This is a genomic window from Lactobacillus sp. HBUAS51381 (assembly GCF_012641095.1).
Lineage (GTDB): Bacteria > Bacillota > Bacilli > Lactobacillales > Lactobacillaceae > Levilactobacillus.
Genome location: NZ_JAAVSC010000015.1, coordinates 1 through 57,671, shown reverse-complemented (window position 1 = coordinate 57,671; position 57,671 = coordinate 1). Strand labels below are relative to the sequence as shown.

The following is a 57,671-nucleotide window of genomic DNA, read 5'->3' as shown; positions in this document are numbered from 1 at the left end:
CGCGATAATCATGTTGGCCGACTGAACCATCCCCAACTGACCGTTGATCTTGGTCAGTTGTTCGGTGGGCACCATGGTGGGGATGATTGACTGAATCGTGGGCATCTGGAAGGTTTGAGCGATCGAACGTACCAACAGGGAGATGAAGATCAACCAGAGGGGGAACGTGTCCTGTAGGGTACCCACGATTGACAGGACGATGGCCACGGCTGCCGCCACGACATCGGGAACAATGAGCAACAGCTTCTTGTTGAGCCGATCGACGAAGGGGCCAACGAAGGGACTTAGCAGCACCATCGGCAGCATGCCCAGTAAGGTTGCGAGACTAAGGATGGTCGCCGAGCCGGTTTGCTTAGTCAGGTACCAGATAATCGCGTACTGGACGACCATGCTGGTGATGCCCGACAGAAATTGGCTGGTTAAAAATAAGTAAATGTTCCGCCGCCAGTGCGGCAATTGGGTCGTTTCCACAACGACACCCCCTTAAAACAGAAGTCAGTGCAGTGACAAAGGGTGATATACCGCGGACAAAAGGACCCACACGTGAGATGTGAGGGCATAATCGTTAGCAGTATAATAATTGCACAGGGGTCTTAGATTAGCATATTATTTAAGTCATGGCAAGCGAAAGGGCTTACGTTTTTTATTGAATTGGCAACGCTTTCTACGGCAGTACAAGAAGATCGACCAAACGGCAACTCGCTACCGTTTGGTCGATCCTTTTCGGCTTCTATTTGAAAGTTTGTGAATACGATCCATTCCCGGTTGGCAAGACTTATCGCTATTATTACCTGCGACGGTCAAGGATTCCGGCGCTGTCACAGCTACCTGTATCTTTGGCTTTTTCCGATCCTGCCCACCGCGATCCAGACCAAATTTGGCGAACGGTAAGGCGGTCAGTAGGCACGATCAATTAGTGATTAACGGCCGGCTTACGCTGTAGATCCGACGGGATAAAACTGTCGGGTTCGTGATTTTCCATCAAGGCGGCGTAGTGGTCGACCTTGAAGTTGATGGTGGCGAGGTGTTGTTGGAGGTCCTGAATCTCTTGCAGGGTCCGTTCCTGTTGTTCCTTCATCATGTCGTAGCGTTCCGGCACGGTCTCGTCGCCGTCCTGCGCCAGCGTCAGGTAATGCTTGATGCGCGCGATCGACATGCCGGTCGCCCGTAAGCACACGATAATGTTTAGCCATTCCAGGTCGCTGTCTTCGAAGACCCGGTTGTTATTTTCATCGCGCTGGACAAAGGGCAACATACCGTGCTCGTGGTAGTAACGGATGCTATAGGTAGAAATCCCCATTTTCTCAGCGACTTCATGAATGGTGTATGACATTAAAAATTCCTCCTCGCGGAACTGACCTTCGACTAACTCGAAGCAATTGCTCATTATCATACGGGAAAGTGGCGGGAACCGCAAGCATTTAAGCTTTAGCATTTGTTGTGGGTCGCAATTAATCAAACGACAAGACGTCAGGTCACTGAATATCATACGAATTTAATGACGACAATTATATTAAATATTCGTATTTTTAGAAATAAATATAGACTTGGACGGCTTATTACCGTATGATTGAGATGAAATACGAATAAACTACATCTATGGGGAGGAAATGATTATGCACTGGATCGCCGATTTGTTAGCGGCCATCGGGGTAGTCTTAAACGGCATTCCACAGGGGATTATGGCGATGTCGCTCGGTTTTGCAATTTTTCCAACAATGTTTTCGTTTATTTTTGCGTCAGCGGTCAACGGGGCCTTTGGGGCCGTGGCACCGCTGTCGTTTCAGGCCGAATCGCTGGCCCTAACCGGTAAGTTAGGGCGCGACTTACGTGAACGGACGTCGATTATCCTAGGCGGTTCCATCGTGATGCTCCTGATTGGGGTCACGGGAACGCTGACGAAGATTGTCGACATTCTGGGAAATGGGATCATGGCGGGGATGATGGCCGGCGTGGGTATCATGCTGGCTAAGATTGCTCTTGGCATGGCCAAGAACGAACAGCTCACGGGATGGCTGTCAGTCGCCCTGGCCGCAGTCACTTACTTGGTGACAAAGGATCTGGTGTGGACCATCGTTGTTTCGGTGGTCGGGTCCAGTCTAGCCGCGGTTTTTGTCCAGCATTACCGTGCCGAATTGCCCGAACACGTGACGGCTCGGCGGTTTATCTTTACCAAACCGACCGTTAACGTCCGGGTCGTCCGGGGCGCGCTGAGTCTGGCCTGCTTGAACATTGGCGCCAACATCTCCTACGGGTTGATTACGGGTCAGATGACCGGGCAGAAACCCAATCCGGTTGATTTGAATTTACTGACGATCACCCAGTCGATTGCCGACATGGGAACCATCCTCCTGGGTGGGGCACCGGTCGAAGCCATCATTTCCGCGACGGCGAGTGCGCCGGAACCGGTCGTTGCGGGCGTCATGATGATGCTGATCATGGCGGCCATCTTGGCGATTGGCTGGCTGCCTAAGCTCGGCAAGTACGTGCCCAGCGCCTCAATTGCCGGCTTCCTGTTCATTTTAGGCGCGGTCGTGATCTTTCCGACCAACGCCGGGCTGGCCCTTCAAGGCCCCACGGCCACGATTGCGGCGATTACGTTGGTGATTACGGCGGTGGCCGATCCGTTTGCCGGACTGTTGGCGGGTGCCGTGCTTAAATTCTGTTTGCCACTCTTGGGACTGGGGGTCTAATCTATGGAAAAGTTTGAACTTAAAATCGGCCCGTTGACGCGGCACTTACCGATTCTACCAATCAATGACACGACCGCGATTGCCTCGTTTGTCTTGCTAGGCGATGCGGAACTGACGGATTACGCGGCGCAGGCATTGGCCAAACGAGTGCCGGCGACGTTTGATTACTTCGTGACGTTAGAGAGCAAGGGCATTCCCTTGGCCCAAGAACTCAGTCGGGTGACGAACCATCCACAATTCGTCGTGCTTCGTAAGAGCGTGAAGGACTACATGTTGGCGCCGTTAACGGTTCCCGTTACGGCCATTACCACTAGTGCACCGCAACAGCTGGTGCTCGACGGTGCTGATGCGGACCGCTTGGTTGCCAAACGCGTGGTCATCGTGGATGACGTCATCAGCAGTGGGGGATCGTTGACCGCGGCGAAGACGTTACTCGAAAAGGCCGGAGCCAAGGTGGTTGGCCAACTGGCGATCCTGGCGGAAGGCGAGGCCGCCAACCGAACCGATATTGAATACTTGGCGGAACTGCCGTTGTTTTCCCGGTAAACCAGTGTCTGCCCAAAATATGACCGACTTCCTAATCCGGAGGCGGTCTTTTTTGGGTTTGACCACTGATTGTGGTGGTAACCGGACACGTTGAGGCGGTGCGCCACGCTACTTTCAGAAATGAAAGCCACGACAGAGCAGGTCGCAGGCCCGGTGTGGCGGGGCGGACGTCTTAATTTTTCACAAGACCATTTACAGCTTCAATTAGTTTATTTTCTTAAATTAACATTCAAAAACCCAAGAAACTTAATTTTCATAAAATATTTTTAGCCGACTAATGTTGGGAAACTATCACGAGACTAATAACTATGAAAAACGATTTCTTAACGAGAAAACTATTTTGAAATCAGATAGTCCACACGGCACGTCCCCTTGAAATGTAATCGCTTCCTGATATACTTCAGGGTGATTAGTTTAATTTTTTAAATTTATGTTGAAGGAGATGCCTCATTATGGAAAATAGTCAGCCTAAACGCGCCATTCGACCAATTGGTCACATTGGCGTGGGCGAAAAGGTTGGATTCGGGCTTGGTGACTTCGCCTGTAATTTAATCTACGCCAGTCTATCCAGTTACCTGCTGTTCTTCTATACCAATGTCTTTGGTTTATCCGCTGCCGCCGCGTCATTACTGTTCTTGGTGGTTCGGTTTATCGATGCGTTCAGTGATCCCATCATTGGGTTCTTCGTGGATAAGTCGAATACCCGCTGGGGGAAGTACCGGCCATTCTTGCTGTACGGTGCGATTCCCTTTGCCATCTTAGCCGTTCTCTGTTTCACGGTGCCTAGTTTCGGTGGTGTCGGCAAATTAGCTTACGCCTACGTGACTTATATTCTGTTGTCCGTTTGCTACACGTTCGTCAATGTGCCTTATGGGAGCTTGACGTCCGCCATGACGAACGACCAACAGGAATCCGTTAGTTTGACGACGTACCGGACCTTCTTGGCCAACGTAGGTCAAGTTATCGTGGCCTTCTTCGTGCCATTCTTGGCCGATATTTTCACGAAGAGCATGGGCGCTGCCAAAGGTTGGCAGTTAACCATGGTCATCATGGGGGTCATGGGTGGCCTGTTACTCTGGGGTTGTTTCTTCTCCACGAACGAACGGGTGAAGGTGCCCGCTTCACATACCAAGATTAAAGTCAAAGATGTCTTCGAACAATTATTACATAATCGTCCCTTGGTCGTCTTATGTATCTTCTTCTTCGTTATTTACGGGGTTAAGTCCATCGTGAGTGCCACTGGGATTTACTACGTGACCTACTACGTTGGCCGGGCCGACTTGGTTAAGTGGTATTCCTTAGCCGGGACCTTACCAGCCTTGGCCTTTATTCCAGCCATTCCTTGGCTAGCCAATCACATGACCAAGTTCCAACTGATCATCGTGTCCGTGGCCGCCGATATCATCGGGATGGTGGGTCTGTTCTTTGCCCGTCCCGAATGGATTGTTTGGATCTTTATTTCCCGGGGAATTGCCTCTGTTGGTAACGGGATGATTTCTGCTTACATGTGGGCCCTGATTCCAGAAACGGTTGAATACGGGGAATACAAGACGAATAAACGAATGGGTGGTGTCATCTACGCCATCATTGGTTTCGTGTTCAAGTGTGGGAACGCCTTAGGTGGGATGATTCCTGGCTTGGTTCTGTCCGCAACGGGTTACGTGGCTACGGCCCAACACCAGACGGCCGGCGCCTTACACGGGATCGTTATCGCCACAACGATTGTCCCAATCATCATTTACTTCATCGCTATTTTCTCCATGAAGTTCTACAATTTGGATAAGGAAACGTACCGGAAGATTTCTGCCGAACTGAAGGAACGGAATGCCAAGGAATTAGCCGAAGAAGCTGCCGAAAACGAAAAATAGGAGTCGTTGTGCTATGAGAAATATTCAAAATCCAGTCCTGACCGGGTTCAATCCCGATCCCGTACTCTTTAGAGTCAAAGATAAATACTACATTGTGGTCTCGACCTTCGAATGGTTGCCTGGTATTCGGGTCTATTCGTCGACGAACTTGGTCAACTGGGCCTACGAGACGTCGGTACTCCAGCCGGATAATAACGTTAATCTTCAAGGAAATCCGACGGGCTGTTCCATCTGGGGACCGTTTGCCAGCTACCACAATGGGAAATATTACATTGTCTACACCAACGTCAACGCCACCAAGGTGCCCTACAAGGATGCCGACAACTATATTGTGACGGCGGACGACATTCATGGGCCGTGGAGCGAACCCGTGTACATCAACAGTTCGGGCTTTGATCCGTCGATCTTCTTTGACGACGATGGCCAGGCCTACTTCTTGAACGAGATCTGGGACTACCGCCTCTCCACGCATAACAAGTCGGCCGGGATTGTCGCTCAGAAGATTGACGCGGAGACACTGGAACTTCAGGGCAAGCCCAAGGTCATCTTCAAGGGAACGGCCGCTCGGAAGACCGAAGCGCCGCAGATTTATAAACACGATGGGTATTACTACCTCCTGTGTGCGGAAGGCGGCACGGAAGCCGGTCATCAGGAGACGGTGGCGCGGAGTCGCAACGTCTGGGGGCCTTACGAGGTCGATCCACAGAACCCAATGTTGACGTCCGCCAACGATCCGATTCTGCCGCTACAGTGTGCGGGGCATGCCAGCATCACGGAAACGCCGAACCACGAGTGGTACATGGCACACCTGTGTACCCGACCACTCAAGGGTGACGACCCGGTTCTCGGCCGGGAAACGGCCATTCAAAAGGTGGTTTGGACGGACGACGGCTGGTTGCGTTTGGCGAGTGGAGGCAATCACCCGAGCCTCGAGGCGCCGGCACCAGCGGGAGTCACGAGCACGCCTATTCAGAGTCATAGCTTTAGCGATGCCTTTACAGGCGATCGGCTGAATACCGAGTACTGGAATACCCTGCGGCAATTTCCGAATAAGACTTGGTTGACGCCCAGCAAGACGGGGTTGACCATTGCCGGGGGCCAATCGCCACAGTCGGCCTTTGATCAACATTTGATTGCGACCCGGCAGGTTGACTTTTACTGTCGCGCCGCGGTTCAGATGCAGTACACGCCGGAAAGCTATCTTCAGATGGCCGGGATGACGCTGTACCTTGACCTGGACAACTACGTCCTGTTGATGGTCACGGTGGATGAAAATGACAAGCCATGCGTGATTCTCCATCGCTCAATTGCCGGGGAGTTTGAGCAGATTGCGAAGATTCCGGTGAACGGCAAGGGAACCTACAACTTCAGCATTCAGATCAATGAATCGCAGGCCGAGTTTATCGTGAACGACGGTGATCAGCAGACCTCGCTGGGGGCGATGGATGTCAGCTTCCTGTCCGGCGGGTATACCGGGAACTTCATCGGGCTAGACGTGATCGATATGTACAAGCGAAACAGTACTCACGCGACCTTTACCGACTTCACCTATGATGTGACGCGGTAATTGGCGCGAAACAAGATGGTCTAATCTCAAGTTGGGGTTAGATCATTTTTTTGAGATATCGATTTGTTGTGAAAAGTAAACGAATAGCTTAGCACGACTGGTGGAGTGTGTTAAACTTTTGGTACACGCGTGAGTTTGTGAAATGAAAGAGGCAGGAGTGAACGTTGTGGCGGAATCAACGAGTCGGAGTAACTCACATGATTATAATTACCAGCGGATTGTGGCGTATATTTTCAACCACCGGGCGACATCGCGGTCGGCGATTGCCCGAGACCTGGGCCTAAACAAGGCAACCGTTTCGTTGTTGTGTAGTGAAATGCAGGATCAGGGTGTCGTGGCTGAGATTGGCTCTGGGTTGGCCTCGTCTAACGGGGGTCGCAAGCCGACGTTGATCGAGATTAACCGCCACTACGGATATACGTTGACGGTGGAACTGGATTCTCAGGTAATTCGGTGTCTGGCCTGTTATTTGGATGGGGAGACCGTGCAATTTCAGCAATGCCAGACGGCCGAGATCACGGATTTGGCTGAAACGCTGGACGAGCTGATTGGCCATTTTACCGCGATCACCGGGACTGCCAAGGGCCTGTTGGGAATCTGTTTCGCCATTCACGGGATTACCGACGGCCGGCGCGTTCAGGAGTCTTTTCTGGATCTGGGCGACCTGGATCTGAAGACGTATTTTGCCAAGTATCGGGTGCCGATTCTGCTGGAAAACGAGGCCAACCTCTCCGCCATCTATTCTCGCGATTTTGTGGAAGAATTGGGGTTAGAGAATACCGTCACGTTAAGTATTCACCAAGGGATTGCGGCCGGGTTTATTTTAGAAAATAAACTCTACCGGGGGTCCCAAGGACGAGTCGGCAATCTGGGCCACAACATTGTCATGCCGGCCTTTTCCATCAACAATCGTCGCAGTCAGGTTACGTATCAGGACGTTTATTCCGAGCACGCGGTGATTCACCAGATTAGTGATCTGTTGGGCAAGCACACGATGTCGTTAGATGAAATTTCTAAACTATATGCCGACCACAACGCCGAGGTCATTACAGTCCTGTCGCAGTTTGCCAACGGGATTGCCGGGATTCTTAACAATGTGGTGGGGATGCTCGATCCCGATGTCTTCTACTTGAATTCGCCGTTGCTACATCAAATTCCGAATACGATTCCGCAGGTCCGCAACTATTTCCAACGGCTGTCGGGCTACGATATTCCGGTTAAATTAATGCCCAACATCCAGTTGGCAACGCTGCTAGGCGGCGCGGCCCTGACCAGCCACACGGTTCTGGGGCTGACGGGGATGAAGCTACATTTCTGGGATTATACGAACAATTGACGGCGGTAAGGTGGATTTTCAAAACAAATACCGAAGCTAAAAGTTGAAGTACCAGCCTGAAAAAACGGCTGGTGCTTTTTTTATTTAAGGACATTTTTTGTATAGTGGACAATCTTTAAATCGATTAGCCGCAATATTACCCTAATCTTGTTTACTTTAAATTCAAAAACAGCTTGTTTAATTAACCTGGTTGAATTATATTTAAACTAGTTAATTAAAATGGTAATTGTTTCGGAAAGTAGGGGAAGTCTATGAGGTGTAAAGCGTTACTGCTGGGCTTAGTTAGTCTAGGGCTATGTTTAGCCGGTGGCCAGGTGTCGGCGCAAGCGGCGAGTCAGGCGGTGAAGCTCCCCACAAGCCTGAAGGGTGTTTGGTACGGTTACGCTGGAAAGATACGAGTCAAGGGGCAACGTTCGTATCAGATTGCGCGCATCACCTTTAAAGGTGACCGCATCACGATGACCGAGTATGTGACACCGAAGAAGTCGCTAAAGGCGTTGAAGTGGCAGGATAGTTATGTGATGGCGGTGCACTATGTCAAGAAGGCTAAGGGCGTCTATCAGGTTAAGGCGCGGGTTTTAAACGGTGGCACGCTCATGACGATTAGTCGGCGACCGGTCAAAGTGAAGGCGTTGGGGCAGAAACGATCCGCCTTAAAGATGACGGACAGTGGCAGCAGTACATATGCTTTTCGCCGGCCACTGCTTAGCCACGTTTGGAATGAGGGCTGGCTGTAACTGAAGATTTTGGGAGGACGATAGAGATGAACATGACGTATAAACACTTGATATTAGGGATTGCCAGTCTAGGCTTGGTCCTTGTCGGCGGGGCCACGACCTCCGCGCAGGCGGCCAGTAAGACGGCTAAGTTACCCAGTAGCCTGAAGGGCACTTGGTACGGTTATTTGGGAAAAGACGATGACCAAGGCAATTATTATATGATTGCTAAGTTTACGGTGGCCGATAAGAAAATCACGGCCCGCGATTACATCAGTGCCAAGAAGCAGTTGACCCCCAAGACGTGGTACGGGACCGTGGCGATTCCCACGACGTATACCAAGAAGGCCAAGGGGGTCTACCGGGCCCATTCCCGAATTTCAGTTGATCAGTCAACGTTGTGGACGCTGAGCCGTAAGACGGTCACGGTTAAGATGCTGCATCAGAAACGATCAGCACTGAAGATTCACATCGAAGGGGAGAACTATTACGCCTTCCGCCAGCCCCTCCGCAGCCACCCGTGGGATTATTAAATACGGCAAAATGGCACAAAACAGGCCCCAACCGCGCGCACTTCAAACGCTGGTTGGGGCCTGTTTCTTCTATATAATATGATTTATCTAAACTTCAGGGACTAGAATCGTTTGGTTATTTGGCAATGTAAGTGGTCTTAAAGTCGTAAGGCACGCCGGCACCGTTGTAAACGACGCTCTTAACGTTGCTCCGTAACAGTTGAGACTTGGCGGATTGATACAGTGGAATCGTCCCTTGGTCGTTGATTAAGACTTTTTCGGCCTTGACCAGCTTGGCCCAACGCTTGGTTGGTTCGTTCCCATCTTGGTTTTCGGCTTCATCGAGGAGCTTATCGAATTGCTTGCTCTTCCAGCCCGTCGTGTTGTAGCTAGAATCGGCTTCAAAGACGTCTAGGAAGTTGATTGGGTCAGCGAAGACGGATTGCCAACCGGATAGCGTCAACTCATAGTTTCCGTTGTTTTGTTGGGTGATCAACTGGACGTAAGGCACGGTCTTGATGGTGACCTTAACGTTAGGCAACTTCTCCAGAGAGCTTTGCAGGAATTCGGCCGTCTGCTTGTTGGTGTCGGTATCGGAGACGGACAAGGTGACGTTGAGTTGCTTGTCGCCGGTCTGTTTCAGGCCTTTGGCCAGCAGGCTCTTGGCTTGTTTGAGGTTGTAGGAAACACCGGACTTGACGTAGGCCTCTTGGTTGAAGGCTTCCCCGGTCTTGGGATTGTTGCCCATGCCGCCGGGCACAAACCCCTTGGAGGCCACGGACCCGTCTTGCAAAACGTCGTTGACCAGTTGATTGCGGTCGATCGCTAGGGAGAGGGCCTTGCGGACGTTGACGTTCTTGAAGGCACTCACCTTATTCTGGTTCAAATCGAGCCGTTGTGACCCGGTTGGCAGGCGTTTAACGAAGTCCTTACTGTTCTTATTATTCTTGATTTGTTGACCGCTGAGGAGTGTTTCGTCGGTCTTCTTGGCGTTGTACAGGTTGTAGCTGGTCGTCGTCGATTCGGTGACCTGTTCGTTAATCTTGGTCAGGTGAACGGCTTTCTTATCCCAGTAAGTCTTGTTCTTGGCCAACGTCCAGGATTTGCCAGTCCCGTTCCACTTGGTCAAACGGAACGGCCCGTTGTAGACGGTCGTGGCGGAACTGGTCCCGTACTTCTTGCCGTATTGGTCAACGGCCTTTTGGTTCAGCGGGTAGAAGAGCGGCCAGGCCAGCAACTTCTTGAAGTAGGAAACGGGTTTGGTCAGTTGCACGGTCAGCTTGTAGTTGCCATCGGCCTTAATCCCCAAGGCACTGAGCGGTTGCTTACCCTTGTTGACGGCCTCGGCGTTCTTGACCTGATAGAGGTAGAAGGCGTCTTGTGAAGCGGTCTTGGGGTTCAACGTGCGTTGCCAGGAGTAAACGAAATCCTTGGCCGTGACGGGCTGGCCGTTCGACCACTTGGCGTTCTTACGGAGGTTGAACGTGTAGGTCTTGCCGCCGTTGGTCACCTTGGTGCTGGTGGCCAGTGCGTTGGCCGGCGTCCCCTTACTGTTTAACCGGTACAGGCCTTCCTGCGTGTTCTGTAAGACGGTAAAGCTTAACGTGTCGGTGGCTTGTGCGAGGTCGGAAGAGGCCAGTTCGGAAGATTCGGTCCAGTTCAATTCCTGTTTGGCGGCGTACTTGCTGCTAGAATTACTGCTGCTGGCCTGACTCCCACACCCCGCTAACGTCAAGAGGCTGAGTGCTGCAACGGTCAAAATCGTTCCTTTTTTCTTCATCCCAAAACATCTCCTCAAATAAAAATCGTCCTTATGTTATTTCTACATAAGGACGATTTCACTCGCGGTACCACCTTGTTTTGTGTTGGACTCACGCCCAACACCTCCGTAACTTCTGTTGCCAAAAGTCGGAAGCGGTAACGGGCTTCAAATCGAATGGTCAGCTTCCACCAACCATTAGCAACCAGGCTCATCTTCATCGTTCCGTTGTAAGCCACCTTTTCAGCTACCGGTGGTCTCTAGACTTAGCGGGAATAACTACTCTTCCTGGCGATGCGTTCATGTGTTTTTAACTTGGTTCTCATACTAGTCGTCGGGGAGGGGGATGTCAAGGGAGAAATTCCGGGTGGTCACTTTGCCGGTAAACCGGTAATTCTGGCGATATATGGTAGAAAAGTGGGAATAACGGGCGTGAATATTAATTTATTTATAATCGGATTGCCATGATTTTTACTGTTCACGAGGGGCAACAAAAAAAACATCTCAATTCCACGTTTCGGGAATTGAGATGTCGTCATTGTGCACGCGGAGTTAATTTAAAACGGTTTAACTCGCCGCGTACGGTACCGGTTTACTATAATAATAACCCTGAGTCATTTTAACCTTGTATTCCTGAGCCAACGCAACATCACCCTTGTCTTCGATCCCTTCGAGGGTGAAGCCGAGTTGGTAAGTGTCAGCAATTTTACGCCAAAAGTTAAGGCTGTGCATCATTTCGGATTGACGATGTTGAAACCGGAAGTTTTGCATGGCAAACTTGATACTATCCATGAAGGGCAGAACATCTTGAACGGCTTGGGACCACGGATTGTCCGTGCCCACGTCGTCTAGACTGAGCTTGATGTCAAATGCCCGGTAGAGGGCCACGTAGCGGTGGAGTTCCTCTAGGGATGGGGCTTCGGTTAATTCGACGATCAGGTTCAGATTTTTCACGGCTTTTTTTAAATGAATGAGATGGCCAATTGTGCGGCGATCCGTGAATTGTTCACGATTTAAATTCAATGAAATTTCGGGATTATCTCGGTGATCCTTCAAAATGTTCGTGATCTCTTGATAGGATAATAATACCTGCTGGTCCATTGGCAGCGCAGTAAAATCAGTGGGTGTTACCCAGTAGTCATGGCAAGATGACCGTAATAACAGTTCGTAGCCAGCCAACTTTTGCGTTTCCGCATTGATTTGCGGTTGGACGAAGAATCGATACATTTTAAAAGAAAATCCCCTTTCCTTACTTGCGAGCGCGTTAAACAATACTGTTCATTATACCGCATCACTTAACTCATTTATAGTCATAATGATGTAGGACAGTGTCAATTTAACACTCCAAATTTTCGGTGTCGTCCGCTAACTGATTATGATAACGCTTTAATCGTCTAAATTCAACTCATATGCACGGCGGGCGTTGTCGCCAGGTTCCGCCACGTGGACGATGCCGCGGAATTGATAGCCGAGGCTGAGCGCGATGGCCTGCATGCGTTGATTCAGTCGATGCGTGTCAATTCGAAAGTTCCGGACACCGGCTTGGTAGGCGGTACTGATCAGGTTGGAGAAGAAGTAGTGACTGAGGTGTTGCCCAGCGAATTCCTTGCGCAGCGCAATGCGGTGAATAGTGGCATAGGGATCCTGATTGTTTTGCCAGCCGTCGCCCGTAATTTCATGATAGTTGGGGTCGTCACCCACAACTTGTGCCGCGGTGCCCGCCACTTGACCATCGACCATCAGTACCCAACTCTGCTGGGCCATAATGTCGCGACGAATCGCGGCTTCATCGGGATAGCCATCCTGCCACTGCGGACTGCCATCGGCCTTTAACAGGGCCTTGGCCTCCGCGATAATGGTCATGATTGCCGGAACATCGGTTTTAGTGGCGTGGCGCAAATAAACTAAACTCATAAATTGTCCTCCAATTAAGTCTAAATTTAAGTTCTAGAATACCACTTTAGTAGGCTGGATTGGAGATTCTTTTTAATACCGCCAAATCGGCAATTGCGGGCCCATTAAGTTAGACGAAAAACCAGCAACCACGGGACTTTACGTGAGTTTTTTGGTAAAGTTTGAACTAACGAATCAGCTCTCATCTTGGGCATTAGCGTCGCGCAAGAAACAAGCGTTAACGTCCAAGGTGATCAGGCTAAAAGGAGTGTACTGATATGGCAAAAATTACGGCGTACGGTGTCCGTGAACTGGAGGAACCGGTCTTCAACCAGCTAAACGCGGCGGGGTTTACGTTGAAATTTGTTCGCGAGTTATTGACGCATGAGAACGTGACGGCGGCTGCCGGAGCCGATGCCGTCCTGGTCCGCGGCAACTGCGTGGTTGACCGGCAGAATTTACAACAGTTTGCGGATTGGGGGATTAAGGCCGTCTTCACGCGATCAGTGGGAATCAATCACCTCGATCGGCAGGCCGCCGCCGACTTGGGGATTACGCTGGCTCACGTCCCCGGTTATTCACCATATGCTGTGGCCGAATTGGCCCTGACCCTGGGCATGACGCTCTTTCGGCACGTTAATCTGGCCAGCGATCAGACCCGGCAGGCTGATTTTACGATTGGCAACCAGCTCTTCAGTCGCGAGATCCATACGGCAACGGTAGGAATCGTGGGCGTTGGCCGCATTGGACTGGCGGAAGCCCAACTTTATCAGGGCTTAGGCGCGCACGTGCTGGGTTACGATCATCGGCCGTCTGCCAAGGCGCAGGCGCAAGTTGATTTGGTCGACCTCCCGGATTTATTGGCCCAGAGCGACATTGTCTCGCTGCACGTGCCGTACATTCCGGGTGAAAATGATGACCTAATCAACGCCGATTTCATTGCGCAAATGAAGGCCAACGCGGTCCTGATTAACACGGCTCGCGGGGAACTGGCCAACGTGGACGCTATTTTGGCAGCCTTGAACACCGGTCAACTCTGTGGCTACGGGACTGATGTGTTTCGCGGTGAAACGGCGATTCTGGGTCAAACGTTCGCACGTCCCGAGGAGATTCCCAATGCGGAAGTCCGCCAGCTGGTGGCGGCGTATCCGCGCGTCCTGATCACGCCGCACGTGGGTTCCTATACGGAATCGGCGCTGGCAGATATGATCCGAATCAGCTTCGAGAACTTTCAGGACTTTTTCGCTACCGGTCACACGGCCAATGAAATTCACGCTTAATGCTGGTTTGACGTGTTCTAAACCTTGAAATTAATAAAGAAAATTCGTGAACACGAACAGTACCTATCTGACAAGGCTTATCGTTTTTTATTGGTCATCAACGACCACCTGCGTCTGCCAGAGATTCCAGTGCTGTGGGGACCGCCTGCGGCCTGGGAAGCGGTCCTCCGGCTCGGTTTGAAGCCTGACAAAGCCCGTCAGTCTCCAAACACGTCCCGCGATGTAAGCTGCTACTCAGCTAACATCGCTGTCACGGCTACCTCTATCTCTGGCTGCCTCCGGTTACAGAAGTTGAAAACCACTAAATGTGCCATCACATCGCTGGGCTGGCAACGTTCGACCACAATAATTGCTCACATTTCATCTAGCCGTGAGTGAGTCAAATTTGGTCTCAGCCGTGGGAGTTTTCAAGTGGTTTTGCTTGGAAACTGGCGACTTTGAGACGCGATCTTTCGGCTCAAAGCGAGGAAAAAGACAGGGCTTGGGCTTTTTCCGGTCCTGCCCACAGCGTTCCAGACCAAATTTGGCGAACGGTAAGGCGGCCAGGACGCGTCTAACGTATGATAATTAGTTGCTAATCTTGTCACACCAGGGATTCTAGCTATATTTTGCTTTTCGACCTTCAAAATAAACCCAAAACCTACGGGCCATCCTGATTCAGTCAAGGATGGCCCGTAGGTTTTGGGTTCGCTTAATCTAAGTTCAATTCGAAGGCCAACCGCGATGTATCACGCGTTTGCTCATCGACATAGATGGTTCCGCGGTGCTTATAGCCAAAACTCCGGGCAATCGCCTGCATCTGCTGGTTCTTGACGTGGGTATCCATGCGGAAGTTCCGCACACCCTCGTGGTAGGCCTGGCTGATGAGGTTCGAGAAGAAGTAGTGACTCAGGTGTTGGCCCCCGAAGCCGGCGCCAATCGCGATCCGGTGAATGGTGGCATAAGGATCCTGATTGTTCTGCCACTGACCGTCTTCGATATGCAGATAGTTGGGATCATCGCCAATCACCATCGTGGCCGTTCCAGCAACCTGGCCATCCACCACCAGCAACCAGCACTGCTGGCCGTCGACGTCGCGTTTCAGGGCTGCGGCATCCGGATAGCCATCTTGCCATTGGGGACTTCCCGCGGCCTTTAACTGGGCCTTGGCGTGATTAATGATGGCCATAATGGTCGGTAAGTCCCGCAACGTGGCCCGTTTGATGAAAATTAAACTCATCGTGATGCCTCCTCAAAAGAGATTTCTAGAATCTAGAATACCACTTGTCCGGGCTGACTAGAAAGAATTCATAAAGCTGGAGTAGTTACTTTGAATAAAGTTCATCACGGATCCCCCAACGATACTGCCGGCAATGTACGTGAAGATGAGAAAGGCAATTGCCAAAGCGGCTTCGGCCAATAGGAGGGTATAGAATTTATCCAAACGGGGGTGGTCGACGTCATTGATAATGACGAAGATGTAGCCCAGATTCAAGATGACACTGGTCGGAATCATGAAGAGAATCATCAGGCTGTAGCTGGAGAAGTTGGCGCCGGTCGTGATGAGACTGAGAAGAAAGGTAATCAGGGTGAAGACTAAAACCAAGTTGGTGATGCCGGCAAACCGATTGGTGAATTCCCAGAAGTTCAGGGGCGCTTGGTCGTCGATTAAGCGGCGAAAACCATAGCTTAGGCTGACATAGATGGCGGCACCCAGGAGAATGAGGAAGAAGAGAATCAATCCCGCTTTGAAGAGGACACCGTTAATATTAATCATGTTGGCAACCGCCTGACTGACATCGCTGCTGTAGAGCGACATGAGCCGTTTGCCCAGGGAGACCAGCATTAAAACGGTTAAGAGGTCTTCCAATGCTAGTGCAGCCACCCCAAACGCATGATTGGCGTCGGGAATAACTTGGCTGGGATGCCGAATGGTGGCCAGCCACCAACTGAAGAAGTTTCCTGAGAAGCGTTTGACTTCAGCAAAAGAGTGGTCTGATGGCGCACCCTTCTCGTTAGCTTGGGACTGATCGGCTTGTTCCCGCGTCGGTTGTGGTTGTTCATCGGGGGTTGGCGCCTGCTCGAGAGCGTAGCCACATTTGGGGCAGAACTTCGCATCGTTTTTGATTGGCGTCCCGCAGTGGGGGCAGAATTTTGTTGTATTATCCATCAATAGTCTCCTTAATCGTCCGAATCTTCGTGGTAGTCATTAATTTTTTGACTGGCCGATATCTTGCTGATTTCGTAGCTTTGTGAGGCGTTGTCGTCGTTAGCTGGTTTCAAAGTGGCCGTGTACTGGTAGGTTTGGATATGATCGTAATCATCCAGCGTGAAGTCATATTTGACGGTGTAGGTCACCAGACTGGTGCCATTAGGGCCGGGCTTGACGCTCTTGATGTCCGTGCTCATTTCGATATAGTTCAGATCGTCATCCTTGTAGTAGCCCTCGGCTATCTGCTTTAACTGCGCGTATTCGGCGTTGTTACTCCCGTTGGCGAAGAAATCAGCCATCGCGTCACTGTCGTCATCGGTAGCATCATCGATATCCCCCTGATCGGAGAGGTTTTCAACCGCCGTGAACAGGTTGTCGAAGAAGTCATCGGCATCGCTTTCGTTGATCATATCGCTATAATTCAGATCAACGTCGGTTTGGTCATCGCTCTTTTGGATGTGAATGGCTGGCGTCGTGGCCTTACCAGCGCTGGACGAATACTGGGCGTAGGCCGACATGTCTGACGACCACGGTTCGTTGTTTAGGCTGTACATCCCGCTGTCGTCGGCATTCCCAATCTTCTTGCCGTTCAGGTAAATGGCGGAAGCGGGGACGGTGTTAAATGTGACGGAAACGGTGGTTAATTCCAAGTCATAGGTCTTGTTGCTCGTGATGTGGTAGTCGCCGCTGTTGGTCAGCTGATGACTACCAATCTTGCCACTGGATTGCAAATGGTATTCGCCAGGCACGAGGGCACCGAGTTTCTTCGTGTAATCGTCACTCGTGGCCGTCGCAATTTTCCGGTTGTCGAGTTTGACGACGTTACCCGTGTGGTTGGTCGTGATGGTGGGGTAGACAGGGCTCACGCTAATCTGATACTTGGGGAAGAACAGCAGGTGGTGCCCGGTCTGCTTGTAGGTGAAGTTGCCATCGTTACTGGAGCCGCTCGCCTGCAATTCGCTCTTGAGTGCCGCGAGCGCCTTGGCGTGTTCGCTGTAGTAACGGTTTACTGGGAGGAGTTTCGTTTTACTCAACTTCAAGTCGGAACTCCCACTGGTAAAGGTCGTCGTCAGCTGCTTACCGGACTTGATGCTGGCAATCTCGCGGTCTAACGTTGCCGTCCGGGAGTAGTGTTGATTGCCCCAAACGAAGAACAGGACGAGAAGCACGACAACGCCACCGATGCTCCACCACTGAATCTTTTTGGCCTTCGTCATCGGTTTTCGGGGTTGGCGCGTGGGCCGAGTCGGCGTGGCGGTTTGTCGCGTCGGTTGCTCCTGAGAGTTGGTCGTGTCGTGGCCGGCCGTCGTCGTTTCCGCCTGCAAGTTGTAGCCACAATTTTGACAGAAGATGTCGTCCGGTGAAATGGGATGCCCGCAGTTGGGGCAGAAGTGATTTTGACCGCCGCCGGGTTGGTTATCGGCCGGTGCGGTAAATGGTGTGAGATGCATGAATTTTACCTCCAAAGTTTAGGATTAATTAGCTGGGATGAGGGCTTCACCGTACAGGCAAAGCTGGCTAGGATTCGTGGGCTGGGGTTGAATGGTGATACGCGCTGCCCCGGCGTAATGCTTCGCCAGTAGTAGGGCGTAGAGATGCTGCATCAGATCCTCCCAAGCGGCCTTGGCCCCGGCTTGAGGCGCAACGGCACTTTCGGCGAAGATGAGGCCAGCGCTACGATAGCCTGCGGGCAAGTCGGTGGCTGCGGTAATGATGAAGTTCTTCGTCTGCGCGACCTCATCGGGTGTCAGTTCCAGGTCGAACAAGGGAAATGATTGATCGGCGGCATGCGGAATCAAGGCGTATTCATCCGCGCTGGAAAGGGTGGTGCCGCACTTCAGACAAAAGTTGGCGTCCGCGGCGTTTTGGTTGCCGCAATGAGAGCAGATGCGATAGTAAGTTTGTTTCATGGAATGGGTCGTCCTTTCGATTAATCGTCGGTTTCAAATTTATTGGTATCGGGGTTATATTCGCTCACGATGTCATGGACCTGGTCGTAACGGAAGGTGCCTTCGTGCTGACCGGAAGATTTATCGTACGCTTTAACCTCGAGCATGTCGTTTGCGGGAACCGTGACGGTGTAGGTGTTGTCATCCACGTCGAAATGGTAGGCGTCACTGGCCGCGTCGATGGCCTCTTGATCACTGTCCGACAAGTCGGTGGCCGCCTTTCCCGTTTGGTCCGCCGCATCGTTGGCGTTGGGCTGATCATCGCTCGTGGTAGCGGCATCGGCGGTCGTGGTGTCATGTCCCGTGTCCGTACCGGTGGCGAGAAGGCTGATTGGCCTGTGAACGTCATTATTTTTCATCAGGTTGACGTGGGCGGTGGCCTGCGAGCGACTCCCGGAGAGTTTGAAGGTGTAGTGACCAGGAAATAGCGGTCCGGCCGTGTACGTGAAATGGTTGTTTTTAGCCGTCACGAGTGGCGAACCGTTCGCCTCCAGGGTGGCATTGGCCACGTTGGTTGTCAGGACGGGATGCATGGTGCGCACGCGTAATTTATAAATGGGGAAAATCAACAGCGTGTGGCCAGCCGTTTCTAACTTAAAGGTCTGATCGCGAGTCTCGCCGTTATTCAGCAGTTCTTGCTGGAAGGTCTTGGTGTAACGCTTGTGTTGGCGCGCGTAGGTCAACAGTGGCTGGATGGTATCTGCCGTTATCTTTAGATTAGGATTATCGCTGACCATCACTTGGGCGAGATCGTTGCTCTGATTGGTCGCAATCATATCGGCCATATTGGCCACTTGTTGTTCCTTACCCGCTTGCTTGTTGTAAAAGGAATACCCCAACGCCGCGACGGCCACCACGGCCACGGTCAAGATGCTCCAGACCGTGCGATTTAGCCATTTCGTCTGTTTAGCGGGCTTAGCGGGTTGGCTCTTGCGATGTAATCGGTGGGGTTGGACGGCCTGCCGTAGGTCAAAGCCACAATTTTCACAAAAGGTACTCCCGGTCGCAACGGGATGGTGACAATTGGGACACGTCTTCATGACGTTCTCACTCCTCACTAGGCAGTCTGAATGCGCACGTTAAAAGACTTCAACCACGGGTCGCGTGGCCCGAATGAGCTGAAGTCGATCGAAACGTTTAGGGTGAATTATGTATATGCTAATGGTTACAACGCGTTTTTAGTTGTGCCCATACATACTGTCGTGATATTAATTTTTTGTTATGTTTTTATTATACGCCAATATTAAGTTCACTGAAATAAAATATAATGAATTAATTGACATGAATAACAGAAGGCTCATGAAATGAATAATGCCTTGTTATAGGATTAATCGATTGCTTGCTTGTGATTAATCGGATGTTGTCGTTACTCAAGCATCAGGGTGACATATGTAAAAACAGGCTCCCCAGAAGTGAATTTTGGGGGAGCCTGTTATGACAAAATGGTCATCAACCTTATTTTTTTAAATACTGCGCTAACCACTCGACGTAGTGGGTCTCCCGCTCAATGGCGTGGTCCAGAATCAAGTAGTGACCATAGGCCTGATCTATCGTGGCCCGATCGGCAAAGACAGTTTCTCGGCGTTGCTGGAGGTGTTGAAGCTGGGCTTGATGGAGCTGGTATTGTTCGCGCAACATCGGTTGAATCCGCGGGTCGTCCGCTTTCTTAATAAAGTACAATTTGAGAATAAATTCGTCCTTATTCGGCGTCAATTCCGGTGACGGCTGACTGACCCAGGCCACCAGTTTTTCCCGGCCCGTTGGCGTCAATGTGTATTGTTTCTTAGCCAACTTCTCGCCGGCAACGGTATCCTCGTGCGTAATCTCGCCGGCCGCCTCTAGTCGCTTGAGCATGGGGTAGATCTGACTATGCTGGGCCTGCCAGAATTCACCGATTTCATTTTCAAAGGCCTTGGCCAGATCGTAACCGGTCTGCGGCTGTTGATTCAGTAATCCCAAGATAATATATTGCAGTCGATTTCGCTGTCCGATGGTGATCTTCCCCTTTATGCTTGTCATTTACTACCTTCATTGAACCAGTTTCCACACTAAAGTTCAATCAAAATTTGTTGACAAGGCACACGATTCTGAGTAGACTAATCACGTTAATTAAAACATGTAATTAATTACATGTTTGCTCAGCAGAATAGAAGGAGTATGACGACAATGACAAAAACATTTAGGACTCTCGATGATTTCTTAGGCACCCACTTCATCTACACTTACGATAACGGTTGGGAATACGAATGGTACGCGAAGAACGACCACACCGTTGATTACCGTATTCATGGCGGCATGGTCGCTGGCCGTTGGGTGACCGACCAAGAAGCCAATATCGTGATGTTGGTGCCTGGCATCTACAAGGTGGCTTGGACCGAACCAACCGGAACCGATGTGGCCTTGGACTTTGTCCCCAATGAGGGTAAACTAAATGGCACGATTTTCTTCCCCAAGTGGGTGCAGGACCATCCCGAAATTACGGTAACTTATCAAAACGAACACATTGACGTGATGGAAGCGGCGCGGGAAAAGTACGCCACTTACCCGAAGCTCGTGGTGCCCGAATTCGCCAAGATTACCTACATGGGCGATGCGGGCCAAAATAACGAAGACGTCATCAGCGAAGCACCATACGCCGGTCTGCCGGATGATATTCGCGCGGGGAAGTACTTTGATGCCGCCTACCACCGTGTGAACAAGTAAAGCACCGTTATGGCTGTCCCTCCGTCGATGGCCAGTTTTGTTACCGCCAACCGGTTAATTTGTGGCATACTAGACTTAAACTTTAAAGAAAGTAGGTCCTGTGCTCATGGCAAATTATATTCAAGAGATCCGTGGTCTGGTGGGACACCGGCCGCTCATTCTCAACGCGGCGGGTGCGATTCTGGTCAATGATCAGCAGGAGGTTTTGCTTAATCTGCGGACGGATACCCACAACTGGAGCCTGCCCGGGGGTTACCTGGAATATGGCGAAACCTTCGATCAGGCCTGCGTTCGCGAGTACAAAGAGGATGCCGGCTTAGATGTTGAAATCGTCAAGCCGCTGGGGCTCTTCGATCAAGGCTTTACCACGTATCCCAATGGCGATAAAACCCAAGTGATTTCCCGCCTCTATTTGGTTAAACCCATCGGCGGGCATACGCTTCAGGATGCCACCGATGAGACGCTGGACCTGCAGTACTTCCCCTTTGATCAGTTGCCACCACTGTTGAATCAACAAACGGCAGATATGTTGGCGGCTGGTCAGGCTTATTTTGCCCAGCAACACTAACGGCTGGCTAGGGACAACGCTTCAGACTAGGTTTGCCAGCATCGTTGTTTACATTGAAAGATGATGAATTCAACCGAAAAAATCCCCGCCACACGCGTTTGTTTTCGCGGTGTGACGGGGATTTTAGTCGATATCTGGGGTTTGAAAGTTAACACATGGCTAGCGGTTCTGGCGTGGTAGGACTAACAACTATAATCGCGTGTTGACCGCCTTACCGTTCGCCAAATTTGGTCTGGAACGCGGTGGGTAGGACGGGAAAAGCCCAAGCCCTGTCTTTTCCCTCGTTTTGAGCCGTCAGCCCGCGTCTCAAAGTCGCCATTTCCCAAGAAAGATCACTTGGAAAATCCCACGGCTGAGACCGAATTTGACTCACTCACGGCTACTTGAAACGTGGACAACTATTGGGGATAAGCATTGCCAGTCCAACGACGCGACGCCAAGTTTAGCGATTTTCAACCACCATAACCGGAGACAGCCAGAGATGTAGGTAGCCGTGACAGCGATGTTAGCTGAGCAGCAGCTTACAGCGCGGGACGTGTTTGGAGACTGACGATTTTGGTCAGGCTTCAAACCGAGCCGGAGGACCGTTTCTCAGGCCGCAGGCGGTCCCCACAGCGCCGGAATCTCTGGCTGACGTAGGTGGCAGTCGTGATTGATTTAATAGCGGTAAACCTTCGTTTCGTAAGGCCGCAATGTAGTGCCTTGGTCATCGGCGTAGTTACCGATGAGCTGTTCGGTCGCCGTGGCTTGTTGGTAATCACGGGTCAAGGTCTGGTCGGTAAAGTTACTGATGACTAATAGCGTCTGCCCTTGATAGTGGCGACGGTAAGCGAAGACCTGATCGTCGTCCGGGTCGAGTTCCTCGTAGGAGCCGTGAACGATGAGATCGCTGTTGTGGCGCAGGGCAATTAACCGTTGATAGTAGCTGAAGACGGAGTCGGGTTGACCGATTTCGGCTTCGGCATTAATCGTAGTGTAGTTCGGATTCAAAGCGAACCATGGTTTGGCCTGCGAGAACCCAGCGTTAGTGGAACTGTCCCACTGCATGGGTGTCCGCGCATTGTCCCGAGAAATATGGGACAGGTACTTCAGCATGGTTGGCCCGGAGACAATCTTTTCTTGTTCCACGAGTTGATGGTAGGCGTTGAGACTTTCCAAGTCCTCGTATTGATCGAGCGTGGTGTAGTGGACGTTGGTCTCGCCGAGTTCCTCGCCTTCATAAACGTACGGGGTACCTTGCATCATGTGTAGCGTCGTGGCCAGCATCTTGGCGGATAGTTCGCGGTATTCTGGTGAGTCGTTACCGAAGCGAGAAACCACTCGGGGTTGGTCATGATTGTTCCAGTACAGACTGTTCCAACCACGGCCATCCAAGGCTTTTTGCCAGCGAGAGAGCGAGGCCTTGAGGTCCGTTAAGTTGACGGGCACATCGTTCCATTTACCCAAACGCTTGTCTGGGTTGGGCGTCAAGGAGACGTGTTGGAACTGGAAGACCATGTTGAGCTCATGGGCATCGAAGCCGGTGTAGTTCAGCGCATCTTCCGGCGTGGAACTTGGCATTTCACCCACGGTCATCACGTCGTAGTGGGAGAGTACTTGTTCATTCATTTCTTTGAGGTAATCATTGAGCTTGGGCCCATCAGCCACTAGCGGTTCAACGTCCCCATAGAGGGCGCCCGGGGCTTTTGGACCGTCCGGCAGGCCAGCTGGCTTAGAGATCAGGTTGATGACGTCCATTCGGAAGCCGTCGACGCCCTTATCCAGCCAGAACTTCATGAGGTCATAAACCTCCTGACGAACGGTCGGATTTTCCCAGTTCAGATCGGGCTGACCGGGCGCAAAGAGGTGCAAGTAGTACTGTTGCCGCTTGGGTTCGAAAGTCCAGGCCGAGCCGCTAAAGTAGGAACCCCAGTTGTTGGGCTCGTGGCCGTCAACGGGATCGCGCCAAATGTAGTAGTCAGCATACGGGTTATCCCGAGACTGACGGCTTTGCTGGAACCAGTCGTGTTGATCGGACGTGTGGTTAACGACCAAGTCCATCAAGAGCTTGAGTCCCTGTTGGTGGGCGCTATTCAGCATGTGATCGAATTCGGCCATGGTTCCATAAACGGGTTGAATATTTCGGTAATCGCTGATGTCATAGCCGTTATCTTTATCCGGTGACTTGTAGATTGGGTTGAGCCAGATCACGTCGGCGCCCAACTTCTTAATGTAAGGCAGCCGCTGTGTCAGGCCGGGTAAATCCCCGACGCCATCGTTGTTGCTATCTTGAAAACTACGAGGATAAACCTGATAAACGACTGCTTTTTTCCACCATTGTGTTGACATAAAGATAACCTCCTGAGGATATTGTTGGCCTTAAAATCGACCGGTTGGTGTTGCGGACTACGGTAACCGATTGGAAAGTCATCGGTGACGCGGACAGTTTCAGCACGATTTGCTGAGTGGCAACCGATCGATTTAGTAACCGCTTTCAAAATGAATCTTAACACTTTACACAAACGTTCGCAATACCTTTATAGCGCTAAAGCAAACGTTTGTGTAAATTGTGCAAAAATTGATTTTGTTATTTCAGAGGGTTAACGGTAAAATGAACGTAAACAGGTAATTGGTGAAAGTGAGGTCAGCCAGATGGCGGCAACCATTAAGGACATTGCAAAGTTAGCGGGGGTTTCACCCGGAACCGTTTCGCGGGTACTGGCCAATAAGACGGCATTCTTCAGCCAACAGACTGGCGAGAAGGTGCAGGCGGCCGCGGCCAAATTAGGGTATCAGAAGAACACGGCGGCGGCCGAATTGGTCACCCGGCAAAGCAACGTCATCGCGGCGATTGTCAATTCAACGAAGACCAACTTTGCCAGTCCAATTATTGAAGGTATTCAGGCGGAAGCACACCGGCGTGACCTAGACGTGATTATTTTATATGCCGGGGATGGCGACCCCGAACAACAGCGGCGAGCGTTGACGACGGTGATTGAGCGGCCGGTTCGGTCGATTCTACTATTATCGGTGGATCTGGCGGCGGAAAACCTACCGTTATTGCAAAGGTCGCGGATTCCGTTTTGCTTTTTGTCGATTTCGTTTGACGATGTTCGGGTCCCCTATATCACCTCGGACGACTGGCAGGTGGGCTATCAGGCGACGCGGACGTTGTTGGCAGCCGGGCATCGGCGGATTGGATTCGCCGGCGTTGACCGTGATTTTCATACCGGACGACAGCGCCTGGCCGGCTACCGACGGGCGCTGCAAGAGGCGGGAGTGTCGCCGCAACCCGAGTGGATTCAATTCGGAAATTACAGTTACACTGCGGGTCAGGCGGCCATGCAGGCTTACGGCGCACAGCCGGATGTGACGGCGATCATTGGGGCCAGTGACCTGGCAACGGTGGGCGTTTTGAATCAAGCCAGAAGCCTGGGCCTACAGGTACCAGCGGACCTTTCGCTGCTCGCCATCGACGGCACGGACATCTGCGAACTGGTGCGGCCGGCATTATCGAGCGTATCGCAAAACTTCTACGACATGGGCGTGGCGGGCGTCCAACAGGTAAGCGCTGGGAACGCGATTCCACAAAAAATCACACCCATTAAAGTTGTGCCGCGAGCTAGCATTCGCCGATTGGTATCGGAATGACCGTTTGTCTATAGCAGTTACCGTTCGCCAAATCTGGTCTGGAACACTGTGGGGAACAGTAAAAGCCAAAGTGCTGTCTTTTCCCTTGCTTTGAGCCGTAAAAACGTGTCTCAAAGTCGCCATTTTCCAAGAGAAATCGCTTGGAAAATCCCACGGCTGAGACCAAATTTGACTCACTCACGGCTACATGAGATGTAAGTCATTATGTGGATGAATGCGACCATTCCAGCGATGAGTCCGCGTATTTAGTGGGTTTTAACCACCGTAGCCGGAGGTAGCCAGAGATGGAGGCAGTCGTGATAGTGGTGTAAGCTGAGTAGCAGCTTACACCGCGGGACGTGTTTGGAGACTGATGATTTTTATCAGGCTTCAAACCGAGCCGGAGGACCGCTCTTCAGGCCGCAGGCGGTCCCCACAACGCCGGAATCTCTGGCAGCCGCAGGTGGTCAGTGGTGACTGATTTAATGGCGATAAACCTGATCAGCGAGAGTTGTCAATATTTACGAACGTTCAATATTTTTGATCATCAAAGTGAATGCGTGACCTGAGCGGATAATTCCAATCAGGTCACGCATTTTTGACAATTTCTCGGTCAGTGAGTTAGCATGGAAAACTAATAAAGTCCCCTAATGAGTGATTCCCATCAGTATCGGTTATGATGAGGGCAGTAACGCAGTTGGTTTGTCAATTTTACCCAACAAATCCCAATTTGTGGATAAGGTGGTTAGAAAAGGTAAGTTGGAAGCCAAGAAAGGGGATTAACGAGCGGCCAAGAGTCCGGTATGCTATATATGTAAGCGGTTACAGAGTAAGGCGTTTAAATTTAATGGGGGAGGGTTCATCATGAGTAAAGCGCAGTTATGGAAACAACGTGTTTTCTATGGAGCGACTGACATGGCGGGTAACTTGATTTGGCAAATTGTCGGGCTCTATCTATTGTTCTACTACACCACGGTTGTTGGGATTTCACCAGCGTTTGTGGGGACGTTGTTCTTCGTTGTTCGGATCATTGATGCTTTTGATGGCGTGGTTTATGGTTTCTTGATTGACCACACGCATTCTAAATACGGGAAGGCGCGGCCATACTTCTTATGGTTCGGGATTCCGCTGGGGATTCTGACCATGTTACTGTTCTTCAATCCATCCTTTGGGGGCAACAAAGCTTTTCAGTTAGCTTGGATTTCAATTGTTTACACGTTATTCAGTTTAGTTTATTCCGGGGCTAACACGCCTATCACGGCGATCCTGCCCAGTCTGACTAAGGATCCAGATGAACGGACGAACTTAGCCAGTGCCCGGATGGTCATGACCAACATCGGGACCGCGGTTATTGGGGCCGTTTCACTGCCGATGGTTGCAAAGTTAGGTGGTAAGAATGCCGAAAAAGGCTGGATGATTTGGGGCTTCTTCATTGGTTTAGCCATTATCGCCTTGTTCCTAAGTTCATTTGCAAATCTGCGTGAAAAAGACGACATTGTTGATGACGAGGACGCACCAGACATTCAAGGACATCTGTCCATTAAGGATTCCTTGAAGGGCGCCGTTAAGAACAAGCCTTGGGTGGCTTTGAGTATTAGCTTTATCCTGTTACAAACGTTCTGGGTGATTCGGATGCAAACGGCCGTTTATTACCTGACCTACGTGTTCCGGCGGGCTGATTTGGTTGGGGCCTTCAACGGATTGGTCATTGTGGCCGTGATCGGGAACATTTCAGTGCCGTTCTTGAGTAAATTTATGAAACACCGAAACGTCATGGTGGTTTCATTAATCGGGTTTGGTATTGGTGAAGCTATTATGGCAGTTAAGAACGTGCCGATGCTCTTTATCGGAAATATTGTTGCCCTGGTTGCCATGGGGGCGGCGTTCTCCATTTCCTTCGTCATGATTGCCGATACGGTGGAATACTCGCGATCTGAATTACGAATTGATGAACCCGGGATTCTTTCTTCAGTGCCGATGGTTGGTGCGAAGTTGGGGATGGGCTTTGGTGGCCTGATCTCTGGTTGGTTACTTTCCTGGGGTGGCTTCCAAGCCTCTGCCAAGATTCAAGGCGGAAAGGCGCTTATGGCGATTAGTACCAGCTTCGTTTGGTTGCCAATCATCTTAGCCTTATTGATTGTCGGGATTCTCTACGTCTTCTACCAGCTGGATGAAGACGAAATCACATCGGCCAAAGCGTTGAAAGAATCGGCCGATAAATTAGACGATGAAGGTATCTAAGTTTACCTGCGGACTACCAGATTATCCGGTGACCGTGACGTTCTATCAACCGGCCGCCATTGCGGACTTTCCATCCCAGCGGCGGCCGTTGGTGATTCTCCTACCAGGTGGCGGGTATGAATTCTATTCGGATCGCGAAGGCGAAATCATGGCGCTTCAATATTTAGCACAGGGGTTTGCGGTCGCCATCGTCGCCTACCAGCTACGCGATCAGCCACCGGTTTTGCCCACGGCACTCTATCAGGTCGCCGGCGTCGTTCAAGAATTTCGGCAGCACGCGCTTCGTTACCAGATCAGTGCCGACCATATTCTACTCGTGGGGTTCTCTGCCGGGGGTCACGTGGCCGCACTGTACGCGGATCTATGGCCACGCTTGGCCTACACCTTAAAGATTCCCGCGATGTGTCTCGCGGTGAGCGCGTTGACCTTGGGATATCCAGTCATCGGGTTGCGACTGGGCTGGCCGCCAACATCAGCGGTACGGCGAAGCATTACGGGAGACTGGCGCGAACACGAAGCTGATAAACTGGTGACACCGCAGAATCCACCAACCTTTATTTGGACGACAGCAGATGATGAATTGATTGCCGCGGAGAATACGCGGCGTTATGCCAAGGCCTTGCAGCAACAACGGATTCCAACGGACGTTGTGATTTATCCGCACGGCCCGCATGGGTTAAGCTTAGCCCGTGCCGTGACGGCATTTCCAGTAAGCTTTGAACCGTCAAATCCAGCCTTTGGGGAGCGATTTATCCGACCGGACGTGGCGGGATGGTTTGACCGACAAATACGCTGGCTAGATAATTTGTGGGATTTAAAGCGTTTTTGGCGGCAACAGTGATTCCACGAGAGGGGTAATTGACATGTTGAATGATACGACAACCAAGCAGTCCCTGGGGTATGCGGACGAGCTTAAACGATTGGCAAAAATGGGGAAGACGACAGTTACGGATGGGGTTACGAAGTGGATTAAGGAACGCGATCCTGCCCACACCTATGAACCGTTGGTCTGGGAAACCGTCGCGGAAATCGAGGAAGACCCGCAGTTACCGACCGACCTCTTTAGCCTTCGTCAGGGGACCGAGACTTCGGGACAAAAGGACTTAACCACAGCAGATATGAAGATAGAAATGCAACAGATTGTATCGATGAATCGCCGGGTGCGGGTCATTCGGATTGCGCGGATGGACCATTTGACCGCCGATAAAGCGTTGATTTATTTCCACGGCGGCGCCTACTATGGCGGAACACCAGAAGATGTCTTGCTAGCCTTAAAGTACGTGGCGGAACAAGCCAATTGCGTGGTCTACAACGTGGATTATGCACTGGCACCCGAACAACCCTATCCGGCAGGTATCCTGGATGGCTTAGCGGTCGTGGCCGCCATGACCAAGGACTACCACCACATCTCGGTGGGCGGCGATTCTGCCGGCGGGTCGATTGCCCTAGGCGTGAGTCAACTCTGTCAGGCGATGGGCATCTGTACGATCGACTCACACCTGCTCTTCTACCCAACCGTGATTCAGGGGTCAGATTTAGGCGGTCCGCTGTGGGACGATGATCAAATTGACATTGTTCCGGAACAGCGCGATGCTTTACACAGAAGCTATCAGTTATTTGAACAGTTAGATGAAATTATGAGTGGTTACTATGTGGCTGATCAGCGGGTGGATTTGACCGCACCGCTGCTGTCACCGCTGTTGGCTGATCCACAGGTATTTAGGAAGACCACGTTACTGGTGGGCGAGTACGATCCGTTCCGGCTACAGGGAGAGGCCTTTATCGACCAGGCTGGCCGAGCCAACGGGGATGCCAATTATATCCGCTACGGCGGCATTAGCCACGCCTTCTTGAACTTTACGGGTAACGTGCCGGCAGTTCAGGATGCGTTACGTTCGGCGGCAAAATTAATCTGAGGTTTGAACTCAATTGGGGGAGATTATTGTGACTTTACGCGACTATCATTTGACTTTAGACGATGTTTCAGGCCAACAACCAGAGTATTTGGAAACGGTCTTTTCATTGGGGAATGGACACTTCGGCGTCCGGGCCAATGATCCCGTTAGCGGCAATCCAATTACGGGAACCTTGATTAATGGGTTTTATGAAACCGCCCCCATTACGTATGGCGAGGCCGGGATTGGATACGCCCAGCAACACCAGACCATTCTAAATTTGCCCGATCTTCGGCACATCCACGTGTCGACCGGCAACGGCCATCAATTTGTGCACAGTAAGCGCACCGCGGTCGACCTGAATCTGGGTACGGGGGAACTCAATGAACAGTACCTGATTAAGACGGACCAGGGTGAAACCATTACGATGGCCGTGAAATCCGTGATCGGGCAGAGTCAAAACAGTATGTGGGGCATCAGCTATACCTTTTCTGCCGGTAACTATGCGGGCAAGGTGTTGGTCAGCAAGTCGATTGCCGTGCCAGCCGAGGCCGAAGCCATTCATTCCGCCGATCCGCGAAAGACGCGAATGGCGGGGTTACCGATCTGCGAAACGGCCTTTATCACCCAGGATCTTCAGCGCTACCACGTGAAGACCCGGATGACCAAGCAGGCAGTGACGATGTATCTGGGGATTCTCAAGACGCGCGGCCAATTATTACAGCAGCCCGTCGACCTGAGCGATCAACAGCCCCACACGTTGGCGTACGAAGCCTACGTGGGTGAAGTGGGCCAGCACAATACGATTGATCCCGCCGCGATGTTTCTGGCCAGCTCGCTTGCGACCTTAACCACGGACAGCCGTGAGTTCTGGCAGGGCGTTTGGGATCGTAGTGAGGTCAGTGTTGGTGGCAACGATGAACTCGACCTGGCGATTCACTACAATATTTTCCAATTGAATCAAGCGGCAGGTCGCGATGGCCGGACGAATATTGCGGCCAAGGGGCTCAGCGGGTCCGGGTACGAGGGCCACTACTTCTGGGATACGGAAATGTACATGTTGCCGTACTTCACGTACACGAATCAGCAGATGGCGCGGCAGTTGTTGCTGTATCGCTACCAGATTTTACCGCAAGCTAGAGACCGGGCTCGGGCGTTAGGGGTCGACCAGGGGGCGTTATTTGCTTGGCGGACCATCAACGGTGAAGAGGCCTCGGCGTACTTCCCGGCAGGTACGGCGCAGTATCACATTGATGCCGACATCGCCTATGCCGTTGGCAAGTACTTTGAAATCACGCGGGATTTGGACTTTATCATTCAATGTGGGTTTGAGATGGTCTTGGAAACGGCCCGCTTCTGGGAGAACTTTGGCTCATGGCGTCAGGTCGGCGATGATTGTCGGTTCGAATTCCATACGGTCACGGGACCCGATGAGTACACGGCGCTAGTCAATAATAATTACTACACCAACCGATTGGCCAAGCATAACTTTGAATTGGTCGTTGAATTGGCCCATCAGATGATGAAACGCTCGCCGCAGCTGTTGGCGAAGTTTGGCCTGAGCGAAGCGGACCTGGACGTCTATCAGAATCTGGCCGATCACGTTTACCTGCCATACAGCAAGGAACTGCGGATTAACGAACAGGACGACAGTTTCCTGGATAAGCCACGCTGGCCAGCGGAGAAGTCAACGCCGGGGAACTTCCCACTATTGCTCCACTACCATCCCCTGACAATCTACCGGTATCAGGTGGCCAAACAGGCCGATACGCTGTTGGCGGACTACCTGTTCCCAGAGGATATGCCGCTGGATCAGTTGAAGCGGGAGTATAACTACTATGAAGGCGTCACGACTCACGATTCTTCGTTGTCGCGGTCAATCTTTAGCATTCTAGCAGCCCGGATGAATGATCCGGAAAAGGCTTACCGCTACTTCATGGATACGGCGCGGATGGACTTGGTCGATTTGCAAAAGAACACGGCGGATGGCTTGCATTTAGCCAACTTAGGCGGTAGCTGGTTGGCACTGGTAGCCGGGTTCTCTGGCTTCTACGTACAGGATGAGGTTGTTCATTTTGCCAACCATCTGCCCGCAGAGTTAACCCGTTTGACCTACCGCATGAAGATTGCCGAGAGTGTCTTGGAGATTGATTTGACGGCGGATAACTTGGATGTGACCGTGATTAGTGGTCCGATTCCAACGTATGGGGTGAGCGTTAACGGTGAATTGATTTCTTTAGAGAAGGTTAGCTAGTGGGTTTGAGGCTAGCTGAAGAAAATACACGCAATAGCATATACAAATAGAAAAGCGATACAGCCACCCTCGCCGGTGAGCCGCATCGCTTTTTATAGTTAGAGACTGAAGTTTGAAAGGATGTTTTAAATTTGCCACTAACGATCACGCCCGCTCAACCCCAAGACCTCGACCAGATCATGGCCATTGAGCAAGCCGGCTTCTCACCGGCGGAAGCCGCAACCGAAGCCAGTATGGCCGAACGGATCCGCTTGATTTCAGATACGTTTCTCGTGGCCAGACAGGGAGCAACGGTCGTGGGTTATGTGGTGGGACCGGCCTTTAACCACCGTTATCTGACCGATGAGCTCTTCGCCCAGTCCACGCCTAATGCTAAGGAAGATGCCTACCAAACCGTTCTCAGTTTGGCCGTCAGCCCCGCTCACCAAGGCGCAGGGATCGCCAGCCAATTGTTGACGGCTCTGGCCCAGGTTGCCCGGCAGCAGCACCGACAGGCCATCACGCTAACCTGTCTCAAACGGCTGATTCCTTTCTATGAACGCAACGGGTACGTGAACGAAGGCGTCTCGGCCTCCGCACATGCCGGTGAGACCTGGTATAACCTAGTGTTACCGTTAACTGATGAGCTTTAGGCCCATCACGGCGACCAGAATGACGCCGACCCAGAGTAGCTTGCGCCAGTCCTTGGATTCGCCGAAGAAGAGCATCCCAGTGAGGACCCCGCCGGCAGCGCCGATCCCGGTCCAGACGGCGTAGGCCGTGCCCATGGGAAGCGTCTGGAGCGCGAGATCAAGAAAGCCAAAACTCAGCCCATAGCCGATCACCATGGCGGTCCACAGGGGCCAGGTTCTTCGGTGGATGGCCCAGTTCATGAAGGTCACGCCGAGCATTTCACACAGGCCGGCAATCACGAGAAAAATCCACGCCATCTTAATGCGCCTCCTTAGTCGTAACGGTCTGTAAGCCGCCGATGCCAATGAGTAACAGGGCAATCAGGGCGACCTTGGCTAGACTGACGGGTTCACCAAATGCTAAGATGCCCACAACGGTGGTGCCCAGTGTGCCCAGTCCCACGAAGACGGCGTAGGCCGTGCCAGCGGGGAGCACCTCGCCGGCCTTGATTAAAAAGTAAAAGCTCAGATAAACGGCGAGGGCCGTCAAGCCCCATTCCCAGAAGGTGGCGGCGTGTTTAAAGCCCACGACCCACCCAACTTCAAAGAAAGCGCCATAAAGGACGCGTAACCAGTGTTTTAACATCAGAGATTCCTCCTATAATTCCAGAAAAAAGCCTGAGAAATGTTGTCATGACGACAACATCTCCCAGGCTTTTTCCCTTCCGTGTCTACGGGACCTCCCGTAGGTTCCCTCTCGGACCAGGCCTGTCTAAACAGCGGAACCCTAGAGAACAGAATATGCGATTTGATTCGGTAGCGTTAGCTTAGCATGGATTGGGTGAGGTGGCAACCGGCAAGTGTGAAAACGACAGGTAAAAGGTTTCACACAAGGCAATTTTTGCGCCATAAGTGACCCTTTTCACGAAAAAACGGAATCGATTGCATTTCAGATATATCGTGATTTCACCGCCTTTTCTGAAAATTAGCGGGCCAAATCAGGCCTTAAATTCGCCACCCGCGATGCTATACTGAAACCGATTTAAAAATGACTGTACGGGTCATTCATCACGCAACACTTAAACGTCGTGGGTCACGGCCCCACGATGAGTCATGGAGGGAACAACTATGCAACTCGGAAGTATTGAAGCGGGGGGTACCAAGTTTGTTTGTGCAATCGGTAACGAAGACTACCGCACAGATAACCGGGTGATCATTCCGACCACCACCCCGGAAGAAACGTTAAGTCAATGTATTGCCTACTTTAAACAGTATCCAGATTTAAAGGCGATTGGGATCTCATCCTTTGGGCCGATCGAACTCCGCCGCAATGCGCCGAAGTACGGGTACGTCACGGATACCCCAAAGCCCCATTGGTCCAACACGGATTTTCTGGGTCGCTTAAAACAGGACTTAGATGTACCGATGGCCTGGACCACGGACGTGAATGGGTCGGCTTACGGCGAATACGTGGTCTCCACGTTGTTCAATGAAAAGATTAATTCGCTAGTCTACTTCACGATTGGGACTGGCGTGGGGGCCGGGGCCATCGTCAACGGTAAGTTTGTCGGCACGATGGGCCATCCCGAGATGGGACACGTGCGGTTGAAACGTCACCCCGATGACCTGGACTTCAAGGGCATCTGCCCCTTCCATGGCGATTGCCTGGAAGGCTTGGTCAGTGGGCCAACGTTTGAAGCACGGCTCGGCAAGCACGGGCATGAGGTGCCGATGACCGACCACGTCTGGGACATCATGGCCTATTACGTGGCCCAGGCGGCCCTGCAAGAAACGTTGATGTTGCGGCCCGACAAGATTATCTTCGGCGGTGGTGTGGTCAGCGAGGCCTTTCTCGTTAAGGTTCGCGCCGAATTTACCAAGTTATTAAATGGTTACGTGGACGTGGGTGACGTCAAGGATTACATCGTCATGCCGTCCGTCAAAGAGAATGGTTCAGCGACGCTAGGTGACTTTGCCTTAGCGCTGAAAGAATACAACAAGTAAGAGAAGGAGAAATTTATCTGATGAAAGCTTTAGTTTTAACAGGAACCAAGAAGATGGAGATTCAAGATTTACCAACCCCAGAGGTCAAGCCCAACGAAGTGTTGGTCAACACGGCCTACGCTGGGATCTGTGGGACTGACCGGGCCCTTTATGCCGGCCTACCAGGTTCCGCCGATGCCGTGCCACCCATTGTTTTAGGACATGAAAACTCTGGGATCGTTGCCGCGATCGGTAGCGACGTCACCAACGTCAAGGTTGGCGACCGCGTGACCGTTGACCCCAATATCTACTGTGGCGAATGCGAATACTGCCGGACCGACCGTCCAGAACTCTGTGACAACTTGTCTGCCGTTGGGGTGACCCGCGATGGTGGCTTGGAACACGCCTTCACCGCGCCAGCCTCGGTGGTTTACCCACTACCTGACAGTGTTTCTCTGAAGGCCGCTGCCACGACCGAACCGATCTCTTGCGCCGTCCACGGGGTGAAATTATTGGACTTGACGCCTTACCAGAAGGCTTTGGTCATCGGGGATGGTTTCATGGGGCAACTCTTTGTTCAACTGTTACAAGCTTACGGCGTTCACCAAGTGGATTTTGCCGGATTGAATGATAAGAAATTGGCGTTTAACAAAGAAAAGTTTGGTGTTACCAACACCTACAACACCAAGCGTGAGAGTATTCCTGCCGACTACGATGTCGTCATCGAAGCTGTTGGGTTGCCACAAACGCAGGAACAAGCCGTTGAAGCCACGAAGAAGGGTGCTCAGGTCCTGATGTTTGGGGTCGGCAAGCCGGATCAGACGTTCTCCATGAACACGTACGAAGTTTACCAAAAGCAATTGAAGATTCAAGGGGCCTTCATCAACCCATACGCCTTCGAAGATGCCATTGCATTGCTGGCAAGCGGTCAACTGGATGTTGAATCCCTGATCAGCCATGAAGTCAGTCTGGAACAGGTCGAAGATGTCTTGAACGGCAAAGTTGAAGGCGTCAGCAAGGCCGTCGTTAAAGTTAGTGACTAAGTAGAAGCTAAGTAAAGGTAAGGGATTATTGTGAAAGTTGAAGCAGAAACTGTTAACGAGGGGGCGGCGTCCGTGGAGCTTGAAAGTGGTCGAACCATTTCGATGTCTAAGTCGATTGCCTACTTCGCCTTATCATTGGTGATTAATTCCGCCGGCAATGTGTTGACGCTGGTAACCAGTGCGAAGATTCACCCGTCCTTCTTGGGGGCGGCCTATTGGTCAGCGGCCGAAGCCAACTTGGGGACCGCCTTTCACTGGAACCTCTTCTGGGCGTTTCTCATCATGGGTTTCTTGACAGCGGTTCTAAACGCCATTCTCATCCATCATTGGGACTGGAAGCGGATTGCCGGGAACATGGTCTTCATGGTGCCGTTCTCCGCGCTGATTCAGGTCTTTGAAGACTTTTTTGACGGGAAATACCCGGCGTTATTTGCGGGACTCCCAGAGGCACACAGCACGGGGATGGTCATCCTCTACGTGGCGCTGAACTTCTTAGGAGTGGCCTTTATCGCCACCGCCATCTCGATTTATCAACGGGTCAATTTGGTCTTGCATCCGGCCGATGACTTGATGCAGATTCTGCGATTCCGCTACTTTAAGGGGAACGCGGCCAAAGCCATGTGGGCCTCATATATTCCGCCAACCATCATGGCGATCGTCGCCTTGGTGATTACTCGGTCATTTGTGAACTTCGGCCTGGGTACCATTTTCGCCTTCCTGGCGCAAGGTGGCATCACGGGAATTGCGGATAAGACGATTTTTCCAAAACTAAAGCACCAAGCAGTCGATGTCGGTAAATAAGACGAACCAGTAAAGGAGTAAGCTAAATTATGGCAATTCAGGATTTTGTTACGGGTATTCAACACGTCGGAATTCCATCCAGCGACTTGGATAAGACCATTGCATTTTACAAATCGATTGGCTTTGAACAGGCGGGACTCTTTCCCAACGGGGACAACCGCTGTGCCTTCATGCGGTTAGGCAACCTGACGATTGAAACCTGGGAAGGCGATCCAACCAATCCGGAAGCCGGGGCCATCAATCATATTTCGTTAAACACTACGGATATTGATCGCGCCTTCGCAGCGGCCAAGCAACAGGGCCTGAACCTGGTCAACGATGAAATTCAATCCATCCCCACGTTCTGGGCCAAGGGTATTCGGTTCTTCAACATTCTGGGACCTAACCACGAAACGATTGAATTTTGCCAAATCTTGGCCTAAAGTTCGGCTAAAGAGATTGAGAGACTGATTTGAGGGGAAGCAGAGCCTGGGAAGAAAATCCCGGGCTCTTTGTGTATCTATAATAATTTTTGAAAAGTGGGTCAAAGGGGGCCAGCGTTTTGACTTACAACGGCTAACTAAACCAAGATTAGGTACTTTGATGCATGTTAAATAACCACTACTTGTCTTTATTCAAGTAGATCTGCGGTCATCATGAATACGATATGTAGGTTGGATATTTTGGTCATATTTAGTCAGCAAAAAATAGGGCTATCCTGGTAAAAACGATAGTCCTACATTTAGATGATATTTGGTGAGACATTAGTCGATGACAAAAAATACTTTTTTACGGACGTTGAGATACGTTGGCGTATCTAGTTTCGTAATATATTTAATGTGTCGACTTCTAAAGTCGAGTGCTTGAAATTGTAATGAGTTAATATACCCATCGTTGGTTGAAACTTCATCTGGAAGGCGGATCAGAAAACCCGCCGATCGTAACGCATTGTTTGCGGCATGTGTGATGGGGCAAACGACAACCAGATTGGTTAGTTGGCTGTAGCCTTTATGGCTCAATACTAGAGCTGGTCGCCTTTTTCTAATCTCGTGCGTGGCCCAACGATGGCTTAAAATCAAGCCCAACGATGTCCTGAACATCAGGCAGATAGTCACTCATCATCGATTACCTCAGAGCCAACCGCATAATTGTCAAACGTTTCCTTTTGAGAGAAATCATGAGTGGACACATAATCAGGATCTAAAAATGGATTGGGCGTTTTGGGTGTATAGATGATTTGACCGTCAGCACCTTGATAAACATCGTACTCAGGGGCTGTTTTTATACTACTTGGAACAGTCAGGACAGTTGAACCGCCGACTTTACGTGTTTTTACTGACATAGCTTGTTCCTCCTTATGGTTTATATATACGAGTATATATTGTTTTGCAATTTTTTTAAAAATTATTTGCTCTAAAGAATATCGAGTTGTGATGGACGTCTCATTTACTTTAACGTCGTCGATCACGGATCGATTTTTCACCGTCTGTGTAATCGCTTACACCACCGATACATCAGATGCAAACCCGGCCCATCATTTTCGCAGTTTGGCATCAGAGAAACGAATTGTGGGATTCTTGGCGAAAAATACAATCGATTACATTTTGATTGTCACGCGGATTGTTACAGTTTTCTGAAAAATGGGCGGGGCCCTGGACGACTAAAAGCGTGGCGATCTGATGTTATAATGAAAGCGCTTTAAAGGATGAACCAATTGGTCATTTACAGAAATTATGCGCCGGGAGTTAGCGCTCAGCGGCATTGGAGGCAGTGAACATGCAACTCGGAAGTATCGAAGCTGGGGGAACAAAATTCGTCTGCGCGATCGGGAACGAGGATTATCGGGTCCAAGATGAGGTCCGGATTCCGACGACGACGCCGGCAGAAACGCTCAGTAAAACCATCGCTTATTTCAAGAAATTTCCAGACGTGAAAGCCATTGCCATTTCGTCGTTCGGCCCGATTGAACTGCGGCACAATTCACCCAAGTATGGTTACATCACGAACACGCCTAAGAAGGGGTGGGCCAACACGGATTTCGTGGGTCGCCTCAAACAAGACCTGGACGTGCCGATGTTTTGGACCACCGATGTGAATGGTTCCGCTTACGGCGAATATGTCATGTCGACGCTGTTCAACGAAAAGATTAACTCGCTGGTCTACTTCACGATTGGGACTGGCGTCGGGGCTGGGGCCATCATCAACGGCGACTTTCTCGGTAGCCTCGGTCATCCCGAGATGGGCCACGTCCGCTTGAAACGCCATCCAGATGACTTGGATTTTCCAGGAATCTGTCCGTTTCACGGGGATTGTCTGGAAGGTCTAGTCAGCGGCCCCACGTTTGAAGCACGGCTGGGAAAGCCGGGGAAAGACGTGCCATTGACGGATCACGTCTGGGACATCATGGCTTACTACGTTGCGCAGGCTGCTTTACAAGAAACCCTGATGCTCCGTCCCGACAAGATCGTCTTCGGCGGTGGCGTCGTGAGCGAAGACTTCTTGGTGAAGGTACGAGCCGAGTTTGCGAAGCTACTCAATAACTACGTTGACGTGGGCAAACTTGAGGATTACATCGTGATGCCGATCGTCAAGAATAACGGTTCAGCCACACTCGGGGACTTTGCCCTCGCGTTAAAGGAATATAACAAATAGAAAGGGTGCGTTCGATTTATGAAAGCTTTAGTCTTAACGGGAATTAAACAGATGGAAATTCAGGATGTTGCGAAGCCAGAGGTTAAGCCCAACGAGGTCTTAGTGAACACGGCCTATGCGGGAATCTGCGGGACTGACCGCGCCTTGTATGCCGGACTTCCGGGGTCCGCGAATGCCGTGCCACCCATTGTGTTGGGGCATGAAAATTCCGGGATCGTTGCGGCGATTGGCCGGGACGTCACCAACGTCAAGGTGGGCGATCGCGTCACCGTAGACCCGAACATCTACTGTGGCCAATGCACCTATTGCCGGACGGATCGGCCGGAGCTCTGCGACCACCTGTCGGCCGTGGGGGTCACCCGTGACGGTGGCTTGGAAGAGGCCTTTACCGCACCATCATCCGTCGTTTATCCGATTCCGGACAGTGTTTCCCTGAAGGACGCGGCCACGACAGAACCCATCTCCTGTGCGGTTCACGGCATGAGCCTGATCGACGTTAAGCCCTATCAAAAGGCCTTGGTCATTGGGGATGGTTTCATGGGCCAGTTGTTCGTTCAACTGCTGCAAGCCTATGGCGTTCACCAAGTGGATTTTGCCGGGATTATTGATGAGAAGTTAGCCTTCAACAAGGAAAAATTTGGCGTGACAAAGACGTACAACACTAAGCGCGACAGCATTCCGGCGGACTACGATGTCGTTATCGAAGCCGTTGGGTTACCCGAGACTCAGGAACAAGCCGTCGAAGCCACGAAGAAGGGTGCGCAGGTCTTGATGTTCGGTGTGGGCAAGCCTAACCAGACCTTCTCCATGAACACTTACGAGGTCTACCAAAAGCAATTGAAGATTCAAGGGGCCTTCATCAATCCGTACGCCTTTGAAGACGCGATTGCCCTGTTGGCTAGTGGTGAGTTAGATGTTGATTCACTGATCAGTCATGAAGTCAGTTTGGAACAAGTCGAAGATGTGCTGAACGGTAAGGTTAAGGGCGTCAGCAAGGCGGTCGTCAAGGTCGGCAATCAGTAAAAAGTGAGGGATTAGCATGAGAGCTGAAGCAGTCAATCAATTTAGCGACGATGGGCGGTCCACGGATCTAACGGATAATAGGCGGACGCTATCGATGGCCCAGTCCATCGGGTTCTTTGCCCTATCCATTGTCGTCAACTCGGCTGGCAACGTCTTGACGCTGGTCACCAGCGCCAAGATTCACCCGTCCTTTCTCGGGGCGGCCTACTGGTCGGCGGCGGAGGCCAACTTCGGTGCAGCCTTTCACTGGAATCTATTCTGGGCCTTTCTGATTCTGGGGTTCCTGACGGCGGCGCTGAACGCCGTGCTCATTCATCATTGGGATTGGAAACGAATTGCCGGGAACATGGCGTTCATGGTGCCATTTTCAGCCTTGATTCAGGTGTTCGCGGATTTCTTCAATGGGAAATGCGCGCTATTCGCCGGGCTACCCGAAGCGCATGGCGCCGGCATGGTTACCCTCTATGTGGCCCTGAACTTCCTGGGGGTGGCGTTGATTGGAACGGCGATTTCAATTTATCAACGGGTTAATCTGGTCTTGCATCCGGCCGATGATCTCATGCAAATTCTGCGTTTTCGCTACTTTAAGGGCAATGCGGCCAAGGCCATGTGGGCGTCGTACATTCCACCGACCATCATGGCAATTATCGCGTTGGCGATGACCCATTCGTTTGTCAACTTTGGATTGGGAACGGTCTTCGCCTTTCTCGCGCAAGGGGGCATCACGGGGCTTGCCGATCGGGTAGTCTTTCCCAAGCTACGTCACCAGCGAGTAGATGTCGGTAAGTAAACGTGTCGGCAGTGACGCACCATATTTTCATATTACTAATTATAAAAAACGCCTCGTCAAAATGATGAGGCGTTTTTAGTGGGTTGCCTTAAGTTAGAAAGGTCTAGTCGACGTGATGAAGGTCATCATTGATCTGACATTGGTCGGGGGATGATGGTGGCCGCGAGACGGAACTCTTGGGTAGGAAGCTGGTCATCGTCAATACGCGCTAACAGGCGTTCAACCGCGATTCGGCCGAGGTCGGCAATGGGTTGTTTGGCCGTGACAATGGGTTGGGGTAGGAAGTTGAACCAGTCATTGTCATCGAAGGCCCCCAGTTGAAAGGCGGATAGGTCCAGGTCGGGGAGCTTACGTAAGACGCCGGTCATGATGGTATTATCGGCGGCGAAGAGGGCATCGCATTTTTGGTTGACTAATAATTGCCGGGCCATCTGGGGAACGTTACTGCCATCGGTACGGGCGGTGGCCTCAATGGCGGGATCTGGCGTTAAATGCGCGGCGGCGAGGGCTTGATGGTAGCCACGGAGACGTTCCGTGGCAGTGGTGGAAACGGCACTATTGATAATCCCGATCCGTTGGGCACCGCGGTTGATCAGACAATTGATAATGTCTTGCGTGCCCTGAACGTTGTCGACGAGGACCCGATCGTATTGCGAGACGACATTGGCCGGTGGCATGCGGTCTACGAAAACCGCGGGGGTCGTCCCCAGCATTCTAGGATAGTCGGTGGAGGCCCCCGCGCTGGTGATGATGAGGCCATCAACCTGTTTTTCAAACATTAAGTTGATGGCTTTGGCTTCCTTATCAAGATGTTCATCCGTATTGACAATTAGAACATCATAGCCAGCCTGACCGGCGACGTCTTCAATCGCCCGGCTGAGTTGGGTGAAGAAGCCGTTGAGAATGTCGGGAATAATCATACCGAGTGTGTGGCTTTTTTGAACGCGAATGCTGCGTGCTAATCCGTTGGGGCGGTAACCGAGATTGCGCGCAATGTTTTGGATTTTTTGGCGCGTGTCGCGTTTGACTTGGGGGCTATTGTTGAGCGCCCGCGAAACGGTGGCTTCCGAAACCCCGGCCTGTTTGGCGACGTCTTTAATTGTGATATTGGTTGACATGAAGGTCACTTCTTTATGATTAATAATTTAATTATTGATTATTACACATTGATAGTTAAACGTGTTAGGTCGGTATACTAAATATTTTATATTCATCGTAGCGGTTACAACGGGGCATCGTCAACTATTTCCGTCGCAGAAACAAAAATTATCGAAAAAGGGTTGCATTCACCTAGGTAGAGATGATAAAATTATTCTCTGTTGGGGTCAGTATTCACCAACTTATTGGGCTATAGCCAAGTGGTAAGGCAACGGGTTTTGATCCCGTGATGCGCTGGTTCGAACCCAGCTAGCCCAATTGAATTAATGCGGTAGTGCTGTTACGGAAGCCTTAGAGGCGGATGTAGCGGCTTTTTTTTGCTTTCTTTTAGGGCAGAAGTGGATTTATTGGAGATGATGGGCCAATCAGGTATGGGTTGTGACGAGGCAATATGACGAATACAATGGAAATTTTTGACAGCAAGTGCTTAAAATCATTGTTGAAAGTGTATGATTAGGTTATGGTTATTTTAGTTAGTAAAAAGAATCAAGCGTTAGCTTTAGAGTGCAAGCGCGACCATGTAAGTGTAAAATGAGTCAACTTAACTCATTGAGTGTGAGACTTTGGGATAGAAAGTGAAGGTGAACTTGGGTGACTAGTCGAGAGCAACAAATTCTAGAATGGATTAAACAGAATCCGATGATTTCTCAAAATGAACTGGCTAATCTGGCAGGAATTACACGCTCTGGTGTTGCTGCCCATATCTCCAACCTGGTTAAAAAAGGCTACCTTCAAGGAAAGGGATATGTCATTACGCCGCCTCGATATATTACGGTTATTGGCGGTGTCAATATGGATATTTTGGGGATATCACGAGAGACAGTGACCAGTCCGAGCTCATATCCTGGGAAAATATATAATAAACTTGGTGGAGTTGGCCGCAACGTCGCGGTTAATTTGAGTAAGATTGGGGTTCAAACTTTCTTGGTATCCGCTTATGGGGATGATCGTAATGGCGAAATCTTTAAGGAAGACGCTTTAGATAATCAAGTGGACATCAGTCACTCACAGCAGGTTGGTGGGGCATCGACTTCAATGTATCTTTACGTTAATCAGCCTCATGGCGAGCGTGTGCTGGGAATTGATGATATGGAAATTAATACACACATCTCTCCTGAATTTCTAAGAGGGCAAGAACAGACGATTAATAATTCTGAGTTGGTGATTCTCGATTCAAATTTGCCTAAAAGAAGTATTAAGTGGCTGTACAATAATGTGCACGTTCCCATTTTTGCCAAGGCAGTGGGTCTCAATAAAATGATGAACTTATATGATGGCATGGGAAGACTAGATACGTTGGTAATTAATGGGGTCGAAGCGGCCGCCTTAACCAAAATGAAGATTTACGATGAACAATCTGCTCGGCAAGGGGGACAGCGTTTGCTGGAACGGGGCGTTAAGAATGTCTTTTTGTACATGGAAGGTATCGGTGTTTTGTATCAAAGTATGACAGCGTCCTACTTCTTTTCAGATAACGAACAAAGTCCGCGAAATACTAATGGTGCTGGCGCGTCGGCAACCGCTGCTTTGGCTTGGGCGCGAATGCAGCACCAGAGCTTTTTGGAATCAGGGAAAGCCGGGGTAGCCGCTGCTTATATCACGACCGAATCATATGAAGCAGTAAATCCGGATATCGATGCCGAACTTTTAACGAGTGTACAGAAACGGATTGTAGCGGATTGAATTTCCGAGAGTTGGCAGAATAGAGAATTAATAAGTAAACATTTTTGCTAGAAAGACAAGCTATCTTTGGTATTCCGAAGAGACTTGTCTTTTTAGTTGGTGCTAAGTTCTGAAATTGAAAAATTGGGATAAGGTACTTTTTTGCTAAGTAATAAAATTATTTAAAAAAAGTTTGCTTGTGAAGTGACCTAAAAGGGCAGCGCATAACCTGAGTGAGGTAAGGGATTGCAACTATGATTAATATTGAGCAAGATAATATAAAAATGAAAACGCTTACTTAAAGATATTGACAAAGACCAATCGAGATTATATGCTCTAACTGTCAAATGATTACCCGGATAAACATTTGTTTATAAAATGTTCGCAGAGGAGGCAGTCAACATGGATAGCCGCAACTTGAGAAATACATCGGGATACGTGGTTGTTGTTGGTGGAATGAATATGGACATCTTCGGTATGCCCAATCAAAAGGTGATTGAGCGAGATTCGAATATCGGAGAAATTGGCATGGCTGTTGGTGGGGTTGGCCAGAACATCGCGCAAAACTTGGCGCATTTAGAAGTGCCAACGTACTTGGTCACGGTCTATGGCGATGATTATAACGGGACACTCTTACAACAATCTTGTGAACGAAACCACATTTCGCTTGAGCAAGCTGAAGAAGTACGAGGTTCCAGATCATCAACTTATATGTACATTACCGATGAGCATGGTGACATGCTGCTAGGGGTTAATGACATGGCGATTTGTGATCAGATTACCCCAGAGTTCTTGGCAAAGAAATTAGACTTTATCAATCAGGCTGATATTTGTTTGATTGATGCTAATATTTCTCAAGAAGCGATCGATTGGCTGGGGGCCAACGTGACGGTCCCTCTGTTTGGTGACACGGTATCCGTAACGAAAGCGCATCATTTTGAAAGAGTCTTGGATAAAATGGATACCTTGAAACCCAATGCTTTAGAAGCTTCCCTTTTGAGCGGTGTAGAAATTAAAGATGCGGCAACTGCTGAACAAGCGGCCGGTGTGTTACTCGATAAAGGGGTACGCAATGTCTTCATCTCTTTGGGAGCAGATGGCATTCTTTGTGCCAACCGTGAGGAAATGGTACACGTGCCCGTGTTTAAGACCGATATTGTAAATGCGAATGGTGCGGGTGATTGTGGTATGGCGGCGATCACTTGGAGTCGTTTCTTGGTTCCCAATCGGCCAATTAGAGAGACCGGTCAGATCGCCCAAGCCGCCTCGAGTATCGCTCTGGAAAGTACAAAGTCGGTTCCAGACATTACACCGGAGCAGGTTAGCCGTAAGCTAGAAACGTTAACTATTTTAAATTAAAAGGAGTACGACAAAAATGATCAAACAAATCTATTCTCTCATTCAATATGACGAATCCGTAAAAACAATGGAAGCAGGTGCTGACAATATTGGATTAGTACCGATGCAAAATGGTGGTGTACCGGCGCACCGGGTACCGCTAGATCGGGTTGATAAAATCTTTGCTGAAGCCAAGCGACGTGGCGTGACTTCTGTGGCAATTATGTTGACGAATGATCCAGAAGAAATGATTACAATTGCTGAAAAAGTTCAGCCAGATATTTTACACATTGCTGGTGATGGCTATGCCGCAGATGCTGAATTTGCCAAACGCTTGAAGCAAGTGGCTCCTCACACGGAATTAATGCAGGCCGTTTTAGTGGACAACGAATCTGCAATTGAACGCGCAAAGAGTTTTGAATCCTTTGTTGATTATATTCTGTTAGATTCAGGATTGGCACATGATACAGGAATTGGTGCGAGTGGTGAAACGCATGACTGGAATATCGATGCCAAGATTGTTCAAGAAGTGTCTGTCCCAGTTATTGAAGCTGGCGGTTTAGGACCAGACAATGTGGCCGATGCGATTGAAAAGATTCGGCCTTATGGTGTGGATTCACTGACGCGGACCAGCATCAAATATGAGGGTGGCAATATGGAAAAAGACATTGCCAAGGTCAAGGCGTTCTGTGAAAATGCCGATGCAGCTGCTGAAAAGTTAGGACTCTAATGTTCGAAGGAAGGGGTAGGGAATGAAGACATCACGTTATACGCCAAAAACGATTACTCTAGCCCTTCTCGGTATCTTCCTGGTCTGTATTGGTGTGGCTTTTAATAATAATACGCAGTTGGGAAATGATCCAGTGGGCATCATTTATGATGGCCTGCGAACGGCATTTAACTTGGAACAAGCCCAACTTGGGTTAGTTTCTAATTATCTCAACGTTATTCTGATTGTGATTCTATTCTTTATTGGTCGTCACTATACAAGTTGGGGAACGGTCATGTATCTACTGCCCTATGGTGTTTTTGTTTCGATTGGGTCATATCTTTATCCTTTGATATTTACGTCAACATCATTGGTAGGACGTTCATTGGGCGGTCTTGCGGGCATTTCACTATATTATCTAGGAATTAGTTTGTTCGTTGCGGCTGATATTGGCGTTGATCCATTCAGTGGTTTCATGCTGACAATTCGTGATCGAATGGGCTGGAGCATGCGCCGCAGCAAGATTACATTCGATGTAGGATTAATTGTAGTTGGTGTTTTATTAGGTGGAAAGTTTGGAATCATTACGATTCTGACCGCCCTGACAACTGGCCCAACGATTCAGGCGCTTAGCTCGCTATTTAGAAAAACGTTGATTTTAGAAAAAAGTTAAGGGGAATGACAATGGATGTTAAATTACTACAACGTGTAAAAGTTATTGACACAGATAATCTAGCACAGACTTTATTAGAAATTTTGCAAACAGAGAATTATCAACGGCCTCTGTTTGTGATGGACAGTTTTTTAGCCAAAGTCCCAATCGTTCAGGCGTCACAGAAACTATTACAAGACAACCAGATTGATTTTGCCGTCTTTGATAAAGTCGTTTCGGACCCACCGGCACAAACTATTCGGGATGGGGTTACCGCCTTTGAGGATGCACAGGCTGATAGCATTATTGCCATTGGCGGCGGAAGTTCGATTGATGTTGCACGAGGCATTAATATCGTTCGGACAAACGGTGGAGATATTTTGGATTACACCGATCCCGATAAGCCAATCAAACGATGTGAAGGATTAATTGCTGTACCGACAACATCGGGAACTGGTAGCGAGTTATCGAATGCGTTGGTGGTCACGGATGTTAAAAGTGAGAAAAAGTTGGCAATTTTATCGGACAATGCTGTCAGTGAATATGCAATCTTAAATCCTGATTTAGTACTCTCATTACCACAGCGGATGACAATCGCCACGGGCCTTGATGCGTTCTCACATGCCGCAGAGGGCTACACGTCACGGTTAGCGAGTCCGGTCACAGATGCTATTTGCGAAAAGGTGATGTTCTTACTTTATAACTACTTACCACGTGCCGTTAAAAACGGGCAAGATCGTGAAGCCCGCCAGCGCGTCATGGTGGCCGCGGCTTTAGCCGGCTGGATGCTAAATAATGCTGGTACTAATGCGGGCCATTCGATTGCGCACGTGTTAGGGTCCAAATATCACATTGTCCATGGGGAAGCTGTAGCCTATGCCTTACCAGGTGTCTTAAGACGTGTAGCACCATTGATGCCGCAGAAGGTGTGTGAGATTGGTCAGATTCTGGGTGAGGTTTATACAGCAGAGGAGTCTCAAGAAGAGCGGGTTGACCGTGCCATTCGCGCTTATCAGGACTTTCGGGACAATGTTTTAGGACTACATCCATTTAGCGATTATGGCATTTCTGCTGCTGAGATTACATCTAATGCTAAGGCAGTATCAGAAGAGCAATTTGCAAGTAATATGCCCGGCGAGATGAATGAGACTGTTGCAAAAGAATTATTATCAGAATTTGGCGTACGACTTAACTAAATAACGGAAAAGGGTGAACAACATGAATTTTGTGTTCTTATTAACCGGTTTAGCGTTGGTCTTTGGTATCAGTTGGTTGGTTAGTACCAATCGTAAGCATATTAAATACAAGCGAATGGGAATTCTGTTTGGCCTACAAATTGTGATTTCCTTCTTGTGTCTACATACTTCGGGTGGAGTTAAAACATTAGCCAATATTTCCGGTTTCTTTAGTTGGTTAATGTTACAAGCGCAAGGCGGGGTTGACTTCGTCTTTGGCGGCTTTGCACTTAAGCCGGGCGCTTCAGTATTCTTCCTTAATGTTTTAATGCCAATTGTCTTCATTTCAGCATTAGTAGGGATTCTAAACTACATTAAGGTGCTGCCATTCATTATCAAATGGACAGGTTGGGCCTTGAATAAAGTTGCTGGCATGGGGGAATTGGAAAGTTACTTCGCGGTTTCTACAGCTATTTTAGGCCAACCGGAAGTCTTCTTAACAGTTAAAGAACAGATCCCCAAGCTGAATGAACAACGGCTTTACACGATTTGTGCATCGGCCATGAGTGCCGTTTCAGCGGCTATGTTGGCTTCTTACATGAAGATGGTACCAGGTAAATATGTGGTTGTCGCGGTGTTCTTAAACATCCTATCAGCACTAATTATTTCATGTATTATTAATCCTTATGAAACAGAGGCCAATGATGAATTGGTTCAAATTTCCAAGGGGAATAAAGAACCATTCTTCCAAGTCTTGGGGACATATATCACGGACGGCTTCAACTTAGCCATTACCGTTGGTGCGATGCTGATCGGGTTTGTGGCTTTGGTAACGTTCTTGAATAGTTCTTTTACAGCAATTATTAATATTTCATTTACCGATTTGATTGGTTATGTCTTCGCTCCCGTGGCTTTCTTGATGGGTGTGCCTATGGATGAATCAATGAAGGTCGGGAGCCTGATGGCCACGAAATTAATCACCAACGAATTCGTTGCCATGGGAACCTTGCATGGCATGGCTGCTGAATTAAGTACCAAAGCAAACGCGATTATCTCCGCTTACTTGGTATCCTTCGCGAACTTTGGGACTGTTGGAATTATCACGGGTTCAATCAAGTCAATTAGCGCGGAACAAGGCAGTTATGTCGCTAAGTTCTCGATGAAATTATTGTTAGGTGCAACGTTGGCTTCAGTGCTTACAGGAACAATTGTTGGTCTGTATTTCTAAAATAATTGGAGGTTTGAATGGTGAAAGCTAAGGTAAGAAAATTGTTACCAATCATGATTAGTTCGTGGTTGTTGTTTATTGCCACCAATCTAGGTGTAACTGTGTTGACGAGCCAGACTGTCACTGTTCGACCATTGTTAAATACCATCCTGTTTGCGTTTATCCTCTACGCTTGGAGTATTCTCAATTTTATTCGTGGTCGTCGATTTGCTGCTGGTTTAATGGAATTTGTGATTATTGTCTATACGTTTGGATTTATTAGTTCGATCGTCATGGCTATCTCAAATTTACAAGAATCGACAGGCCTCTTGATTTTAGCGACAATCGGTAGTTTCATTGGAATTGTGGTTAACTTAATTTGGTTCAAAACATGCAGTCGGTTAAATCGAACAGCTGTCAAATCAACGAACTAATTTTTAGAATAGGAGCGCGACCTCATGAAAAAAATAATTATGGACTGTGATCCCGGACACGATGACGCCTTGGCAATGATGCTGGCGTTGGCTAGCCCTGAGATTGATTTGTTAGCAGTGACTTCTTCTGCGGGCAACCAGACCCCCGAGAAGACGTTGAATAACGCGATGCGTCTGTTGACGTTGATGCACCATCAAGAGATTCCCGTCGCTGGCGGTAATCGGACGCCATTGATGAAGCCTCTGGAGACGGCCGGGAACGTGCATGGTAAATCCGGACTAGACGGGGCCGAACTTCCCGAGCCCGACTTCGCCGTCCAGGACATGACGGCGATCGAACTGATTGCCAAGACCTTACGAGAAAGCGCCGATCCCGTCACCTTGGTGGTCACGGGTCCAATGACCAATATTGCACTGTTCTTACGCGTTTACCCAGAACTCAAGTCCAAGATTGACCGGATTGTCTTCATGGGTGGTGCCATGGGCTTAGGCAACTGGACGCCGTCTGTCGAATTTAACATTTACGTTGATCCCGAAGCTGCCAAGATCGTGCTCAACGCGGGGATTCCGCTGACCATGGCGCCCCTGAACGTCACCCACAAGGCCCAGATCTTGAAGCCGGAAATCGAGGCAATTGGCACCATCGATAATCCGGTTGCTCACGCCTTCGAGGGTCTCCTGAACTTCTTTGAGGTCTACCACGAGAATCCTAAATGGAGCTTCAAGGGGGCACCGCTCCACGATCCATGTACGATCGCTTGGCTGTTGCATCCCGAAATGTTTAAGAGTGAGCTGATGAACGTGGATGTCGAAACCCAGGGTGAACTGGTTCGCGGTGAAACGGTCTGTGATTATTACGAACTGACCGGGAAACCCAAGAATACCGATGTCTTATTGGACATTGACCGACCGGCCTTTATTCAATTGATTACGGATTCTTTAAAGACTTTTAACTAACGAATTAAAGCAAGCCACATCAACAACGAGCGCCATTGTTGATGTGGCTTTTTCGTCGATTTAACCAAAACTCAAACAATTTCCGCTACACTGTTAAAACGCGAAACGTTCAGAGAGGGGAATTGTATTGAGACAGATAACTTATCCCGCCCACGAGCAGTTACTTTTCGGCTGTGGCTTAACGATGGTGGCGGGGGCCTTAGACGCCTATGCCTATTTGGAACACGGGGCCGTATTTGCCGGTTTACAGACGGGGAACCTCCTGTTACTCGGCGTTAGTTTGGGCCATTTTCAACTGAGCGCTGTTGGTCGGTACCTCACGGCTTTACTGGCCTTTGTGGTCGGGACGCTCATCGTCCGAGGACTACAGCATTTCCTAGAAAAGTCGCGCATCAGTTCGCAGATGGTTGTGCTGGGGTACATGCTCGTTCTTTTACTGGCCGTTCTCCTACTTAACCAACTCCCCAGTTATCTACTGGTCGCCCTGCTATCGCTAGCGGCGGCCGCCGAGTTACAGGAATTTCGCCAGATTAAAGGGCGGCCGTTTACGCCACTGATGTTGACGGGAACTGGCCGTCACACGGCGGCTTCACTCTACGAGGGACTCCGCCACCGCAGTCGAGACGCTCGGACGCAGGCGTTGGATACCGGTGCCCTGTTCCTGAGCTTCGTTGGCGGGGCCATGATCGTTGCCGCCTTGACGGCCGTTATGGCAACCTATGCGCTACTATTGCCAATTGGGCTGCTGGGGGCGTTGTTGACGTGGCTTTATCAGCAGACCCGGCGCCGTAAATGGAAACACTAAAAAATGCGATCCCTGACGGGGACCGCATTTTTAATACCCATGATTATTTCGTCGCATCGAAAACGTAAGCGGAACTGTAGAACGGCACCCGGTAGGCCCGATAAGCGTAGGCCTTGGAGGACGCGTTCTTCATCGTGGCGTTGAAGACTTGTTGCCCACTCTTTGTCACTTCAACGATGTTACTCTGTTGGCCACCGGCCTTGAACCCAAAGTCGATCAGCACGTTACCGTTGCTTTCCTTTTCGGCATAACCGATGACGCTGGTAAAGTTGGCCGCGCCTAACGTCTTCCCGTACGACCAGGTCGACGAAATCGTCATCTTTTTAGCGTTGACGTGATATTCGACGGCTTGCGAATACTTGCCGGAGGTCTTCTTATTACCGTTCGTGACATCGATATTGTTGTCGTACAACATGAAGTTTTCGCTGTTGGCTGAGTTCTTGCCGCCGTTATTCAACAGGTAGAGCCCGTGTTGTCCACCGGTGATAATGGTACCCTTCGTTGGGGTTAAGACATACTTCTGGTAAACCTTAGGCCAACTGGACTTCTTCTTGCCGCTATAGAGCCACTTGATGTGATCCGTCTTGTAGTCTAACTTCATGATGAGATCTTGATTCCGGTTGGAGAGGACGATGGAATGGTCGTTCTGATCGTAATCCACGGCGTTGTTATGCAGCCAGTCGATCTTGCCATCGGTGCCCTTCTTATACTTATCCCACATGGACTTGGGCAGAATCTTCTTGAGGTCGATAACCTTCACGATCTTCCCGGTCTTGTGGGAAACCTCGATCAGGGTATCTTCCTTATATTTGGACCCATCCGAGACGGTCGCTAGGAAGTTGTGGTTAGGCAGTTCCACCAGGTCATGGTGAATGACGGTCGTTTCGACACCGCCATCGGTACTGCTGGTCTTGTTGGCAAAGCCATACTCCCGATAAACGCGACCGAGGTAGTCCGTTTCAATCAAGTCATTGTAAACGTCGGAGTTCTGATTCTTCTTGGAGAGAATCATGACGTGCCCGTTGGACCACTGCTCAATGGTGTGTTGGGAGTAGTTGGTATCATACCACCGCACGGCGCCATCCGCATCAATGGCAAATGGCTGTTTCGTCGTCCGATTGATGATGGTTAACTTGTTCTTGCCAATACTCATCTTGGACTTATTGACGTTCTTGGTCGTGATCGTCGCGTTCTTGACGTATTTTGGCAGTGCGCCCGTCTTCATCCTCAACGTCTTGGTCTGGGTCTTACCGTTTTTGGTCGTCGCGGTAATCTTGACCGTGTTGTTCGTGTCCGCGTACAGGCCAACGACGGGAACTTGATGGCTCTTGGTGTAGCCGCCCTTGACCGTATTGGTGATGGACGTCTTGTCGGACTTGCCGACCACCGTATAGGTAATCTTCTCGGCGGTGCTGGACTTAAAGGTTACCAGCGCGGAAAGGGGGGATGTCCCATAGGGGTTGACCTTCACGTAGGGGCTACTCAGCGTGTACTGGTTACTTTCGGCCGCCGCCTTGTACTTGGCAGTGGCCGATTTTTGAGCGTCCTGTCGGGTCGTAATCAGCTTGGTGTCCAGATTCTTCTTAATCTGGGCGTCGGTCAGCGCGACCTTGTTGTTCTTAATCTTATAGGTGGAATTGCTACTTTTGCTCGTTGAACAGCCGGCGAGGCCAACCGTCAAGATTGCCAGGGATGCGACGGCCAGGGCCGCCATCCGGGGGTGTTTAAATTGCAAATGAGACATCTCCTTCATCAAATATGAAAAAGGGGGCACTAACCACCAAGTTAGCTCCCCCATATGTAACACCTCCAATATAGCACTGCTATAAAACAGTTATGTTACCGGGGTATGATACTTTTGAGAAGAAAATGTGATGATCTTGTGTCTTAGCTGGTTTGGTTTAGACGGGGGTGAAGTGAGGCAGATTGCTGAGCACCCTTACCGTTCGCCGAATTTGACCGGGAACGCGGTGGGCAGCAACATAGCCGAAACGTGCGCCAACAGGCAACTGATTCCGCTTAACACTGATAGCCAAATCATCCAAGGGCCGGATTATCCGCCTATCAGCGTTAATGCTCACCAGTTAATCGCCTGTTGTCACACTCTTGGCAACATAAGAAAATCACAGAAAATCCTTAAGTTAGCGTCAGGACGTTGCGCCGTCACGGATGCTATAACTAGAGCATGTTGTTTGTTAGATCTGGTGATTTGTTAAAAGTAGAGAGGTGAGACCGTGGCCGAACGGAAAAAACGGCGGTATTTACACGAGGTCGATCTGATGCGCGTCATCTTTATCGGTGGGGTTTTGCTCAATCACACCACGACGGCATTTGAAGCGCGCCTGGTGGATACCTCGCATAGTCAATTGATTTTAGAAGCAACGCATTTAGCCTTACATTTTACACGGATGGGATTCATGTTCATGACTGGTCTGGTCTTGGTCCTGAATTACTACAATCGCGACCACCACTGGTTACGGTTCTGGAAGAAACGCTATCTGGGTTCGGGGATTCCTTACATTGCCTGGAACGCCATCATCATGGTCGTGGCCACCCTGATTGCCAGTGGCGGCATCGACTGGTCGACGTACTGGCCGCATCTGGGTAACGCGCTCAGGTATGGGAATGAGTACTACATGTACTACATTATGGTGACATTCCAGCTGTATCTGTTGTTCCCGTTGATCGTGGCGCTCTTCAAGAAGTTTCCGGACAATCATCCAGCGATTATTGGGATCAGTGCTGCGATTCAAATGCTACTGCTCATCGGAATCAAGTATTGGTTACCCCACGTGGATACTAGTGACTGGTGGTATTTCTTCAGGAGTTATGGCACCAACGTCTTGGTTTATCAATTCTACTTCCTGGCGGGTGGCGCCGTGGCCATTCACTACGACACCTGCGTGGCCTGGGTGGAACGCCATCACCGACTGATTGGCTGGCTGACGGCCATCTTAGCGGTCGGAACGGTCTTCCTTTATTTCGGAGACCGGGACGTCTTGAAGTTGAGCCGGAGCGGCATTTTCTCCGTCCATCAGCCCTATATCTTTGTGTACGATGTCTGCATGCTAGCCTTCGTCTTCTGGCTAGGCCTGCAGTACGCCAAGGTTCGCCAGCACGGCCTCCCGCAGTGGCTCGATCGCCTCATCCGGGCCTTCTCCACGGTGTCGTTTGGTGTTTACTTGACGCAAAGCCTGCCGTTGTTTGCACTCGGTGGCATTCTAAGCCTCTTAAAGCTGCCGGCCTGGGCAATTCTCGCGCTACTACCCATTGGCTACCTCTTCGTCTTTGGCGGTGCGCTCGCCATTTCTTGGTTCTGTTACCGAGTGCCACCGTTTGGCGTTCTGATCGGACGTCCGCAGTGGCATCGCTTGAAAGGAGATCATGTTTATGTCAAAAATAACCTTAAAACTCGCCCAACAACTGAAACAAGCCTCCCAACAAACCGTCATTAAGGACGAGGCCCGCGACCGTTGGTTCACCGGGGCCGAATTAGCTGCCGATGTGGATCAGCTCGAGGACCAACTGCGCGGTTTGCGGGTGGGGCACGGTGACCGTGTCTACGTGTGCCTCCCCAATTCGGCGCTCTATCCCGTCTTGACGCAGGCTATCTGGGCGATCGGTGCGGTGATGCATCCGGTCGCCCCCAAGACACCGGCTGCTGAAATGCAAACGGAACTAGCAGCGCACGACTATGCGGCCATCATCGTGGGTCCCCAATTACTGGACGCCGCACAGGTCAATCGCGAGACCACGGCGGCAACCTTACAGTTAACGACCGCCCCGGTAGTCACGATCTTGCGAGATGAGGCCATCAGCGGGCACGTCGCCGCGACGCCTACCGAAGAAGATCTCGCCTTGATTCTGAACACCTCGGGAACCACTGGTCAGCCCAAACGTGTGGGCTTAACGCACGAACTGTTGCGCAACGGCGCGGCCCACGATATCGCCAGCCACCGCATGACGGCGGCCGATACCACATTGATCGTCATGCCGCTCTTTCACATTAACGCCCAGGTGATGTCGCTCCTGTCAACCCGGCTATCTGGTGGCCGGGTGGTGATTACGCCGAAGTTTAGTGCCAGTCGCTTCTGGCCACAGGTTCAGGACAACGGCGTGACGTGGGTGTCCGTGGTGCCCACCATCATTAACATCTTATTGTTGAATGACCGCTCGCGTGCGACGTATGATCAGAGCCGCAGTCGGTTACGGTTTGTGCGCTGCTCTTCGTTCTCGTTGCCCCTTGAAAAGCTCACGCAATTTCAAGAGACGTACCATACCCGGATTATGGAGGGCTACGGCATGACCGAAACGGCCAGCCAGTGCACCTTGAATCCGTACGACGCGCCCAAGGTGGGGTCGGTCGGTAAGCCGGTGGGCACGGATGTGGCAATTGTGGTCAACGGTCAGTTTGTGCCCAACAGCCACGAGACCGGCGAGATTGCCGTGCGGGGCGATCACGTGATTCACGCGTACCTCGATCCGCACCCCGATTCCTTTCAGGACGGCTGGTTTCTAACCGGCGACCTGGGTTACTTTGACGCCGATGGCTACCTCTTCGTCAGCGGACGCAAGAAGGACATCATCAGCGTGGGCGGTGAAAAGGTCGCCCCAGCCTACGTTGAAAATGAACTCAGTGAACTGTCCTTTATTAAAGAAGTCACCGTCATTGGCACCCCCGATGACCTGTACGGCGAGGCGGTCACGGCCGTCATCATTTCCCAACCCGGCGACCAACAGGCACAACGTCAGGCGGTCCTCGACCAGGCCCAACGCACGCTGGCGCCGTACGAACAACCGAAACGAATCCTGTTCGTTCAAGACTATCCGCGCAATGCCACGGGCAAGGTCGTTCGGCCAAAACTTCGGCAACAGGTGCTGGCCCAAGGGATCGGTGAGGGCGCATGAGTCAAACCAAGCGGCGTTTCCTCAAATGGTTAGTCGGTCTCATCGTTATCCTGTGGGCCGGCGTGGCCTTCTATGGCTACCGACAAACTGATGCCAGCAGTCAATCCAGCGGGCTCACAACCGTGACGGTGGGTTATCAGAAGGGCGACCCGGTCGATATTTCCCGTCAACGCGGCGAATTGGTCAAGGAGATGAAGGCCAAGGGCTATAAAGTGGTGTATAAACAGTTTCAGGACGGCACGTCACTGCTGCAGGCTTTGAAGTCGGGGAGCATTGACTACGCCAGAACCGGGGATACCCCACCCGTCACGGCGCAGGCGGCCGGGACCAAGTTGACCTACATTGGGGCCGGTTCGGCCAAGCCTAATGGGTCGGGGATCGTTGTGAAGAAAGGTAGCGGCATCTCCTCGATTAAGGACCTGAAAGGTAAGAAGGTCGCCTATACCAAGGGTACGAGCTCGCAGTATCTTCTGCTCCAAGCGCTGAAGAAGGCCGGCATGTCCGCTTCTGACGTCACGTGGGTAAACATGGACCAGTCTTCGGCCAGTGTCGCATTTGCCAAGGGTAAAGTAGCGGCTTGGGTCACTTGGGATCCGTACACCGCCCAAGCCCAGGTTAATCAGAACGCCAAACTACTGACAAACGGCGTGGGCCTGAGCAACAACCGGGACTTCCTGATTTCTACGCAGAGTTATGCCAAAACGCATACCAAGACGTCGAAATACTTGGTGAAGTACCTGGGTGAAGACATGCAGTGGGCCAATACCCACAAGTCGAAGCTGATTAAAATGATGAGTAAGTCGTTGAAGCTTTCGTCGGCAGTCGTCAAGAAGATGGTGATGCGCCGGAGTTATACGTTTGGCAGCATGACCAAGAGCATCACTAAGGAACAGCAGAAGATTGCGGATGCCTTCTATCAAGCCGGCATCTTGAAGACGGATGTTACGGTGGACAAGATTGTGACGTATTTAAAAGAATAAACAGATATTGCGCAAGCCGCCTGAGTCTAGGTGGCTTGTTTTTTGACGCACAGGGTTAGGAAATACGATACAATGGATGAAAATAACCCGGGAAATGAAATGAGTGACGATTAGGGTACAAAATAACAGCGATACTCGTGAAAAGCTGTGCGTGCGGCAAGCAGCGCCGATATTTCCCTGGAAATAATTGGGAAATTTCAGAAAATACGATTTAACACTTGCTCATCACGCGGCGTCATCCCGTATAACTTAAGTCAGGAGGTGAAATCCATGTCAAAATTAACGACCGGGGAACTGGCAAAACAGGTGCACGTCTCCGTGCGGACGCTCCAATACTATGATCAAAAAGGGTTACTACAACCCAGCGAGCTGAGCACGGGTGGCCGCCGGCTCTATTCAGCGGCGGATCTGAAACGGCTGAAGCTGATTCTATTACTCAAAGGAATGGGGCTTACGTTGACCGCAATCCAAGAAATTTTAGACAGCGACCAATCGAGCCATGTGCTGGCGTTACTGTTGGATCAACAGGAACAGAAGCTGCGTGATGAACAGGCCACCAATGCAGAAAAATTACGGACGGTTAGACAAGTGCGGGCAGGCCTAAATGACTTTGCGGAAGTTCCAATTAAATCGATCGAAGACATGGAACGCATTATGACGAACAAGCAAGGTTTACGGAAGATTCATTTGAACCTGGTAGGTTGGGGGCTTTTAATGGACGCCATTGAACTAGCCGCGTTGATTTACAGTATCGTGGTGGGCAACTGGTGGGTCTTTGGCGCTGCCCTCGTGGTGGCCATCGTCTTTGCTACCGTGGCGGTCCGTCAGTACTTCAACGCGGTGGACTTTATTTGTTCGAACTGTAACAGTCAGTTTCGGCCCCAGTTTAAGCAGGCCTTCTGGTCCGGGCATACCCCCAAGACGCGGAAGTTAACTTGTCCGGTCTGCGGTCAGACCAATTACTGCGTGGAGGTGCTGCGCAAAGCTACACCTGCGCGGTAATGCGCGATAAAATGCAGAAGCGCATTGGTGCCAAAACAGTCAACTTGGGTGGGAGTATGATGAAAGATAGTAGACAGCTAGAATTCCTGGTATGACAAGGATAACAACTATGATAGTCGTGTACTGGCCGCCTTACCGTTCGCCAAATTTGGTCTGGATCGCTGTGGGAAGGATCGGGAAAAGCCAAAGTGCTGTCTTTTCCCTCGCTTTGAGCCGTCAGCC

54 protein-coding genes, 1 tRNA gene and 1 riboswitch (1 of these 56 running past the window's edge) are annotated in these 57,671 nt (G+C 50.5%); of the genes, 37 read left to right on the top strand and 18 right to left on the bottom strand.

The genetic code is table 11. The annotated features are described in order from the left end of the window. Both HEQ50_RS06840 and HEQ50_RS06835 read right to left on the bottom strand, forming a co-directional pair. Positions 1-471: the beginning of an MFS transporter gene (locus HEQ50_RS06840; RefSeq protein ID WP_168899774.1), read on the bottom strand. It extends 813 nt beyond the left edge of the window; 471 of the gene's 1,284 nt are visible here — the first part of the coding sequence; it begins with the start codon at positions 469-471; its stop codon lies beyond the left edge, outside the window. Positions 472-913: 442 nt separating this feature from the next. Next, positions 914-1,333, bottom strand: a complete 420-nt coding sequence (locus HEQ50_RS06835; RefSeq protein ID WP_168899773.1) for a MerR family transcriptional regulator — start codon at positions 1,331-1,333, stop codon at positions 914-916. Positions 1,334-1,616: 283 nt separating this feature from the next. Here HEQ50_RS06835 and HEQ50_RS06830 point away from each other — a divergent pair, with 283 nt between their 5' ends. The 7 genes from HEQ50_RS06830 (at position 1,617) to HEQ50_RS06800 (ending at position 9,259) form a co-directional block, all read left to right on the top strand. After that, positions 1,617-2,693, top strand: coding sequence for an NCS2 family permease (locus HEQ50_RS06830; RefSeq protein ID WP_168899772.1), 1,077 nt, complete (start codon positions 1,617-1,619; stop codon positions 2,691-2,693). A gap of 3 nt (positions 2,694-2,696) precedes the next feature. Beyond that, positions 2,697-3,239 carry a phosphoribosyltransferase family protein gene (locus tag HEQ50_RS06825; RefSeq protein ID WP_168899771.1) on the top strand — a complete coding sequence of 181 codons (543 nt, stop codon included), beginning with the start codon at positions 2,697-2,699 and terminating at the stop codon, positions 3,237-3,239. A 452-nt stretch (positions 3,240-3,691) separates the two neighbouring features. Then, positions 3,692-5,107 carry an MFS transporter gene (locus tag HEQ50_RS06820; RefSeq protein WP_168899770.1) on the top strand — a complete coding sequence of 472 codons (1,416 nt, stop codon included), beginning with the start codon at positions 3,692-3,694 and terminating at the stop codon, positions 5,105-5,107. 13 nt (positions 5,108-5,120) lie between these two features. After that, positions 5,121-6,674, top strand: coding sequence for a glycoside hydrolase family 43 protein (locus HEQ50_RS06815; protein ID WP_168899769.1), 1,554 nt, complete (start codon positions 5,121-5,123; stop codon positions 6,672-6,674). 142 nt (positions 6,675-6,816) lie between these two features. Continuing rightward, positions 6,817-8,010 (top strand): ROK family protein, encoded by a 1,194-nt coding sequence (locus HEQ50_RS06810; protein ID WP_168899768.1) that lies wholly within the window; start codon positions 6,817-6,819, stop codon positions 8,008-8,010. A 251-nt stretch (positions 8,011-8,261) separates the two neighbouring features. Further along, positions 8,262-8,747, top strand: coding sequence for a hypothetical protein (locus HEQ50_RS06805; protein WP_168899767.1), 486 nt, complete (start codon positions 8,262-8,264; stop codon positions 8,745-8,747). A 26-nt stretch (positions 8,748-8,773) separates the two neighbouring features. Beyond that, a complete protein-coding gene (locus HEQ50_RS06800; RefSeq protein ID WP_168899766.1) occupies positions 8,774-9,259 on the top strand; it encodes a hypothetical protein in 486 nt (161 codons plus the stop codon). 115 nt (positions 9,260-9,374) lie between these two features. Here the strand turns inward: HEQ50_RS06800 and HEQ50_RS06795 are convergent, their stop codons facing one another. The 3 genes from HEQ50_RS06795 to HEQ50_RS06785 form a co-directional block, all read right to left on the bottom strand. Beyond that, complete coding sequence (locus HEQ50_RS06795) at positions 9,375-11,018, bottom strand: peptide ABC transporter substrate-binding protein (RefSeq protein ID WP_168899765.1); 1,644 nt, start codon at positions 11,016-11,018, stop codon at positions 9,375-9,377. Positions 11,019-11,564: 546 nt separating this feature from the next. Beyond that, positions 11,565-12,224 carry an EAL domain-containing protein gene (locus tag HEQ50_RS06790; protein ID WP_168899764.1) on the bottom strand — a complete coding sequence of 220 codons (660 nt, stop codon included), beginning with the start codon at positions 12,222-12,224 and terminating at the stop codon, positions 11,565-11,567. A 159-nt stretch (positions 12,225-12,383) separates the two neighbouring features. Further along, the gene (locus tag HEQ50_RS06785; protein ID WP_168899763.1) at positions 12,384-12,911 is read right to left on the bottom strand and encodes a GNAT family N-acetyltransferase; all 528 of its coding nucleotides are present in this window, start codon (positions 12,909-12,911) and stop codon (positions 12,384-12,386) included. Between the two features lie 257 nt (positions 12,912-13,168). Between HEQ50_RS06785 and HEQ50_RS06780 the strand changes: the two genes are divergently transcribed. After that, a complete protein-coding gene (locus HEQ50_RS06780; RefSeq protein ID WP_168899762.1) occupies positions 13,169-14,170 on the top strand; it encodes an NAD(P)-dependent oxidoreductase in 1,002 nt (333 codons plus the stop codon). A 691-nt stretch (positions 14,171-14,861) separates the two neighbouring features. Here HEQ50_RS06780 and HEQ50_RS06775 read toward each other — a convergent pair. The 6 genes from HEQ50_RS06775 to HEQ50_RS06750 form a co-directional block, all read right to left on the bottom strand. Further along, a complete protein-coding gene (locus HEQ50_RS06775) occupies positions 14,862-15,389 on the bottom strand; it encodes a GNAT family N-acetyltransferase (protein WP_168899761.1) in 528 nt (175 codons plus the stop codon). 57 nt (positions 15,390-15,446) lie between these two features. Continuing rightward, on the bottom strand, positions 15,447-16,319 hold the full coding sequence (locus tag HEQ50_RS06770; protein WP_168899760.1) for a zinc ribbon domain-containing protein: 873 nt from the start codon (positions 16,317-16,319) through the stop codon (positions 15,447-15,449). Between the two features lie 11 nt (positions 16,320-16,330). Further along, the gene (locus HEQ50_RS06765; RefSeq protein WP_168899759.1) at positions 16,331-17,812 is read right to left on the bottom strand and encodes a zinc ribbon domain-containing protein; all 1,482 of its coding nucleotides are present in this window, start codon (positions 17,810-17,812) and stop codon (positions 16,331-16,333) included. A 24-nt stretch (positions 17,813-17,836) separates the two neighbouring features. Continuing rightward, positions 17,837-18,271 (bottom strand): zinc ribbon domain-containing protein, encoded by a 435-nt coding sequence (locus tag HEQ50_RS06760; protein WP_168899758.1) that lies wholly within the window; start codon positions 18,269-18,271, stop codon positions 17,837-17,839. 20 nt (positions 18,272-18,291) lie between these two features. Continuing rightward, the gene (locus HEQ50_RS06755; protein ID WP_168899757.1) at positions 18,292-19,350 is read right to left on the bottom strand and encodes a zinc-ribbon domain-containing protein; all 1,059 of its coding nucleotides are present in this window, start codon (positions 19,348-19,350) and stop codon (positions 18,292-18,294) included. Positions 19,351-19,765: 415 nt separating this feature from the next. Next, positions 19,766-20,302 carry a PadR family transcriptional regulator gene (locus HEQ50_RS06750; protein WP_168899779.1) on the bottom strand — a complete coding sequence of 179 codons (537 nt, stop codon included), beginning with the start codon at positions 20,300-20,302 and terminating at the stop codon, positions 19,766-19,768. Between the two features lie 174 nt (positions 20,303-20,476). Between HEQ50_RS06750 and HEQ50_RS06745 the strand changes: the two genes are divergently transcribed. Beyond that, positions 20,477-21,013, top strand: a complete 537-nt coding sequence (locus tag HEQ50_RS06745; RefSeq protein WP_168899756.1) for a phenolic acid decarboxylase — start codon at positions 20,477-20,479, stop codon at positions 21,011-21,013. A 106-nt stretch (positions 21,014-21,119) separates the two neighbouring features. Further along, positions 21,120-21,581, top strand: coding sequence for an NUDIX hydrolase (locus HEQ50_RS06740; protein ID WP_168899755.1), 462 nt, complete (start codon positions 21,120-21,122; stop codon positions 21,579-21,581). A gap of 657 nt (positions 21,582-22,238) precedes the next feature. On the opposite strand, the gene HEQ50_RS06735 is transcribed toward HEQ50_RS06740, so the two are convergent. Beyond that, positions 22,239-23,909, bottom strand: a complete 1,671-nt coding sequence (locus tag HEQ50_RS06735) for an alpha-glucosidase (RefSeq protein ID WP_168899754.1) — start codon at positions 23,907-23,909, stop codon at positions 22,239-22,241. A gap of 303 nt (positions 23,910-24,212) precedes the next feature. Between HEQ50_RS06735 and HEQ50_RS06730 the strand changes: the two genes are divergently transcribed. The 6 genes from HEQ50_RS06730 (at position 24,213) to HEQ50_RS06705 (ending at position 32,212) form a co-directional block, all read left to right on the top strand. Beyond that, positions 24,213-25,211, top strand: a complete 999-nt coding sequence (locus HEQ50_RS06730; RefSeq protein ID WP_168899753.1) for a LacI family DNA-binding transcriptional regulator — start codon at positions 24,213-24,215, stop codon at positions 25,209-25,211. An 843-nt stretch (positions 25,212-26,054) separates the two neighbouring features. Then, positions 26,055-27,431: an MFS transporter gene (locus HEQ50_RS06725; RefSeq protein WP_168899752.1), complete on the top strand. Its 1,377-nt coding sequence runs from the start codon at positions 26,055-26,057 to the stop codon at positions 27,429-27,431. Then, a complete protein-coding gene (locus tag HEQ50_RS06720; RefSeq protein ID WP_168899751.1) occupies positions 27,418-28,272 on the top strand; it encodes an alpha/beta hydrolase in 855 nt (284 codons plus the stop codon). Before HEQ50_RS06725 ends, HEQ50_RS06720 begins: the two co-directional genes overlap by 14 nt. A 22-nt stretch (positions 28,273-28,294) precedes the next feature. Beyond that, on the top strand, positions 28,295-29,347 hold the full coding sequence (locus HEQ50_RS06715; RefSeq protein WP_168899750.1) for an alpha/beta hydrolase fold domain-containing protein: 1,053 nt from the start codon (positions 28,295-28,297) through the stop codon (positions 29,345-29,347). 28 nt (positions 29,348-29,375) lie between these two features. Continuing rightward, positions 29,376-31,580 carry a glycoside hydrolase family 65 protein gene (locus HEQ50_RS06710; RefSeq protein ID WP_168899749.1) on the top strand — a complete coding sequence of 735 codons (2,205 nt, stop codon included), beginning with the start codon at positions 29,376-29,378 and terminating at the stop codon, positions 31,578-31,580. A gap of 131 nt (positions 31,581-31,711) precedes the next feature. Beyond that, complete coding sequence (locus tag HEQ50_RS06705; protein ID WP_211089242.1) at positions 31,712-32,212, top strand: GNAT family N-acetyltransferase; 501 nt, start codon at positions 31,712-31,714, stop codon at positions 32,210-32,212. Here HEQ50_RS06705 and HEQ50_RS06700 read toward each other — a convergent pair. Both HEQ50_RS06700 and HEQ50_RS06695 read right to left on the bottom strand, forming a co-directional pair. Then, the gene (locus HEQ50_RS06700) at positions 32,195-32,509 is read right to left on the bottom strand and encodes a multidrug efflux SMR transporter (RefSeq protein ID WP_168899748.1); all 315 of its coding nucleotides are present in this window, start codon (positions 32,507-32,509) and stop codon (positions 32,195-32,197) included. The genes HEQ50_RS06705 and HEQ50_RS06700 overlap by 18 nt on opposite strands. Position 32,510: 1 nt before the next feature. Continuing rightward, entirely contained in the window at positions 32,511-32,837 is a 327-nt protein-coding gene (locus HEQ50_RS06695; RefSeq protein ID WP_168899747.1) for a multidrug efflux SMR transporter, read from the bottom strand. Between the two features lie 58 nt (positions 32,838-32,895). Then, a riboswitch (guanidine-I (ykkC/yxkD leader) is annotated at positions 32,896-32,993 on the bottom strand. Positions 32,994-33,319: 326 nt separating this feature from the next. Between HEQ50_RS06695 and scrK (HEQ50_RS06690) the strand changes: the two genes are divergently transcribed. From scrK (HEQ50_RS06690) to HEQ50_RS06675, 4 genes are all read left to right on the top strand, one after another. Continuing rightward, a complete protein-coding gene (gene scrK, locus HEQ50_RS06690; RefSeq protein WP_168899746.1) occupies positions 33,320-34,195 on the top strand; it encodes a fructokinase ScrK in 876 nt (291 codons plus the stop codon). Between the two features lie 20 nt (positions 34,196-34,215). Beyond that, a complete protein-coding gene (locus HEQ50_RS06685; RefSeq protein WP_168899745.1) occupies positions 34,216-35,217 on the top strand; it encodes a zinc-dependent alcohol dehydrogenase family protein in 1,002 nt (333 codons plus the stop codon). A gap of 102 nt (positions 35,218-35,319) precedes the next feature. After that, positions 35,320-36,018 (top strand): fructose permease, encoded by a 699-nt coding sequence (locus HEQ50_RS06680; RefSeq protein ID WP_211089248.1) that lies wholly within the window; start codon positions 35,320-35,322, stop codon positions 36,016-36,018. Between the two features lie 29 nt (positions 36,019-36,047). Then, on the top strand, positions 36,048-36,440 hold the full coding sequence (locus tag HEQ50_RS06675) for a VOC family protein (protein WP_168899743.1): 393 nt from the start codon (positions 36,048-36,050) through the stop codon (positions 36,438-36,440). 321 nt (positions 36,441-36,761) lie between these two features. Here the strand turns inward: HEQ50_RS06675 and HEQ50_RS06670 are convergent, their stop codons facing one another. Beyond that, positions 36,762-37,097 carry a type II toxin-antitoxin system PemK/MazF family toxin gene (locus HEQ50_RS06670; protein ID WP_232842704.1) on the bottom strand — a complete coding sequence of 112 codons (336 nt, stop codon included), beginning with the start codon at positions 37,095-37,097 and terminating at the stop codon, positions 36,762-36,764. An 11-nt stretch (positions 37,098-37,108) separates the two neighbouring features. After that, entirely contained in the window at positions 37,109-37,339 is a 231-nt protein-coding gene (locus tag HEQ50_RS06665; protein ID WP_168899742.1) for an antitoxin of toxin-antitoxin stability system, read from the bottom strand. A 434-nt stretch (positions 37,340-37,773) separates the two neighbouring features. Here HEQ50_RS06665 and scrK (HEQ50_RS06660) point away from each other — a divergent pair, with 434 nt between their 5' ends. From scrK (HEQ50_RS06660) to HEQ50_RS06650, 3 genes are all read left to right on the top strand, one after another. Beyond that, positions 37,774-38,649 (top strand): fructokinase ScrK, encoded by an 876-nt coding sequence (gene scrK, locus HEQ50_RS06660; RefSeq protein WP_168899741.1) that lies wholly within the window; start codon positions 37,774-37,776, stop codon positions 38,647-38,649. A gap of 18 nt (positions 38,650-38,667) precedes the next feature. Next, positions 38,668-39,672 carry a zinc-dependent alcohol dehydrogenase family protein gene (locus tag HEQ50_RS06655; RefSeq protein WP_168899740.1) on the top strand — a complete coding sequence of 335 codons (1,005 nt, stop codon included), beginning with the start codon at positions 38,668-38,670 and terminating at the stop codon, positions 39,670-39,672. 94 nt (positions 39,673-39,766) lie between these two features. After that, complete coding sequence (locus HEQ50_RS06650) at positions 39,767-40,462, top strand: fructose permease (RefSeq protein ID WP_232842705.1); 696 nt, start codon at positions 39,767-39,769, stop codon at positions 40,460-40,462. A 125-nt stretch (positions 40,463-40,587) separates the two neighbouring features. Here the strand turns inward: HEQ50_RS06650 and HEQ50_RS06645 are convergent, their stop codons facing one another. Beyond that, complete coding sequence (locus HEQ50_RS06645) at positions 40,588-41,580, bottom strand: LacI family DNA-binding transcriptional regulator (RefSeq protein WP_168899738.1); 993 nt, start codon at positions 41,578-41,580, stop codon at positions 40,588-40,590. 226 nt (positions 41,581-41,806) lie between these two features. Here HEQ50_RS06645 and HEQ50_RS06640 point away from each other — a divergent pair. The 10 genes from HEQ50_RS06640 to HEQ50_RS06595 all read left to right on the top strand — a co-directional run bounded on the left by HEQ50_RS06640 (position 41,807) and on the right by HEQ50_RS06595 (position 50,559). Then, positions 41,807-41,878, top strand: a tRNA-Gln gene (locus HEQ50_RS06640). 333 nt (positions 41,879-42,211) lie between these two features. Continuing rightward, entirely contained in the window at positions 42,212-43,303 is a 1,092-nt protein-coding gene (locus HEQ50_RS06635) for a PfkB family carbohydrate kinase (protein ID WP_168899737.1), read from the top strand. Positions 43,304-43,684: 381 nt separating this feature from the next. Further along, entirely contained in the window at positions 43,685-44,641 is a 957-nt protein-coding gene (locus HEQ50_RS06630; protein ID WP_168899736.1) for a PfkB family carbohydrate kinase, read from the top strand. Between the two features lie 16 nt (positions 44,642-44,657). After that, complete coding sequence (locus HEQ50_RS06625) at positions 44,658-45,350, top strand: phosphoribosylanthranilate isomerase (RefSeq protein WP_168899735.1); 693 nt, start codon at positions 44,658-44,660, stop codon at positions 45,348-45,350. Positions 45,351-45,372: 22 nt separating this feature from the next. After that, the gene (locus tag HEQ50_RS06620) at positions 45,373-46,002 is read left to right on the top strand and encodes a YitT family protein (RefSeq protein ID WP_168899734.1); all 630 of its coding nucleotides are present in this window, start codon (positions 45,373-45,375) and stop codon (positions 46,000-46,002) included. A gap of 11 nt (positions 46,003-46,013) precedes the next feature. Further along, positions 46,014-47,177 (top strand): iron-containing alcohol dehydrogenase, encoded by a 1,164-nt coding sequence (locus HEQ50_RS06615; RefSeq protein ID WP_168899733.1) that lies wholly within the window; start codon positions 46,014-46,016, stop codon positions 47,175-47,177. Positions 47,178-47,199: 22 nt separating this feature from the next. After that, complete coding sequence (locus tag HEQ50_RS06610; RefSeq protein WP_168899732.1) at positions 47,200-48,384, top strand: NupC/NupG family nucleoside CNT transporter; 1,185 nt, start codon at positions 47,200-47,202, stop codon at positions 48,382-48,384. A gap of 17 nt (positions 48,385-48,401) precedes the next feature. Then, a complete protein-coding gene (locus tag HEQ50_RS06605; RefSeq protein ID WP_168899731.1) occupies positions 48,402-48,797 on the top strand; it encodes a hypothetical protein in 396 nt (131 codons plus the stop codon). Between the two features lie 24 nt (positions 48,798-48,821). Continuing rightward, entirely contained in the window at positions 48,822-49,754 is a 933-nt protein-coding gene (gene rihA, locus HEQ50_RS06600) for a pyrimidine-specific ribonucleoside hydrolase RihA (protein WP_168899730.1), read from the top strand. 127 nt (positions 49,755-49,881) lie between these two features. Next, positions 49,882-50,559 (top strand): YoaK family protein, encoded by a 678-nt coding sequence (locus HEQ50_RS06595; protein WP_168899729.1) that lies wholly within the window; start codon positions 49,882-49,884, stop codon positions 50,557-50,559. A gap of 43 nt (positions 50,560-50,602) precedes the next feature. On the opposite strand, the gene HEQ50_RS06590 is transcribed toward HEQ50_RS06595, so the two are convergent. Beyond that, the gene (locus tag HEQ50_RS06590; RefSeq protein WP_168899728.1) at positions 50,603-52,303 is read right to left on the bottom strand and encodes an aryl-sulfate sulfotransferase; all 1,701 of its coding nucleotides are present in this window, start codon (positions 52,301-52,303) and stop codon (positions 50,603-50,605) included. A 490-nt stretch (positions 52,304-52,793) separates the two neighbouring features. On the opposite strand from HEQ50_RS06590, the gene HEQ50_RS06585 reads away from it, so the two are divergent. The 4 genes from HEQ50_RS06585 to HEQ50_RS06570 all read left to right on the top strand — a co-directional run bounded on the left by HEQ50_RS06585 (position 52,794) and on the right by HEQ50_RS06570 (position 57,449). Continuing rightward, entirely contained in the window at positions 52,794-54,014 is a 1,221-nt protein-coding gene (locus tag HEQ50_RS06585; RefSeq protein WP_168899727.1) for an acyltransferase, read from the top strand. Then, positions 53,950-55,467, top strand: coding sequence for an AMP-binding protein (locus HEQ50_RS06580; RefSeq protein WP_168899726.1), 1,518 nt, complete (start codon positions 53,950-53,952; stop codon positions 55,465-55,467). The genes HEQ50_RS06585 and HEQ50_RS06580 overlap by 65 nt, the downstream gene beginning before the upstream one ends. Then, complete coding sequence (locus HEQ50_RS06575) at positions 55,464-56,447, top strand: aliphatic sulfonate ABC transporter substrate-binding protein (protein WP_168899725.1); 984 nt, start codon at positions 55,464-55,466, stop codon at positions 56,445-56,447. Before HEQ50_RS06580 ends, HEQ50_RS06575 begins: the two co-directional genes overlap by 4 nt. 270 nt (positions 56,448-56,717) lie before the next feature. Further along, positions 56,718-57,449 carry a MerR family transcriptional regulator gene (locus HEQ50_RS06570; protein WP_168899724.1) on the top strand — a complete coding sequence of 244 codons (732 nt, stop codon included), beginning with the start codon at positions 56,718-56,720 and terminating at the stop codon, positions 57,447-57,449. Positions 57,450-57,671 lie beyond the last annotated feature (222 nt).

What these genes read in the sequence shown, in the direction of transcription:
- HEQ50_RS06765 (WP_168899759.1), bottom strand. Translation starts at nt 17,812, where the DNA reads ATGCATCTCACACCATTTACCGCACCGGCCGATAACCAACCCGGCGGC.
- HEQ50_RS06800 (WP_168899766.1), top strand. Translation starts at nt 8,774, where the DNA reads ATGAACATGACGTATAAACACTTGATATTAGGGATTGCCAGTCTAGGC.
- HEQ50_RS06580 (WP_168899726.1), top strand. Translation starts at nt 53,950, where the DNA reads ATGTCAAAAATAACCTTAAAACTCGCCCAACAACTGAAACAAGCCTCC.
- HEQ50_RS06620 (WP_168899734.1), top strand. Translation starts at nt 45,373, where the DNA reads ATGAAGACATCACGTTATACGCCAAAAACGATTACTCTAGCCCTTCTC.
- scrK (WP_168899746.1), top strand. Translation starts at nt 33,320, where the DNA reads ATGCAACTCGGAAGTATTGAAGCGGGGGGTACCAAGTTTGTTTGTGCA.
- HEQ50_RS06630 (WP_168899736.1), top strand. Translation starts at nt 43,685, where the DNA reads ATGGATAGCCGCAACTTGAGAAATACATCGGGATACGTGGTTGTTGTT.
- HEQ50_RS06575 (WP_168899725.1), top strand. Translation starts at nt 55,464, where the DNA reads ATGAGTCAAACCAAGCGGCGTTTCCTCAAATGGTTAGTCGGTCTCATC.
- HEQ50_RS06790 (WP_168899764.1), bottom strand. Translation starts at nt 12,224, where the DNA reads ATGTATCGATTCTTCGTCCAACCGCAAATCAATGCGGAAACGCAAAAG.
- rihA (WP_168899730.1), top strand. Translation starts at nt 48,822, where the DNA reads ATGAAAAAAATAATTATGGACTGTGATCCCGGACACGATGACGCCTTG.
- HEQ50_RS06590 (WP_168899728.1), bottom strand. Translation starts at nt 52,303, where the DNA reads ATGTCTCATTTGCAATTTAAACACCCCCGGATGGCGGCCCTGGCCGTC.
- HEQ50_RS06570 (WP_168899724.1), top strand. Translation starts at nt 56,718, where the DNA reads ATGTCAAAATTAACGACCGGGGAACTGGCAAAACAGGTGCACGTCTCC.
- HEQ50_RS06835 (WP_168899773.1), bottom strand. Translation starts at nt 1,333, where the DNA reads ATGTCATACACCATTCATGAAGTCGCTGAGAAAATGGGGATTTCTACC.
- HEQ50_RS06825 (WP_168899771.1), top strand. Translation starts at nt 2,697, where the DNA reads ATGGAAAAGTTTGAACTTAAAATCGGCCCGTTGACGCGGCACTTACCG.
- HEQ50_RS06715 (WP_168899750.1), top strand. Translation starts at nt 28,295, where the DNA reads ATGTTGAATGATACGACAACCAAGCAGTCCCTGGGGTATGCGGACGAG.
- HEQ50_RS06610 (WP_168899732.1), top strand. Translation starts at nt 47,200, where the DNA reads ATGAATTTTGTGTTCTTATTAACCGGTTTAGCGTTGGTCTTTGGTATC.
- HEQ50_RS06805 (WP_168899767.1), top strand. Translation starts at nt 8,262, where the DNA reads ATGAGGTGTAAAGCGTTACTGCTGGGCTTAGTTAGTCTAGGGCTATGT.
- HEQ50_RS06730 (WP_168899753.1), top strand. Translation starts at nt 24,213, where the DNA reads ATGGCGGCAACCATTAAGGACATTGCAAAGTTAGCGGGGGTTTCACCC.
- HEQ50_RS06795 (WP_168899765.1), bottom strand. Translation starts at nt 11,018, where the DNA reads ATGAAGAAAAAAGGAACGATTTTGACCGTTGCAGCACTCAGCCTCTTG.
- HEQ50_RS06770 (WP_168899760.1), bottom strand. Translation starts at nt 16,319, where the DNA reads ATGGATAATACAACAAAATTCTGCCCCCACTGCGGGACGCCAATCAAA.
- scrK (WP_168899741.1), top strand. Translation starts at nt 37,774, where the DNA reads ATGCAACTCGGAAGTATCGAAGCTGGGGGAACAAAATTCGTCTGCGCG.
- HEQ50_RS06830 (WP_168899772.1), top strand. Translation starts at nt 1,617, where the DNA reads ATGCACTGGATCGCCGATTTGTTAGCGGCCATCGGGGTAGTCTTAAAC.
- HEQ50_RS06760 (WP_168899758.1), bottom strand. Translation starts at nt 18,271, where the DNA reads ATGAAACAAACTTACTATCGCATCTGCTCTCATTGCGGCAACCAAAAC.
- HEQ50_RS06740 (WP_168899755.1), top strand. Translation starts at nt 21,120, where the DNA reads ATGGCAAATTATATTCAAGAGATCCGTGGTCTGGTGGGACACCGGCCG.
- HEQ50_RS06735 (WP_168899754.1), bottom strand. Translation starts at nt 23,909, where the DNA reads ATGTCAACACAATGGTGGAAAAAAGCAGTCGTTTATCAGGTTTATCCT.
- HEQ50_RS06655 (WP_168899740.1), top strand. Translation starts at nt 38,668, where the DNA reads ATGAAAGCTTTAGTCTTAACGGGAATTAAACAGATGGAAATTCAGGAT.
- HEQ50_RS06725 (WP_168899752.1), top strand. Translation starts at nt 26,055, where the DNA reads ATGAGTAAAGCGCAGTTATGGAAACAACGTGTTTTCTATGGAGCGACT.
- HEQ50_RS06685 (WP_168899745.1), top strand. Translation starts at nt 34,216, where the DNA reads ATGAAAGCTTTAGTTTTAACAGGAACCAAGAAGATGGAGATTCAAGAT.
- HEQ50_RS06720 (WP_168899751.1), top strand. Translation starts at nt 27,418, where the DNA reads ATGAAGGTATCTAAGTTTACCTGCGGACTACCAGATTATCCGGTGACC.
- HEQ50_RS06615 (WP_168899733.1), top strand. Translation starts at nt 46,014, where the DNA reads ATGGATGTTAAATTACTACAACGTGTAAAAGTTATTGACACAGATAAT.
- HEQ50_RS06815 (WP_168899769.1), top strand. Translation starts at nt 5,121, where the DNA reads ATGAGAAATATTCAAAATCCAGTCCTGACCGGGTTCAATCCCGATCCC.
- HEQ50_RS06625 (WP_168899735.1), top strand. Translation starts at nt 44,658, where the DNA reads ATGATCAAACAAATCTATTCTCTCATTCAATATGACGAATCCGTAAAA.
- HEQ50_RS06680 (WP_211089248.1), top strand. Translation starts at nt 35,320, where the DNA reads ATGTCTAAGTCGATTGCCTACTTCGCCTTATCATTGGTGATTAATTCC.
- HEQ50_RS06700 (WP_168899748.1), bottom strand. Translation starts at nt 32,509, where the DNA reads ATGGCGTGGATTTTTCTCGTGATTGCCGGCCTGTGTGAAATGCTCGGC.
- HEQ50_RS06820 (WP_168899770.1), top strand. Translation starts at nt 3,692, where the DNA reads ATGGAAAATAGTCAGCCTAAACGCGCCATTCGACCAATTGGTCACATT.
- HEQ50_RS06650 (WP_232842705.1), top strand. Translation starts at nt 39,767, where the DNA reads ATGGCCCAGTCCATCGGGTTCTTTGCCCTATCCATTGTCGTCAACTCG.
- HEQ50_RS06675 (WP_168899743.1), top strand. Translation starts at nt 36,048, where the DNA reads ATGGCAATTCAGGATTTTGTTACGGGTATTCAACACGTCGGAATTCCA.
- HEQ50_RS06785 (WP_168899763.1), bottom strand. Translation starts at nt 12,911, where the DNA reads ATGAGTTTAGTTTATTTGCGCCACGCCACTAAAACCGATGTTCCGGCA.
- HEQ50_RS06645 (WP_168899738.1), bottom strand. Translation starts at nt 41,580, where the DNA reads ATGTCAACCAATATCACAATTAAAGACGTCGCCAAACAGGCCGGGGTT.
- HEQ50_RS06755 (WP_168899757.1), bottom strand. Translation starts at nt 19,350, where the DNA reads ATGAAGACGTGTCCCAATTGTCACCATCCCGTTGCGACCGGGAGTACC.
- HEQ50_RS06665 (WP_168899742.1), bottom strand. Translation starts at nt 37,339, where the DNA reads ATGTCAGTAAAAACACGTAAAGTCGGCGGTTCAACTGTCCTGACTGTT.
- HEQ50_RS06780 (WP_168899762.1), top strand. Translation starts at nt 13,169, where the DNA reads ATGGCAAAAATTACGGCGTACGGTGTCCGTGAACTGGAGGAACCGGTC.
- HEQ50_RS06605 (WP_168899731.1), top strand. Translation starts at nt 48,402, where the DNA reads ATGGTGAAAGCTAAGGTAAGAAAATTGTTACCAATCATGATTAGTTCG.
- HEQ50_RS06775 (WP_168899761.1), bottom strand. Translation starts at nt 15,389, where the DNA reads ATGAGTTTAATTTTCATCAAACGGGCCACGTTGCGGGACTTACCGACC.
- HEQ50_RS06670 (WP_232842704.1), bottom strand. Translation starts at nt 37,097, where the DNA reads ATGTTCAGGACATCGTTGGGCTTGATTTTAAGCCATCGTTGGGCCACG.
- HEQ50_RS06695 (WP_168899747.1), bottom strand. Translation starts at nt 32,837, where the DNA reads ATGTTAAAACACTGGTTACGCGTCCTTTATGGCGCTTTCTTTGAAGTT.
- HEQ50_RS06745 (WP_168899756.1), top strand. Translation starts at nt 20,477, where the DNA reads ATGACAAAAACATTTAGGACTCTCGATGATTTCTTAGGCACCCACTTC.
- HEQ50_RS06810 (WP_168899768.1), top strand. Translation starts at nt 6,817, where the DNA reads ATGAAAGAGGCAGGAGTGAACGTTGTGGCGGAATCAACGAGTCGGAGT.